Origin of the sequence: Propionispora hippei DSM 15287, from assembly GCF_900141835.1 — a bacterium.
GTDB lineage: Bacteria > Bacillota > Negativicutes > Propionisporales > Propionisporaceae > Propionispora > Propionispora hippei.
In genome coordinates, this window is sequence record NZ_FQZD01000011.1 from 1 (window position 1) to 57671 (window position 57671).

Sequence of the window (57671 nt, forward strand, 5' to 3'; positions counted from 1 at the left end):
ATTTATACAACGAATGCGATTGAGAATTTCAATCGTCAGCTGCGCAAAGTGACTAAGGCAAAATCCGTATTTCCTACTGATGACAGCTTGTTAAAAATGTTGTACCTGGCTATGATTGATATTACTAAAAAGTGGACGGGGCGACGTAAAGACTGGGGACAAATCCATTCCCAATTAGAAATATTCTTTGCCGACCGGCTGGACTAGCTTGACAGCCGGGCTAGTTTTCGTATAATGCTAACAGAGGGGCAATCAGCCTATCTGACTGTTTTGCCCTCTTAAAAAATATTGCTCTTTTTTATGCTATTTGGAGTTTACACAAAATCAGGGATACACCCGTTGTTTTCATTTAAAGTAGTTTGCTTTAAAAGTTTTACTAATTATATACAAGTTCAAGTGATAAATTATCGAGCCCAACGAAGGAAGATATTATAACTAGAGTCATTTGTTTGAATGTTACTGCATCCAATAGATAGCTTGTAGTTACCTTTGTAAAATCTAAGTGTTCTTCCATTGTCATCTTTCCCGAATTTTTCGACTTTACCATCCCACTTCCAACCGTTTTTCTCCATCTCTTTTAAATAGAAATCACTAATTTCGTCCCAACTCTTATTAACAGCAAAATCGTAAAGTAAATAAACGGCCTCAGGCTTATGTACATCCTCTTGATGAATTAAAGTAGAACCGGGTAAAATATTTAATTCATGATATTCTTGCTGCAAATCTTTATAAGCCTTATTTGACCGTGGAGCTAAGAAAAAAAAGCTATTCAAAATATTTAATACAAGGAACACATATATAATGTTTCTGATTATTTTCGCTATATTCATGGTACCATCCTTGAAAAATATTCGTTAATCGCAAGATGATTCAGGAAAGGTAGACATAGATAATATCATTATTTAATTATATACAAAAATTGTATGTTTAGATATCTATAATTTTTATAACTGGAGGTTATTATTATGACTGCAAAACTGGATATTTTAGATATTTTTAACTATGTTCATGAGCGAATTGACTATGTTACCTTTTCTTGTGGAAAATTCGGAAATGGAACTCTTACGATCGACCGATATGGTGATGTATATATAGGGGGAAGTAAGGACGTATTTCCCTCTTTAAGTTTAGGTCCGTACACTTCTGCAACTTTTGGGCGAATTGACATGGATGTTACTAAGTTAAGTGCGGGAGAACAACAAGAACAAATACACAATTTTATTTCCGGACTTGGAAGTGACTTGCATGTAGTAAATATAGTGGGGACAGGAGTAGCCCTGCTAGTGATATTTATATTAAGCAAGCTAATGAACATGAGGTAAAAAAAGCATTGCTAGCGACGAACTGAATTTGCAGCCAAAAGAAGATAGGCTATCGTCAGTGCTAGTGAACGAACATGTAGTTACCGATTTAGCAAAAGAATGGCAGTATAATTTTCAAGCAATTCCAGGACCTTCTAATCCCGCATTTATTGATGCATCACTAAATGAACAAGATATTGAATACGATTATAGATTAGAATATAATCCCAATGGAGTATTATGGAGGGTTAATGCTGCAGGGATGCCACATTTGTATGATTTAGACCAATACTACGAACAGGAAAGAGTAATTGAAAGTGCGATTAAGCAAACAATTACTGAGATGCAGCCCGTGAATAATATCCTGTAGCCTAAATTAGAGCTGAAAAGATAGTGTATTTTAGGTGCCGGGAGCGATGTGCGAATCTCTCTTCCCCTTTTACCTCAAATGGGATATTTTATTATAAGTTAACCTCTCAAACGATAGCTTATGATTATAAATCTTTAATTCTATATTGCTTTTAACCTTAAAAAATGATCTGGAGTTTGTCAGTAGCCAGATCATTTCTGTTTATTTTGCGAAGGTCTCAATAATTATGTCGATAAAAGCGCGTATTGCCGGTGGAATCAATTTGTCCTCGTGATAGATGGTTGGGTTTGATATTAAATGGTAAAGCTGGTAAAGAAAAAATCACATCGGGGCAACGCCTTATTGCCGTTTTATCTGCTACCATGGGATTCACTTTAGAGGCAGAGCCGCTGGCTATGCCTGCGTCCTTTTCTTTGGCCGGAATTGTTTTTATTGTACTGTGTCCAGGCTTCCCATTCTATGGCTTATCTGGATGAATTGACAGGTTTGCCGGACTATATTCGAATTGCTGGAGGAGGTTTCCAGGTGCCTGCAAGCAAGGCGTGCTTAGGCCAGTACATTCTCATTATTAGATTAAATTCGTCTATAGGTGTAGGCAGCCAGTTGTAATAAAAACCGTTTTCAGGCGGGGAATTACCGATGAAAATGTCTAAGGAGCCATCGATATTATAGAGCAAGTTGTTTAGATGGGGACTGAGTGTATAACGGTCAATCGAATTTTCAGTCAAATATCCTTGAGAGTTGTAGACGGTGATAGACCAAAAGGCATTGACCGGAGGAAATTGTTTTTGATTAAAGTGAATCATGTAATCGTTAGATCCAACTAAAGGAAGTCCTTCCTTATCGATAAATGCGGAAGCATATATGGAGTCTTTGGGCAAATTGGCTCCAATTCCTGTCATTGCAATGATTGCGCGCAGCAGGTAATCTGCTCCGTAAAAACCTATGCCGCTAGTCAGGAAAAACCAGCCGTCGTCGTTGTAATTTGCATAATTCCCTTCAGCAGCCGCTTTGATAAATTGGGGGCCATATTGGGAAGCCGCGCTAAGAGCCTGCTTGCTAGCCGAACTTAAGCTTTGGTAGTTGAAGGATTTAGACGGAATTAATTCTAATTTTCTCAGCGTTGTATCCATTAGCGGATCCTCTACCCAAGGAGGATTCACATACATTTGCTGCATCATAAGCGTAAAAAAGGATGCAGCGTCCATGGACGCAACCTTATCAACGGGATTTACCCTGCTCTTTTTTTGATGTGTATTTTTATAGTGAATTTTTGCTGGAGGCCAGCAACTCAATGGGACTAACAAATATTTGTCTTGAATTTCATGTACAGTAGAGTAGTCATTTTTACCATTTGTTTGGGTCCGGCCAATAATCCATACATCTCTGGTAGGGGCATCGATCCTAGTCATTCCATTTGGGAGAGGTTGGTTCCAGCCGGGACCTGCAATGACAAAAAGATTTGCCTGGGTACCGGTTGTGCGTGCCCCAAGGGATGAGAATACGTTGGTCCAGCTATCTAGGAGTTCCATTAGGTAATATTTGTTGTGAGTGTTTGGCAGCGATAATACTATAGGCTCTTCTGAGAGATTCAACCATGCCATGGAATATAGTGTGTCTACATTCGGTCTGACAATAGTGGAGTATTCAGGAGTAGGAAAAAATCGTTCGTTAAAAAATTCATTTAATTGATGTCCGCTGGTGAGCATGATTTTTTTCGTGGTTTCTGTAATTACGAGAGAATAACCATAAACATAAGCAGCCAATGCCAGGTTATAAAGAGTATGGTGCTTGCAAGAATCAAATTTGGACTCCCACATATACATATCCTCTGTTTTCCAAGTTATATTGTAGTATATTCTTACAGATGAAAAATGCTTATGAGGACATAGTAGTGCTATGATTGCCTGAATAGTGATGATAGATAAGGCTAAATAAAATGACCTGAAGTCTAATTAATAAAACTTCAGGTGTTTTTTATTGCATAATATCCCATGGGGGACGCTTATAGGATGTTATTAGTATGTGCTAAGTGTTTTTCTGTGAAATAATACAATAGTGCTATAACTGGCATGCATAGTCCGAATATAGAGGCAAGCATCCAGCCTCCATAAGCATAGGCCCAGCCGCCCAAGGCAGAGCCGACTGCCCCTCCGATAAAGAAAACAGCCATAAATACGCCGTTCACCCGGCCGCGTATTTCACTGCCCAGTGAATAAATCGCACGCTGACCAAGAACGAGATTGCCGGAAACAGCCATATCTAACGTGATGGCGGCTATGACAAGAAACGCTAAAGCGATGAGTGAAGCATCTGTATACATGTGTGTAAGCAAAAAAGATATAATCGCAATGACAATGGCCAACCCGGTCAATTGTTTGGTCCAACCCTTATCAGCCAATCTTCCGGCAATTGGCGCAGCTATGGCACCAGCCACCCCGGCAAGGGCAAATAAAGCGATACCTTGTTGTGATAAATGAAAGTGACTAGCCAGCCATAGCGGAATTACCGTCCAAAACAGACTGAATGCACCGAACAAGCAGGCTTGATAAAAGGCACGGCGGCGTAATACGGTTTTCGTTGCAAAAAGCGACCACAAGGAGCGAATTAAATCACCATAATTCATAGTGGGTAAGGGGGCCCGTTTAGGAAGAACGAAAGCTAACAGTACAGCCAGTATCGCTGTTATACCGGCAGAGAGAAGAAAAACTGCCTGCCAGCCCCAAAGATCGGTAATAAAGCTTGCTGCCGGTCGGGCAAGCATGATGCCGAGTAATAGCCCGCTCATTACATTGCCAACAACTTGGCCGCGCCGTTCTTCTGTTGCCAGATGGGCTGCATAGGGGACCAGTATTTGTGTTGCTACAGAACCTAACCCGATGAACAGTGCTGCCACAAGAAAAAATAGTGCATCTTTCGTAAGAGCTGCTGCAACTAATGCGCAAATTACAATGACTAAGGTGGAGGTGATTAACCGTCGATTTTCAATGAGATCACAAAGAGGAACAATGAATAATAGCCCGGCAACATAGCCAATTTGCGTTAACGTTACGATTAATCCCGCTGATGCCAGAGGAAGATGGGTAGCAATACTGATCGGGCCAACTAAAGGTTGTGCATAATAAAGATTAGCAACAATCACGCCACAGGCAATAGCTAGCAGAACGGTGATCCAGTTGGGGATTTGCTTGGTTTTTACTTGTATAGTGTTCATCATTATCCCTGCCTTAATTTTTTTACGCCTAGCATTTAAATACTGAACGTATAGTTTATTTAATGATTAGATTATAAACTGTACGTCTAGTATTTGTAAAGTGTTTTCTTGTGATAAAATATTTAGTATAATGTACGTATAGTTTATCTGGTGCGAATATACAGGGAGGTATTGGTTTGGAAAAGAAAAAGGGGCGTCCTCGTGACATAGCGACGGAAAAAGCGATTCTTGCTGCTTCCTATGATTTATTGCTGGAGAATGGCTTTGGAACCATAACTGTTGAGAAAATTGCTGAGCGGGCCAAGGTGAGTAAAGCGACTATTTATAAATGGTGGCCCAACAAAGCTGCGGTTGTCATGGACGGCTTTCTATCTGCGGCGATGGCCAGACTTCCCGTACCGGATACAGGTTCCGTGATTGATGATATAGTTATTCAGGTCAGTAATTTAGCCAGTTTTTTAACTAGTAGAGAAGGCAAAGTAATCAATGAATTAATTGCCGAAGGGCAATTTGATGTAAAGCTGGCGGGAGAATATCGAGCAAGATATTTTAATCCCCGGCGACTTGATTCGCGGCGAATCTTGGAGCGAGGAGTGCAAAGAGGTGAGCTAAAGAAGGACCTGGATATTGAATTGTGCATTGATTTAATTTATGGTCCGCTCTTTTATCGGTTGCTGGTAACCGGTGAAAAAATAGATGAGGTATTTATAAAAACCTTAATACAGTATGCTTTTGAAGGTATTCAGGTAAAAAGATAAATAAGATTATTTAAAACGCACTATTCTTGTCATGGAAAATCCGATTTACACAAAATTATTCGCAGGCTATAAAAAGATGTACTGCCAACTGTTTTCGAGTTGGCAGTACATCTTTTTCGTAAAAGTTAGTTAGTTGTAATTAAACTTTTGGAATAAGTTAATTTACATACGGTGTTCTACACCAAGGTAGAAGCTGCGTCCCGGCATAGGATAAGATCCGGGGCCAACACCTAAAGTGCCAGCAGAAGTTAACTCATAAGCCTCATTAGTTAAATTATAGGCTTTGAGGTAAACACGGGTAGCGGGATTAATTTTATAGTTGACTAGCATGTCGAGAGTCACATAAGATTTCGAGGTGAATTCCTCCAGGCTGCGACCTGTTGCACTTCGCACGGTAAGACCGGCATCCCACTTGTCCTGATCGTACTGTACGTTTAGACGGTACCCATTGGGCTGGCTATTGGAAGCATAGTTTACATAATTTCCGTACTCGTCTTGAACTTGTGTTTTGTTATAGGTGTAGCCAAGGCCTACTGTCCATTGCGGTGATAATTCCCGTGTTAAGCTCAGGTCTAAGCCACGTCTTTTTTCATGACTTGCATTATAGTAGTAGCCAGGGACGTAATAACCATAGCCGGAGATGTAGGAAGCATCAGGGTCACTGGCGTCTGAATCGTATCCGCTCTTAAATTCAAGAGCATTTTTAAGCCGACTGCTGTAAACACTGGCTTGCAATTTGGTTCCATCGCCCAACTTCGTATTGATACCTAAAGTAGTTGTCGTTCCTTCTTCTGGTTTGAGGTTTGGGTTACCAATGGTCCAGCCGTTATCCCAAAAAAGATCCTGCATGGTGGGATTTTTCACATACTGTCCCCAGGAAGCGTAAACATTTGTATCAGCATTAAGCTCCTTATTTACGGTAAGACGTGAGGTCGTATTCTCGCCGCTGATACTATGATCATCATAGCGCCCGCCTGCCGTGATGGACCAATTATTGACTAACTGCCAGCGATTTTCTAAAAAGAGGGCTTTGCTTGTATAGCCTTTATTGATGGAATCTTTGTCATCCAGGTGTTCTTCTCGCCAGTCGGCGCCGCCGGTTAGGGTATAATTTTTCGCAAGCTGCCAGTTTTGCTGCCAGTTAAATCCGTTGGCATAAAGATCGGCAATAGAATTAAAAGAGTTCCAATATTTCAGGTCCGTTTCATTGTGATAGATGCGGAAGAAGTTTTCTGCGCCGTTATTCTGCCCCCAGTGGTAGGTTAAGGCAATATTATCATCTACTTGTTTCCGGTAGCCGTTTGGGTAAACGAAATAAGGACTATTTGTTCCGGAATAGCCAGATTCGTCATCCGCATGTTCCAGGTCTAAAGAAAGAGAACTGTCATGACTAAGATCTTTATCTAATCTCATTGTCAGATATTCCTGATCAAATCCACTATTGTTCTTGGTTTCTGTTTTACCGGTTGTGGGATTTTTGTATTTAAAGTCATCCCGTGTTTTCTTTTCTGCGGTGATCAGGTAGCCAATTCCATTTTCTTTGCCTTCCGTGGTCAGGCTATACCGCTCGAAGCCCCAACTGCCAAACTCGGACGAAATAGAAGTATTAGCCGTTTTCGCTTTGCGTGTAATAATATTAATAATACCGCCGACCGCATCGCTGCCGTATAGCGAGGAAGCCGGACCCCGGACGATTTCAATACGTTCGATATTTTTTACTGGCAAAGAATTGAGATCTATTCCTGCATGCGAATTTCCACTTATAACAAGATGGTCCCAACCGACTCGGCGGCCATCAACCAGAACCAATACGCGGTCATCGCCATTGATCACCGGAACGGTGCTGGTACCGGTTTCTTGCAATGCGATATTGCTTTTCTTTAAAATGTCAGGCAAATTGGTAAAGCCGCCTTTTTCAATTTCTTCCTGCGTGATAACCGTTACATTGGCTGCAACTTCAGATTTTTTAACAGGCATACGGTTAGCCGTTACAACGTATTCATCAAAATTAAAGGTTTCTTCGCTGGCTGCGTCTTCAGCAAATATTATTTGCGATGTACCTAGCAGCACGGCGCTACTGAGCAGCGAGCATAATAATTTTTTTTGGTTTAATTTCATAAAAATCTCCCTTCGTTCTCTGTTCATAGGTTTTGTGAATAGAATGAATAAATCCATTTTCAACAGGAATCCATAAGAATACATCAGAAACTGCGAATGAATAAATGAATATGTATGGAAATAATTGATTGACTGACAACAGTCGGTCTGGTGTAAAAATATTTGACTGACGACAGTCAGTCGATGGTCGCAATAATTTTATATTTTCTTTTCACACACCTTTCTCTTTATATATGTGTACCAGTAATGTGAGAGGATTGATCTTGCTGGGCGATCGCCATCCAGGATCAAGGCTGCTCGTAAATAAACAAATTCTTATGACTGATAACAGCTATAAGAAATAAAGATAAGTCTAAACGATTATGATTCTCAATATTATGGACAAATACGATTATATTCTTTTGGAAAATGTAAGTCAATACTTTTCTAATACCTTTCTAATATGTTTTAGAACAAAGTGAGATGATTTAATTAAACCTAACAGGCATATCCTTACAAACAAACTGCGGTAAGCTCGGATGAAGTAGAAATGTGTCTCAACAGTCATTGCAAAAGAAGAAGAGAGGATTGACAAAATTTTCTCAAAAGCGTATAGTAATGTTAATAAAATATGTATTGAAACCAATGATTAAGAAGAGTAAGCTTTGTGCCGGTCACTTACAGAGAGTTGCGGGTGGTGAAACGCAGCAGGGAAGCCTTAGCCGAATGGACTTAAGAGGGCAGACGAACAGCCGCCGCAGGCAGCTTAGTAGTAGCTGACGGGAACTTCACCCGTTACCAAGGAAGTGCATATCATGTTGTATGCAGAAGAAGCGGGTGCGTTTTCGCACCAAGTTGAGTGGTACCACAGAAGTGTAGGCTTTTGTCTCAGTGAGAATTGAGATAAAAGCCTTTTTTTATTATCCAAAAATCAGATATATGAGGGGAGACGGCAGTATGGCAAAGAAAATTCCACACAGATTATATTTAACCGAGGAGCAGATGCCGACACAATGGTACAATTTGCGGGCAGATATGAAAGAAAAGCCTGAGCCTATGCTAAATCCGGCAACAGGAAAGCCGGTGGAACCGCAAGACTTATATCCCGTATTCTGTGAAAAGCTGGCCCATCAGGAATTGGATGATACTACCAGATTTATTGACATTCCGGAAGAAATTTTGGAAATGTACAAAAATTACCGTCCTTCACCGTTATGCCGTGCCTATAGTCTGGAAAAAGCGCTGGGGACCCCGGCGAGGATTTACTTTAAGTTTGAAGGCAATAACACATCCGGCAGTCACAAGTTGAATTCGGCCATTGCCCAGGCTTATTATGCCAAGGAACAGGGACTAAACGGACTGACTACGGAAACGGGTGCCGGACAGTGGGGTACGGCTTTGTCGGAAGCCTGCTGTTATTTTGGGATGCCGCTTACGGTATATATGGTCAAGGCTTCCTATGAGCAGAAGCCTTTCCGTAAATCCATTATGGAAACCTTTGGGGCCAGCGTGATTTCCAGCCCCAGTCATACGACGGAAGCCGGACGAAAGATTTTAGACGCCAATCCGGGCACCTTGGGCAGTCTGGGCTGCGCAATATCTGAGGCGGTGGAAAAGGCCGTTACTACCGGAGGGTATAAATATGTGTTAGGCTCGGTACTGAATCAGGTGCTGCTTCACCAGTCCGTCATAGGTCTGGAAAGCGAGAAGGCAATGGAAATACTGGGAGAATATCCCGATATTGTTATTGGCTGCGCCGGCGGCGGCTCCAATCTGGGCGGCCTGATTGCGCCGTTTATAAGAGATAAAATTACTGGCAAGGCGGATCCGCGGTTAGTGGCGGTAGAGCCGGTTTCTTGTCCTTCTCTGACAAGGGGAAGGTTTGTATATGATTATTGTGATACCGGGAAAATTACACCCATGGCTAAAATGTACACTCTCGGCTGCACCTTCGCACCGTCGCCAATTCATGCCGGCGGGTTAAGATATCATGGCATGTCGCCGGCTCTTTCCAAGCTGTATCATGATGGGTATATGGAAGCAGTTGCGGTAGGACAGACCAAGGTATTTGAAGCGGCTACCTTCTTTGCCAAATACGAAGGTATTCTGCCGGCTCCCGAATCGGCTCATGCTATTCGTGCCGCGATAGATGAAGCCTTAAAATGCAAAGAATCAGGGGAAGCAAAAACCATTCTCTTTGGCTTAACCGGAACCGGGTATTTTGATATGACGGCCTATAATTCTTTTCAGGAGGGCTCTATGAGCGACTACATTCCGACCGATGAGGAGCTTGAAAAGGGCTTTGCGGAACTTCCTACAATACCGGGAATTCAGGAATAGTCGCCTCATAAGCTACTGTAAGCTTAATCGCCGGTTAAGTTGCCCGCTGGTATTCAGTGGGCTCTTCCAATAGTACAGTATCCCCATGTACTCTCTCATGGCTATTACTTAATTTTTTCGCGAAACTATCGATATAATAAGTAGTATAGTTATGGATGGAGCGGGACTATGGCGATTGATCAAAATGGGTTAAATAGTTTGCTGGCTGCATTTACGCCTTACAACAATATGACGGCCTTGCGGGAACAGCGCGCAAATCTCTTGCGGAGGCTGCAGCAAAGCACGGAAGTTGGTAAACCGGATAATGTCTTGCACCAAGAAGGCGATAGAAAATCTGATCTCCGGCAACTGGCTGCTGTCGATCAGCAAATTGCTCAGACGATGTATGACGAGGTAGCCGGCCGGCTGGAGGAGGAAAGGCTTAAACGGGAGGCTGCGCTGGCCAGAAAAGAACGGGACAAGGAACGGGCCTTGGCCCGGCACGAGCGTTTCCTGGAAAATCGGAGTATGAGTAAACTTTTGTCCGCTGCCGGAAGGACTACTGCTGAACCGAGAGGGCTTTATAGCAATTCCCTCAGTAACGGACAAGGCGATAAAAGCTATACTTCAGATGTTGAACGCGATGTACAGGAATCGGTGCAGTACGGAATTGCAGCGGCGGAAGTGGCCTCGCGGCGGAAAAATGCAGAGTCCAAGGCGCAAGTTGAAGAAAGCGGCCAGAGACATCGAACTGTTCACAGGAAGAAAAATAAATCGGTCAATATAACGGTTTGAAAAGCTCATTTGTAGCTGGATGACTTGAAGTTAAAGAAAGGCTTCAGGTCATCTTTTCTTTTTTATAAAGCAAGCCGGAAACCGGAACTTTTATAGATCCATTTCTGCCCTAATAGTACGCTATGCATCTATTGAAGCAAGCTGTTTTCTGGAACCTCCATGGCTTTATTGACATAATATGTAGCAAAGCAAATATTGGAGGAATAACTATGCGGCCCTGTAAGCTTTGCCATCAGAAAGACTTTGGTGAGTGGTATGATGATTGTAATGTCGAAGATAAACCATTGGTAAATCACGTTGTGGTTCTTGATCCCGGCCATGGCGGTGTGTATTCGGGAGCAATAAACTATGGTTTCCGGGAATCAGATATTAATCTGGCGGTCGCTCGTAAACTGCGCAAGAAGCTAAAACAGGCAGGCGCTACGGTGATTATGACCCGGACGAGAGACGTTAACCTGGCACCACCCGGCGCGAATCTTGACGCTGACCTCCAAGCCAGAGTGGATGTCGCCAAGCGGGCGCGAGCGGACATTTTCGTAAGTCTTCATGTCGATGATATACCAAATATCAATCTTACCGGTCCTGCCAGTTATTTCCCGAAAGAACGTTCCTTCAGCCTCGCCTGTGCCATTCAAACACATTTGACGGAGGAAATCTGCGCAGAGGGGCATGGAGTAAGCCCGGCCGACTTTTATGTGCTTGTCCATAATGAGATGCCGGCAGCCTTAATTGAAATGGGCTATCTGTCCAATCCGGCGGAAGCGTTGTGCCTTGTGGATAGCGCCTACCAAAATCTACTGGCTGAAGGGATTTTTAAGGGGATTGTCAGTTATTTTCTGTATGAATAAACGACTCAAATAAAAGAGGCTAATACTTTTTTAATATGAATTGGAGTAAGTATTCGATAAAGTAATACAGAACTCCAAGCTGTGGTTAGTGACTGTTTGATTCACTATGGCTTTATGTAGCTGACAGTTAAGGTTTAAGCGCATTGTTAAAAAGTGATTGACAGACTATTCAGAAGAGCTATATAATGAACACAAATGGTACGTACCACTAAAGGAGTTACTGAAGTGACCAGAGCGCACGTAGACAAATTGAGCCGGATTCCTCTTTATTGCCAGCTTATGGATATTTTGATCGAGGACATTCAGCAGAACATGAAAGAAGACGATCAAATACCATCGGAACGCGAAATATGTGAACAATATAACGTCAGCCGGTCCACCGTCCGGCAGGCTATGCAGGAAATGGAAAAGGACGGATATATTTATCGCGTTCATGGCAAGGGTACTTTTGTTGCGCCCTTAAAGTATAATCAGGATTTGTTAAAGTTTTACAGCTTTACCGAAGCGATGAAAAAACTGGGGAAGATTCCAGCTTCCAGGGTTTTGAAGTTTGAGGTGCTTTCCTGCGACCGGAACATCGCCCGCAAACTGGAGGCTGAGGAACACAGCAAAGTATATAAGTTTGTACGGTTGCGCTTGGCTGATGACAGGCCTATGATGTTGGAAACGACGTATCTTCCAGTCGGAAGATTTCCTGGATTAACGAAAGAAAAGCTGGAAAGTATGGCTATGTACGATATGTTCTCCCAGGAGTTCAGCACCAGCATCAGCTCAGCCAGGGAAGTCTTTCAGGCTGTTAGCATCAACGAAGAAGAAGCCCGGTATTTGCAAATTGACAAGGCGGTTCCCGGCCTTAAAATTGAACGCTATACCTATGAGCAGGACAACATAATCGAATATACGCGTAGTATAGCCAGAGGGGACAAATTTGAATATTGCATTACATTGAACAAGTAGCCGGCTTGCCGATGTAATGTTTTTTCAAACCAAACTGGTACGTACATCATTACCTATTTTACGATAATATATGACAAAACCAGGAGGAGGTGATGGACTGAGAAGTCGTTTTTTGATCGCGCTAACAAATTCATACTAACGAGAGGAGGTTCTGACAACGGTTTTGTCAGGTAGCAGGGAACCGGGAAGATGTGACAAGGGGGAGAGCCAGTGGGAACACCTAATATCTTGCTAACCCGGTGGTGCACGGGCAGGTGGGAGTGATGTGGGCCACTTCACTGGGAGCTAACTTGCCGGTAGCGGAGGATGAAATTGTCCAGGAACCGCTTCAGCAGAAATTGATGGCGGTTACCGCGTAAACATCCGGTGCGCAGATCCCGCTTTTTTACGGTGGAACATACGGTAAACGTTATCCATAAAGCCTCGGCAAATAAAAAGATATTTATTATTTCTTTTGTAGGAGTATTGTGAAATGAAAAAAATCATGATTGTTACCGGGCACGGACAATTTGCCACAGCATTGCAAAGTACTTTTGAACTATTGATGGGCCCTACGGATGTACTTCATTTTGTGGACTTTACCGCTACAGATACGGATAAATTCTTAAAAGAGTGTTTTGAGCGCATACTGGCGGCAAATGAGGACAGACAGGTTTTATTTGTGTGCGATATCCTGGGAGGGACTCCGTTTAAAGTTGCGGCGGAACTGGCCCTGCAGGCCGAGAACAGAGAAGTAGTGGCCGGTGTAAATATCGGCTCCATCATTGAGGCGATTTATCAGAATGAACAAATGCCGGTGCAAGCCTTGGCGGATGCCGTTGTCAGAGCAAGCAAGAAAGGGACGCTGAGATTTGAAAAGGTGATAATTTCCCAGCCCTGTTCCGTACATAGTAATGGAATTTAGCAAGCAAGGCCAGGATCGTATCAATGGGTTGCTCCGGTCAGCGATTCTCCATATTTACTGGTACGCACATCATGACAATACCGGGCCGGTTGTATAAGTAAAGACTAGGGAGCGTGATTATAGTGCCGAACATCTTATTAACCAGGATTGACAATCGTTTGATTCATGGTCAGGTTGGCATGACCTGGACGAACCATTTGGGAGCCAATTTGGTTGTAGTGGCCAATGACCAGGCTGCCATGGATGAAGTGCAGCAAAACCTTATGGATATGGCGGTGGCGGAAACCGTTGAAACCCGGTATTTTACCCTCCAGGAGACCATTGATAAAATTCATTATGCCGCCGAGGATCAACTGATTTTTCTGGTTGTCAAAACGCCGCAGGATGTATTGCGGCTTGTAGCAGGGCAGGTACCGATTAAAAAAGTTAACATTGGCAATATGCATTTTAGTGAGGGGAAAAAGCAAGTTTCCAGTACGGTATCGGTAGATGATGAGGATATACGGACCTTTCACAGGTTGCATGAATTAGGTGTGAAGTTGGAAATACGCCGCGTGCCTGATGAGAAGAGCCTCGATATTTTAAAATTTATATAGATAGCACAAAGCGGGAATGTCTCTCCAACACGAGAGAATGAATGATAAACAGAAAAATGAAAAGGGAGGATTATTATGTTTTCTGAAGCATTAATGATTGCCCTGTGGGCCTTCATTGCCGGTATTGACTTATTTGACGGACTGATCCATATTCACCGGCCTGTCGTTACCGGCCTGGTTGTAGGTTTAATCCTGGGTGATCTTAAAACCGGACTGATTACGGGGGCTACATTAGAGCTGGTCTGGATGGGAATGGTGCCGCTGGCGGGAGCCCAACCGCCCAATGTGGTAATCGGCGGAATCATTGGTACGGCTTTTGCCATTTTAACACAGCAGGACCCGAAAGTGGCCGTGGGCGTAGCCGTACCTTTTGCGGTAGCCGTACAGGGGGCAATCACTCTGATGTTCACTGTATTTTCCCCCATTATGCATAAAGCCGATCAATACGCTGAACAGGCGGATGCGGCGGGAATTGTCCGGATCAACTACCTGGGGATGTTGTTCCTGGGCCTGTTTTATGCCGTAATTGCCTTTCTTCCCATCTATTTTGGCGCTGATTTAGCCAAAAGCACGGTGGAAATGCTGCCCCAATGGTTTATCGGCGGCTTAGCCGTTGCCGGAGGCATGATGCCGGCCATTGGCTTTGCTATGCTGCTCAAGATTATGTACAAACAGGAATATGCAGTATTTCTGATAGCAGGGTTTATCCTGGCTACCTATCTCAAGCTTCCTTTGCTGGCTGTAGCCGGTATTGCCGTGTGTGTTGCCGGCTATGACTATTACAATAATAGAAATAACGCTGCCAGGACGGCAAAAAAGGAGGTCAGAAGCCATGGAATCTGAGATCACCCGCTATGAAGACGGCACCAATGAAAATGTCCTGACCAAGAAAGAGCTGCATAAAATGGTCTGGCGCTCCTTCTTTTTACAGGCATCCTTCAATTATGAAAGAATGCAGGCCTGTGGCTGGCTGTATGGTATGCTGCCTGCGTTGGAAAAAATTCATCGCAATAAGCAGGATCTGGCCAAATCTATGAAGCTCCATATGGAGTTTTTCAATACTCATCCGTTTTTGGTCACTTTCATTATGGGGATTGTGGCGGCAATGGAACAAAACAAAGAGGACCAGGAGACCATCCGGGGCATTAAAGTTGCCACCATGGGACCGCTGGGGGGGATCGGCGATGCCCTGTTCTGGCTGACCGCCTTACCGATTACTGCCGGTATTGGTGCGGCACTGGCTATGGATGGCAATATTCTGGGGCCTGTTATTTTTCTGGTACTGTTTAATATACTGCACTTTGGTTTGCGTTTCGGGTTAATGAATTACGGGTATAGCACCGGTGTTCGGGCGGTTCAATCGTTAAAGGAAAATACAAAGCTGGTTTCCCGGGCATCTACGATTGTCGGTCTGACAGTGGTTGGGGCCCTGATTGCCTCCTATATCAATTTAAAGCTGCCCGTAATTATTACCGCCGGTGAAGCGAAGGTGGCGTTGCAAAGCGATGTATTAGACAAGGTTCTTCCCAATATGCTGCCGTTTGCCTATACTGTCCTGATGTACTATTTGCTGAAGAAAAACTTTTCACCGGTTAAACTGATTGCCTTGACGGTGTGTATCGGGTTGGCCGGCAAAATATGCGGCGTCCTGTAAACTGTTTGACTGGAAGGAGCCGCTCTGAAGGCTGCTCCTTCCAGATTTCAGGCAGGGAGGAAACTTTGCGTAAAATATAAGAGTTTTGGCGGTAGATAAAAATTTCGGAAATTCTTATAAATTTATGACAGACATATAGGAGTTCAGCATGGATACATCACATTATGCAATAACTGCAAAAAAAATTGTTCTGGACAACCGCGTCATCGAAGATGGAGCCGTTGTCGTTAACAATGGGTTCATTGAAGCAATTGTCGACAGTCAAAGCCGGTTAGCGGTGGATTGTGTATGGGATTGCTCGGCCATGGAGCTTTGGCCGGGACTGATCGATACTCATATTCATGGGGCTAATGGCTATGATGTCATGACTGCTGATTTTGCGGCGGTTAATGAGGTGTCTAAATTTTTAGTGAGGAAAGGCATTACAGCCTTTGTTCCCACGGTTATGACCGCTCCGGTGGATCAGATGCATAAAGCATTACAAAATATACATGCTTGTACCGGCAAGGTGGAAGGCGCCGAAATCTTAGGTGCGTACCTGGAAGGACCATACCTTGCCGCCAGTCACCGCGGCGCTCATCCGCAGGATTTGTTGCGCCCTGTTGCGATAAAGGAAGTGGATGAGTTTATTAAAGACGCAGCTCACCGTATTCTAACGGTGGCTCTGGCACCGGAAAGTAAAAATGCAGTTACCCTAATCCGGCACTTAGTTCGTCAGGGAATTCATGTCGCCTTGGGGCATACCGGTGCCACCTATGAAGAGATGGTAAGCGCTTTTGCGGCCGGGGCGGATATTGCGGTCCATATCTACAATGGTATGCAGGAATTGCATCACCGCAAGCCTGGAGCCGTCGGTGCCATCTTAACCGATGACCGGGTTTATGCCGAATTGATTGCTGATTTTATCCATGTTCATCCGGCTGCAATGAACATTTTGTTTCGCTGTAAACCTAAAGACAAGATTATTTTGATCAGCGATGCGATGGCGGCTGCCGGTTTGCCGGACGGGGAATATACCCTGGGACCCATACCGGTGCTTGTCAGAGATACAATTGCCCGTGCGCCGGGCGGTTCATTGGCCGGGAGTACGACAAATCTGTTAAGTTCGGTGGCGGCGCTGATTAATAAGATGGCGATCGACCCGGTTGATGCCGTTAATATGGCCTCGCGCAACCCGGCCCGGATGTTGGGGCTTGAGCAGCAGACCGGCACCATACAAGCGGGCAAGAAGGCCAATTTAGTAGTCGTGGATACTAAGTATCAGGTGGCAATGACCCTGGTTAACGGGAAGGTAGTATATCAAAGCTGATACTTGCCCTAAACTGGTAATGACGACAGGACGACATGAAAGGTAAAGTTCTATATTACAATTACAGAACATGATCCGGATAAAGCGTTAATGAAAGGAGTGCTATGATGAGTGGCAAACACCCTTTAAAACTTTTGGTGGAGCGGCAGAAGAACGGCCAGGCTTGTGGCATATATTCCCTTTGCAGTGCCAATGAGTATGTAATTACTGCCGCAATGGAACGTGCCCTGGCCGACAAGGACTACGTGCTGATTGAAGCAACCGCCAACCAGGTAAATCAGTTTGGCGGTTATACCGGCATGCGACCGGCTGATTTCCGTGACTTTGTTTATTCTTTGGCATTAAAAGCAGGCTTCCCTTACGATAAAATCCTGCTGGGCGGTGATCATTTGGGACCGCTGACCTGGCAAGCGGAAATAGCTGAAACAGCCCTGGAGAAGTCCCGGGAATTAATAAGACAGTATGTCTTAGCCGGGTTTACCAAAATACATATTGACACCAGTATGAAACTGGCCGATGATCCTCCCGATGGCCCCTTGGAAACGGCTATCATTGCGGCCAGGGGGGCCATGCTTGCCAGAGAAGCTGAGGTGGCCTCTACTCAGGTGCGGCAAATCAATCCGGAAGCGCTCAGTCCGGTGTATGTGGTGGGAAGTGAAGTGCCTATTCCGGGGGGAAGCCGGGATAGCGAGGAATACATTCACGTTACGGAAGCGGCAGATTTTGAGAGTATGGTAGAAACTTTTAAGCAAGCCTTTCAGCAATACCGGATAGAAAACGCCTGGGAGAAGGTAATTGCTGTCGTGGTGCAGCCGGGTGTAGAATTCGGGGATGAGCGCATACATGCGTATGAACGCCCGGCGGCAGGGCGGCTTAGCCGGTCCTTACAGAAATACCCGGGGCTGGTGTTTGAGGGTCATTCGACTGATTATCAGACAGCACGTGCCCTGAAGGAAATGGTAGAGGATGGAATTGCTATTTTAAAGGTCGGGCCGGCTTTAACGTTTGCTTTGCGGGAAGGGCTGTTTGCTTTAAGCCACATGGAGGCCGAACTGTTTCGGTTTAGCGCTGAGGTTGAGCAGTCACGGTTTATGGAAGCATTAGATTCCTGCATGGCTTATCATCCGGAGAACTGGCTGCAGCATTATCGCGGCCGGCCTGGTGAAATCCGCTATGCGAGAAAATTCAGCTTCTCCGACCGGTGCCGGTATTATCTGCCGGACATGGAAGTGAAAATGGCTTTAGACAGACTCATGAAAAATTTGCAGTCAGTGGATATTCCATTAACGCTGCTGAGCCAGTTCATGCCGGTACAATATAAAAAGGTACGCGACGGGTTATTGCAGCCAGATGCCCAGAGTCTGTTGAAAGATAGAATTATAAATTGTATTGATGATTATCTATATGCGGTAAAGCCTGGAAGAAGCTGATTTTATGAAGGATTGCCGCTGCCGTACGCAAGTCAGGGAACACGCGCAATGCTTTATATAAATATAAAAAATAAAACAAGAGAGGACGAAAGAATATGAATACTTTATTCGGTCTTACCCGGGAAACTGTGGTAAGCAAACATGCCCATTATACAGTGGAGGAAATTTTGCGCCAGCCAACTGTTTGGAAATCCATATATGAAAAGATTGCCGGCAGAAGAGATGCAATTAAAAAGTTCATTGGAAAAATAGACAAAAAGACTAGAATTATTCTTACAGGGGCAGGCAGCTCGGGTTTTGTGGCCGATGCCCTGGCACCGGTTATACGGAAGGAACTGGGGTTTACGCAGGTAGAATCCATTCATACGACAGACATTGTGGCCAGTCCGCACCAGTATCTGGTGGCGGAGGCTAAGACCTTGCTGATTTCGTTTGGCCGGTCAGGAAACAGTCCTGAAAGTATTGCCGCCATTCAACTGGCCGAACAATTGATTCAAGATGTAAGACATATCGTCATTACCTGCAATAACCAGGGGGAATTAGCCGGTTTTGCCAACGAAAGAACTTTAAATTTCCAGTTTGATGAGGCCAATGATCAGGGGTTTGCCATGACCAGCAGCGTAACAGGCATGCTGCTGGCAGCTTATGGGATTTTGAATATTGAGCAGGATTTAAGTACCATGGTGAACAAAGTAGCAGGCTATGCGGGCGAGATTCTTCAGAATAAGCAGCAGACTATCGCCGATACCTACCAACCCCAGGTAGACAGACTGATCGTATTGGGCGCCGGGAATCTGTTTGGCGCTGCCAGGGAGGCTGCATTAAAATTGCTTGAACTGACTGCAGGCAAGGTGATATCCCGCTATGATACCCCGATGGGATTCCGCCATGGTCCCAAGGCAATGCTGACACCTCGTACAGTGATTTTATACTTTGTAGCGGGCAATGATTATACTAAACGTTACGATCTGGATATGTTACGGGAACTGTCGCAGGCCAGCAAGAATAAATTAATTGTTGTTTCAGATGTATATGATGAAGTGATAGAACGGGTAGCTGATGTGTACATTTTTAATTCAGTCAGCGATAAAGTAGCGGAAGCATTTTCACCATTTATTCCGTTAGTAGTAGGGCAATTATTTGCCTTGTCCGCTTCGCTGCGGTTAGGCTGCACACCGGACAACCCTTTCCCAGGCGGGGAAGTGAATAAGATCGTACAAGGTGTTACAGTACATCCGGTAGAAGGCATTCATTAGACCGGCAGTGCGTATACTTCTTAAAGTAAATCCGCCGTTTCCATAAGAGGAATAACGGCGGGTTTTTTTGCTTTTCAGGATACTGATCAGCTTATCCTGGGCGGTTCTGGCAGTGGTTATCCTACCTTTGATAAAAAATATTATTATACGCTGAATGATATTATCAATTATTATAGAAATAAAATGATGGCATTTGAGCTGAGGGTAATGGGCTGCGCGGTTATCAACGGTTCCGGCGGGCGATCCGGTCAAGGGCTTTATCCGGAGCTGATGGTAGTATGCCAGGACTGCATTGATAGGAAAGTTTTCACTGCACAAATAGTAGAAATCTATGTTTTTTTTGACGCTGATTTGTAGGATGCCATCCCTGGTAAGAACATAACGTTGCCTAGTGGTAGCTGTATCGTATACAATAAAACGTATTACATGGTATAAGGGGAAGTTATTTATGACGTACACTGCGAATCGTCATGGGACAATTCGAGCATTAAAAGGAAGGCTTTTAGCCACTTATGAATATTTAGTGGAACACAAGGATCAGGAGAATGCCGGTAAGGTTAAGCAATTGGCGGAAAAGCTAATCAAGGAAGAATTCGCCATTGCCTTTTGCGGTCATTTTTCTGCCGGCAAATCAACCATTATTAACCGGTTGATCGGGGAGAACCTGCTGCCGGCAAGTCCGATCCCAACCAGTGCCAATCTGGTAAAAGTCAGAGCGGGAGACGAATATGCCAAGGTGTTTTTCAAAAACGAGAAACCCCGTCTGTATCTCGCTCCCTATGATTATAAAATGGTAAAGAATTATTGTAAGGACGGCGATCAAATCGAGGCTATTGAAATCAGCCATGCCGGTTCTCAACTGCCGCCGCAGACGGTGATCATGGATACTCCCGGCATTGATTCGGCCGATGATGCACACCGCATTGCCACCGAATCGGCCATCCATCTTGCCGATGTCATCTTCTATGTCATGGACTACAACCACGTGCAGGCAGAACTGAACTTTATGTTCACCAAAGAGCTGACTGAGGCAGGCAAGGAAGTTTATCTGGTTATTAACCAGGTGGACAAGCATTCCGAACAGGAGCTTTCTTTTGCTGCATTTACAACCAGTGTGGTGGAAGCCTTCGCCGCGTGGGGTGTAAAGCCGGCTGATATTTTTTATACTTCCTTAAAGGATGATGAGCATGTTCACAATCAGTTTGCCCGGCTGCAGGCTTTTTTAGCGGAGCGGCTAGCAGCGAAGGATACCCTTTTGTTGCGATCCATAGAGCATTCCCTGCAAAAAATCGTTAAAGACCATGTGGCGTTAAGCAAGAAGCAGGATGAACAGGCCCTGCAGCCCTGCCGGAATATTTTGCAGGAGCTGTCGCCCCAGGAGCAGGCCGAGCTGGCGGATACCTACAACCGGCTGCTGAATGAGAAAAATTCTTTGGGCGAAGGGCTGGAACAGGCGGAAAGTCAGTTTGATTCCGAAGTCAGCAAAATCATGAAGAACGCTTACCTGATGCCCTTTGAAACCCGGGCGTTGGCCGAGGCCTATCTCGAGGCTTGTCAAAATGAATTCAAGGTAGGCTGGCTGTTCAGCAAACAAAAGACACTGGAAGCGAGGCAGGAACGGCTGACCCGTTTTTATCAGGGTATTCTTGAAAAGACAAAGTCTCAATTGGAATGGCATCTTCGCGATTTCCTGGTGCGGTTTTTACAGGAAAAACGGCTGGAACATAAAGGACTGTCGGACAAGATTCAGCAGTTTACTGTGCATTTTTCCAGCGAACTGCTAACAGAACTGGTAAGACAGGGGGCTCGTTTGTCCGGTGATTATGTGATCAATTATACCGATCGCGTGGCTAGTGAGATTAAACTGTTGGCCAAGAACGCCTTGGCTGAAATCGAAATGGAAATATTAAATGTCTTGCAGGACCGCAATACGGCCATCCAGGCCAAGTTGACCCAACAATCAGCCAGCCTGGAACGGTATATCAATGCTTTGGAACAGGTGAAAAGGCGGGAAGCAGCCCGAAATTTGGAGCAAACCCGGCTGGAGGGACTGCTTAATGAGACTGCCGGCTTGAACATCGACCGGTTCAGCTTGCTTGAACCGGAAGAGGAAGAGTTTGAAGTGGTTTACGGGGAGACCGGACAGGTAAAAGAGGTGCAAAAGCAAGTAAAATCCCTCTTACAGCCAAGTGTTCCGGTCCAAAAGGCTCCGGTGTCCAGTGAACCGGGCGACCGGATGAAGCCTACAGCCAGGAAGCTGCAGAAGGCGGCGCAGCTTGTAGCCGATTTGCCCGGTTTTAGAAAACTGGCAGCCGAGCTGGGGGAGAAAGCGGGGCGACTGGAGCAGCGAGGCTTTACCGTTGCTTTGTTCGGCGCGTTCAGTGCCGGTAAATCTTCTTTTGCCAACGCACTGATCGGTAAGAAGGTCTTGCCTGTTTCGCCCAATCCGACGACAGCGGCTATTAATAAAATTAAACCGGTTAATGCTTCCTGCCCGCATGGAACTGTTCTTGTCAAGCTCAAGGAAGCGGAGGCCTTGCTGGAAGATGTGAACCGGTCTTTGAAAATATTTGAACTACATGCCCCAAGTCTGGCAGATGCCCACAGTCTAATCGAAAACTTTGCCGGCCAGTGGGAGCAGTCTGGCGTAACGGAAAAGACTAATTTTGCTTTTTTACAAGCCTTTCAGGCCGGCTATGCCGCTAGTGGCGGCCAGTTAGGAACGGTGGTAACCACGACGCTTGCCGAATTTGGCGATTATGTGGCGGTCGAAGAAAAGTCCTGCTTTGTGGAATGGATTGAGCTTTATTACGATTGTCCGCTAACCCGCAAGGGGATTACGCTGGTCGATACGCCGGGGGCCGATTCCATCAATGCCCGCCATACCGGTGTCGCCTTTGATTTTATCAAAAATTCGGATGCTATCCTCTTTGTGACCTACTACAATCATGCTTTTTCCAAGGCTGACCGGGAGTTTTTGATGCAACTGGGGCGGGTCAAGGATTCTTTTCAACTGGATAAAATGTTTTTTATTATCAACGCTATTGATCTGGCTAATAACGAAGAGGAAAAGGAAATCGTTCTGGAGTATGTCCAGGAGCAGCTTATCAAATATGGCGTTAGAAAGCCGCATTTGTATTCCTTATCAAGCCTGAAGGCATTGAAGGAGAAGCTGGAAAAGGACAGTCTTCCGGTTTCCGGTATGCCATCCTTTGAGGAAGCCTTTTATCATTTTATTACTCATGATCTGGCGAATCTGGCGGTGACGGCTGCCGACAGGGAATTAAGCCGCTTAGGCCATCTGGTGGCAAAACTTATCGAAAGCACTAGAGAAGATGACACGGTTAAGCAGCAAAGACGGGCCGGTATCGAACTGGAAAGGGCAGCCATCCACAGGCTGCTGGAGCAGCAGACCGCCCAATCCCTCACCAATCGCCTGGATCAGGAAGCGGAAGAATTGCTTTACTATATTAAACAGCGGGTATTTTTGCGATTTCCTGAATTTTTTAAAGAAGCCTTCAATTCCAGCGTGCTGCGCGATGACGGCCGTGACTTGAAAAAAGTGTTAAACCATGCGCTGGATGAATTGCTTGAGCAGATCGGTTTCGAATTTGCCCAGGAAATGCGGGCGACAACGGTGAGACTGGACCGTTTTGCCGAACGGCTTATGACGGAGCAGCAGGCCCTATTGGCCGAGCGAACCCGTGACTTGAATCAGGACTTGTCTTTTTCGCTCTTTGAATTCAGCAATCAGGCCCAAATTGATTTTGCAGCGGCCTTTGACAATCTGTCGCGAGGAATGTTTGCCAGGGCATTGGCTTATTTTAAAAATCCCAAGTCCTTCTTTGAGAAAAATGAGAGCAAGTTAATGAGCGACGAACTGTACCGTATACTGAACAACGCCGCCGATGGCTACCTGGCGCAGGAGCAGGCCCGGTTGCAAAGCTTATACTGTCAGGTCGTGGAAAGCCAGTTCCAAGAGCTTATTCGGCAAATGACCGAACAGGCGGATGACTTCTATGTCAGTCTGCTTTCCGCTCTGGACGGCGGTATTCCGGTCGAGCAGCTTATCGAGACTCAACAAAGTCTGGCAAAGCTCAGCTAACAGAGCGCATAAGAAGGAACCCCTCTCGACTGGTGTAATCTATTAGCATCCAGCGGGAGGGGTTCATCTTTTATGTCTTATGCAGATAATACTATAATTTGGCGACAATTTTGACAAGCGGAAGATCTCTCAGAGGGGCATAGTTAAAAAGCCTCATCAATTCGTTCTGAGCGTCTGATATCCTCAAATTATTTTATTGGTTTTGCATCGTACAGCTTTCCTCCATAGGAAGCGTTGGCAAAGTCCATACTGCTGCCCGAAATGGTTGCAGCTTTTTCGCAGGGGTAGCGATTGTGGTACTTTGCTGTCTGGCAGGAGAGTCGACGTTTGCAGGGAAGTTAGTTACTAACCGGGAGCGCTTTCTCAGTTATTGTATAAACCGGCTGGTAAAGGCTGCTTTCTCTGGTGGCCTGTGGTGAAAGGAGCTTTGTTTACTAAATATGGGGGAGGCCAGACTTGAATAAAGTGAGATATTGTAACAGGATGACAGTTATTCTGGCGCTAGACAGCTCTGGTGTAAATGAGTTGAACAGTTTAGAAAAAGAGAAAGAGGGAATGCAATATGGCAGTCAATCAATGGCAGGGACCGGCGGCTACGTATAAACATAAAGGTCATATTATAAAGAATGTCAATCATGAATTTAGCGAACAAATTACCGGAGGGCAGCGGATAGCCGATTTGGTAGCCAAATTGGTGGGAAGTTGGCCGTTTATCATTTATCAGAGCGCCATTATTATTATATGGATGGGGGCTAATATTTATTTGACATATATGGCCGGCACAAATCCTGATTTTGTTGCTTCCTGGGACCCGTATCCGTTTATTTTGCTTAATTTAGTATTAAGCTTCCAGGCGGCTTATACCGGCCCGGTGGTGATGATGAGCCAGAACCGGCAAGCTGAGAAGGACCGGCTGATGGCTGATCAGGACTATCAAATTAATAAAAAGGCCGAGGAAGAGATAAAAGTGGTGATGGAGCATTTGGTGCATCAGGATGCCCTGCTGCAGGAATTGTTGACCCGCCTGGAGGTTATGGAACAACGAATCCTTAATAAAGGTGAGCAGGTAACAAGGTAATGAAGCTGACAAGAGCCGGAAATCCACTACATCTAATGGATGTGTGGCCATTGCTTAAAGCTTAGGGGAGCTTGCAATTACGTGATGAAATATAGGAAGAAGGGTTGCTATTTTTTGTGTAAAATAATAGTAGCGTAATCCTGGTTGCTGGAGGGATTGTTATGAAAGAGTATGGCGCTCTTTTGCCTGAGGAAAAATGGCAGGCTGTGATTCAGTGTGACAGCCGGTATGATGGAGTCTTTTTCTACGGAGTAAGGACAACGGGGATTTTTTGCCGGCCTTCCTGCAAGTCAAAAGCTCCGGTTCCTGGCAATATCATTTTTTTTGAACATCCGGCTGAGGCAAGGCAGCTTGGCTTCCGGCCTTGCAAACGGTGTTGTCCTGAGCGGACGGTTTTTCAGCCGGAATTAGAACTGGTAAAGAAAGTTCAGGAAATTATCGGGGACGGTTATCAAAACCGAGTGGATGTACAGCATATATCCCGTCAGCTTGGTGTCAGCAAGAATCACCTGATTAAACTGTTTAAACGCTATTACGGTGTGACTCCTGCCCAATATATTACTTCACGGAGAGTGGCTAAAGCCGTTGAGTTGCTGCGCCAGGGAGAGGCTGGCATTCTTGAAGTCGCCTATGCAGCAGGCTTTGGAAGCCTTTCTACTTTTTATAAGTGCTTTAAAGAACGGACCGGATATGCCCCAGGTGAAGTTAGGGAAAATACCGATTTACTGGCAACCTGTGTCACGGCGGATTCCTGCCAGACTGTGCTAGAAACATCCTGAAAGAGCTGTTATTCCTGGTTTTTTTCTTCCGGATACGGAAGGAGGCCAATGCGTTCGTTAAATCAGCGTTTTCCAAGAAAAAGTTGAGGTGATTTATATGTTTATTTATTTTTACCAAACAGCTATAGGAAAGATTGGTATTGCCGAACAGAACGAACAAATCACCAATTTGTATTTCAACGATGAGCGTTGGCCTGACGACAGAAAGATCTGTGAAACCGCTATATTACAGGAAGCGGCGCGTCAGCTTGACGAATACCTTACCGGCCGGCTGACAGCTTTTTCGCTGCCCCTGGAACCGGCCGGGACAGTTTTTATGAAGCAGGTTTGGAACAGTCTCTGCCAAATTCCCTATGGCCAAACGGTAAGCTATAAAAGTATAGCGGCCAAAATCGGCAAGCCTGGTGCCGCACGGGCTGTCGGACTGGCCAATAACCGGAACCCGATCCCGCTCTTCATTCCCTGCCACCGGGTTATTGGTACAAATGGCGCGTTAGTGGGTTATCGCGGGGGACTAGCCTTAAAAGATCAATTGCTGAAGCTGGAGACGGGACAATGCGGTTTTTTGAATACGGACAAAAAGAAATCGAATATTTAAGTCGGAAGGATAAAAAGCTGGGGACGGCGATCGACAGAATCGGTTTTATCCGGCGTGAAATTAATCCTGAGCCGTTTAGCGCGTTGATTGCAAGCGTCGTCAGTCAGCAGATTTCCAAGAAGGCGGCGTCAACGGTCTGGAACAGGCTGGCCGCCCTGTTGGGCAGTATAACGCCGGACCATATTGTCAGGGCAGACCTGGCGGCTATACAGGGCTGTGGCATGTCCGTGAGAAAGGCCGGTTATATTCACGGGATTGCCAGGGCTGCCGCTACCGGTAGTATGAATTTTGCTGAACTTTCCTCATTGCGGGATGAGGTGATCATCAGGCAGCTTGCTTCTCTACATGGCGTAGGCGTTTGGAGTGCTGAAATGCTGTTGATTTTTTCCCTGGGCCGGCCTGATGTGGTAAGCTACGGCGATTTAGCTATCCGCCGGGGAATGATGAAGTTGTATGGTTTAAAGGAACTTCCTAAGGAGACTTTTGTCAGATACAAAAAGCGCTACTCACCATACGGTTCGGTTGCCTCGCTGTATCTTTGGGAAGTTTCGGCCGAACAGTTTAATTTGTAAATTGTTTGCACAGCTTTACGCATCTATATTTTGAAGCTTATATAATGCGTTATCAGAACGGAGGTTGAAAAATGAGTCAAAGAAGATGTCCGGTACCTCAACCCAGCCGGGAGCTACGGTGGCCGGTAGCAATATGCGCTTGACGCAGGGTGATCTCCGTGAGGTTCACTGGCACATAGGCGCTGAAGGGATATATGCTTTCCCGAACATATAGAACACTGAAGTGCCTCGCAGTTTGTAGGTGTGCTGCGAGGCAACTTTATGATCATAAGCCTTCGGCTTTTGTCAGAAGGAACAAACTTGGCCTGACCTAGCCGTTTCGTGCCGGAAAGACCTGATCCGGTCAGAAAAGACTGTTCGGGGTGAAACTTGGCTGGCTATTTTGGCCCGAGACTGACGGTTTTAGAGTAGGCCTTTTAGCGGTGAATTTAGTCCTAAATAATTTTTGGTGGAATATAATCAATCGTAACATAATTCATGATGGGAGGTGAAAAGAATATGGTCAAACGCTGTCTGACCAGTAATCAAGGGGCGCCCATCGTTGATGACCAGCATTCGCTAACCGTAGGTGAGCGGGGGCCAATTCTCCTTACAGATACCGTTTATCTTGAGAAGCTCGCCCAGTTCGACCGGGAAAGAATTCCGGAAAGAGCGTTTCACGCAAAGGGAGCCGGAGCCTATGGTTACTTTGTTCCCTATAAATCATTTGCTTCTTTGACCAAGGCCTGCTTCCTTCAGGATACTGAAAAAGCGACGCCAGTTTTTGCCAGATTTTCGATAGCCGGTGGATCGCTGGGCGGTGCTGACACGGTACGTGATGTCCGCGGTTTTGCCGTGAAATTTTATACGGAAGAAGGTAATTATGATCTTATCTGCAACCATATTCCGGTATTCCCGCTAAGAGATCCGCTGCAATTCACGGACTTTGTTCATGCCATTAAGCCGGACCCTATCGCCAATATCCGGGGCGGGCCGGTGGCGGCCAGCCGTTTCTGGGATTTCATGTCTTTAAGGCCGGAGTCGATGAACTTTCTTTTGTATTTATTCTCAGACCTTGGAACTGTTAAAAGCTATAGGACCATCCAGGGGTTTGGCGTCAATACATACAAATGGGTCAATCTGTGCGGTGAAGAGGTGTATATCAGGTATTACTGGGAACCCTGCGCAGGTGTCGAATGCATCGACAGTAAGACAGCAGCTCAGCTTGCCGGCACGGATCCCGACGTGGCGAGCAGAGATTTGTTTGATACCATTGCCGCCGGGGATTGTGTTGAATTTGAAATGCGGATACAGGCAATAGAAGCTGAGCTTGAATGCGAGCAGCCGTTTGATATTCTGGACCCTACTCATATTTGGCCGGAGCACATGTATCCCTTAATTCCGGTAGGCAGAATGGTGTTGAATAAAAATCCCGAGAATTTTTTTGCCGAAGTCGAACAGTCGGCTTTTTCGCCGGCAGCTATTGTTCCGGGAATTACTTTTTCCAATGACCGAATATTGCAAGGGCGCATTTTCCCTTATGGTGACACCCAGCGATATCGTATAGGAACCAACTTTTTGGAACTCCCGGTGAATATGCCGAGAAATCCGGTTGACAACAAAATACAGGACGGACCCATGCGAAGCAGGTACAGTACAGATATTGCCAATTATTTGCCTAATACCTTAAGCTGTGGCGCGCCGGCGGAGGCGCCTGAGAAAGGAAATCCCCCGCAAGAATGTATTTCAGGATGTGTGGGCCGGCAGGAACCGGCCGGCGATGATTATTACCAGCCCGGGTATAAATATCGCAATATGCTGAGTGGAGAAAAAGAACATTTGGTGTCAAATATCATTGAAAGCTTGAGTCAGGCTTATGAGCCAATCCAAAGAAGAATGATCGAACATTTTATCCGAACCGATAACGAACTTGGCTGCAGAATTGCTCAGAGCTTAAATTTAATTCCATAAACCGCTTGCTAATCAATGTAAAATCCCTTGAAGCTTGTTACGGAAAACTTCAGGGGATTTTTACGTCCCTTGACTGCCGGAGACGGATTAAGTCATTTTTCTGTTTTGCCAATACTGAAAATCATTGTCTGGCGGGAATCGGTGCAGACGTATCGTTTAAACGCAGAAGCTAATTTGCAGAAACCGGCTTGAGACCACTTGCCTCTTTTATTTTACCGGCCGGAATAATGGGCTTTATTGCTGCCTCTTCAGTGATATATAGCGCAAGAGCGTCATTCATGGAGTATATGTTCTGATAGTTTGGCACCCGCTCTAGTTTCTGTTTAACTGCAGAGGAATATAGAAAAATGATGTAAAAACAACCCCGGCGATTCCGAATGCGTTATTTAGTCATTGGCGCCAGTTCACCAGAGGAATCTTACTGCAGATGCTTGACGACATGTAGGTAGAGATAATATAATTAGAATTGTGTATATACACCAAATTATTGTTCGCATTATAGAAGGTGGCTGTTATGAAGCGCATTAAAGAGGTTTATCCGAAACATCCCAGCCCGTGCAATTGTATGAATATACGCAGGGCTGCTCATGCGGTAACCCAATTTTACGATGATGTACTGGCTCCAAGCGGACTGACTACGGCTCAGTTGGGATTACTGCGGCATCTTGAAGTGACGGAACATATTACTATGAGTGAATTGGCCCGAATCATGCGTATTGACCGGACTACCCTAAGTCGGAATATGAAACCTTTAACCGATGCCGAACTGATCAATGTTAAACCGGGTAAAGATTCGCGGACCCGGGAGATCATGCTGACGCAAAATGGTAAAGCTGCGATGTTAAGCGGCTGGATGCTCTGGAAAGAGGCGCAAAAGTCCATAGAAGAGTATATGGGGGAAGCGGATTTGGTGAAACTTACACAACTGCTGTCAAAGTTAGAAGCGCTTGTCCCTTAAGCCAGACGTTATTTGATTGTAAAACATATAGGACTAAGCAGCAGCGGAAGCAGTCTCATATATGTGTATATACACGTATGCGAGACTGTAACACCAGGGTAGAACGTACTCAAGAAAGCGTTTGGGGGACAGCAGACTTGGCGATAGTAACAAAAAATGTATTAACAGAAAGGGTGTTAGAATATGAACTCTTTAGCATTTCAAATCAAGAGCGCGGCACTGGAAGCGGGGTATGAAAAATGCGGCATTATTAAAATAGCGGCTATGGCCGGTTATGAAGAAAAACTGAACGAGCGAATGGAATATCTGCCGCAAACCAGACCCTTCTACGAACGTTTTAGAGGCTTTGCTCATTTGCAAGACGTCTATCCCTGGGCGAAATCCATTGTTATTTGCGTGGAGCAATATGGAAAATACCAGGTGCCGGATCATCTGCAAGGGTTAGTCGGCAAAGCCTACTTATTTGACAGCAGAATAGATGAGCACGCCGCCGGATACCAGGCTAGCTTGCAATTTGAAGCAGCTATGCAGAAGATGGGGCTTAAAACGGAAACAAAGCGAAAATTCGGCATTACGGGGGTTCGCTGGGCCGCAGTAAAAGCCGGGCTTGGCATAGTCCGCAGGAATAATTTTTTTTATACCGAATCCGGCTCGTGGGTCCATTTAGAAGCCTGGTTGATTGATCAGGAGCTGGAATTGATCGATACACCAACGGTAAGGGCCTGCCCTGAGCATTGTAACCGGTGCGTCAAAGCCTGCCCTACCGCTTCGTTATCAAAACCGTATACGATGAACCCGTTAGCCTGCATTTCTTTTCTTACCACCTTTGGCGGACGGGACCTGCCACGGGAAACGTATAATGCTCAAATAGGGGGCTGGATTTATGGGTGCGATGCTTGCCAGGATGTTTGTCCGATGAATAAAAACCGCTGGGAAGCAAAGGAGGAATTCCCTTTCTTAGCGGAAATAAGCGAGCATATTTCCCTGGGAAAAATCCTTAGCATGGATTATGAGCTTCTTCAGCAAATACTGCCGGCCAAGTTTTTTTATATCACAAAAGACGATGTCTGGAAGTGGAAAGTCAATGTGATTAACGCAATGGTAAACGAATATCAGGAAAAGTATAAAGAGGCTATTTACGCTGCATGTAACGACAGTCACGCCAAGGTAAGGGAAATGGCGGAGTGGGCCGTTAAAAAACTAAAGCTGCCTTGTTATGCTTCAAACAGGTGAGGATATTAAAATGACCGGAAAGCGCAGGGCGCTCCCGGTCATTTCTCATAGTTTATTCGTGTTCCGGCTCCTGATCGACAGGGATTGTATTTTCCGTAGCACCGAGGACCGGGAAATTCCAGCCGTATTTGATGCAGCACAGGCGAAGCCCGGTGGTAATCAGAAAGCTGAGATATAGGGGCAGCGGGCCGTCAAGATACATCTGGGAATAGTAAAAGGTCATGGCTCCCATGATGGTGGTGATGGCATATACTTCCTGGCGGAATACATAGGGAATTTCCTTCACAATCACATCACGGATAACGCTGCCGCCGATGCCGGTAATGACCGAAATGGTAGTAACAATAAATAAAGAGTCCAGATTGTGCTGCAGCGCCAGCTTGGCGCTAGTGGCGGTAAAGGCGCCCAAGCCGATAGCGTCAAATACCTGGATGGTATTTTTATATTGCTCCAGCCAGCGGTAGGTAAAAAATACAATCAAAGTGACTAGCGAACTGATAATAAAAAAGGTAGGGTCCCGGAAGGTTAACGGTGGTGTATTGCCGATGACAACGTCCCGCAGTATCCCGCCGCCAATGGCGGTGGTAATAGCCAGCACCAGTACGCCGAAGACATCCAGCCTTTTTTGTATTCCCGTTAGGGCACCGGAAACGGCAAAAGCCACGATGCCCATAATTTCAAATATAGTCCAAGCGGTTACCAATGTTTCTTCCTCTTTTCATGCCTGTAATATGCCCAGTTCCTTGCGTCGCCTGCATACACAGATTATCTTACAGTCTTTTTCGTCCCATTTGGTTGTCGGCGTCTTACCTTGGTCCAATATATGCGGCTACCGCCGTCTTGTGAGAGTGAAAAAGTCTATACAAGTTTATCCTATGCTTTCAAGCAACACAAAGTGCTAGTGGTCTGTCTACTCCAACCGGCGCGTATCCTTCGCCTCGGCTGGCGAAAAAATCCCCATGATTCTTGTACGCTTTCAAGCAGTCAAACCATTAGTTATTTTAACACAAATGCAAGCTGTGTGCTGCAAAAAAAAGAAAAAATGCCATTGCGGCATTTTCCTGATTCAGGGGAGATGGTGCTGTTGATTTCACCATGAAAGCGGGCTAAGGAAAAAGATAATGCAGGCTTTGTTCTTGGCAGCCCCTTTGGGAAGTGGGAGACTGCAGATTATCGAGCATCTGCAGCCTTTCCAGTAAGCGGCCATATTGCTGCAATAGTTGGGGATCCTGCACTTTATTTCCCGACATATAGTAATCAACAGAACCGGTACCCTGCTGGAACTTGTTTGCTTTTTGCAAGGTCCGGGCGAGGTTTTCGGCTGTGCCCTTACCGCCGTCAATGATATCCACTTCGGGGGCAAAGATCGTTTTCATGGTGTCTTTATAGAAAGGGAAATGAGTACAGCCAAGAACAACCGTGCCATACTCTTCCAGCTTGTAGGGGGCTAATTGCGTCGTAAGATAGGGGCGCACCACGGTTTCATTAAATTCAAACCGTTCGGCAAATTCCACCAAACCGGGCAGAGCCAGTCCGTCGACGATATGATCCTCGTCAAGCCTGGCGACCAGATTATTGAATTTTTCCTCCCGCAGGGTGAGGCGGGTCGTAAAGACCAGGACCCGACGGCCTTGTTCCTGACTTCTTAAGATAGCAGGCTTAACGGCCGGTTCAATACCGATGATGGGAAAATCATACTTTTCACGCAGCTCTTTAGCGGCAATGCTGGTAGCCGTATTGCAAGCGATAACCAGGGCCTTAATGCCCTGTCGCACTAAAAAATCCACCGCTTCAAATACATATTTTTTTACGTCTGTTTTTGATTTTTCGCCGTAGGGCACGTGTTGCGTATCGGCATAATATATGTAATCTTCCCTGGGCAGTAAGCGCAAGGCATGATACAGCACGGTCATACCGCCTATGCCAGAATCAAAAAAGCCTATCTTCATATGTGTTTACCTCACTTGTTTATTCTAGGTATGCTTTCAAACCAACAGGTTGATCCCCTAGCAGGAGATTTTTGCGCCAGATAATTTTTAGGCAATAGTAGTTCCTATTCCTGAAATTTTTAATGAGATATGGTACAAAAATCGCCGGCAGTGAACAACCTTTTTTAAGGTGATTTTGCGCAATCTTATTTATATTATACCCTTCCAGCCTTTACCTGTCCAAATACAAAGACTATTATCATTATAACCAACAACGGTGGTGGATACAATATTTCCCAATGATTTATCAGTATCTTATCAGCCTTATACCAGTGAATACTGGCAGTCCATTTTCCGCAATGCCAGTTGTCGTCAGTTGGCATATTTACGGTATGCTTCTTTTCTTCGCCTGGTGTTCAAAAAATAGTCTTACCATGATCCTGCCCTATTAAGACTGACGCGCACTGGCAGGAAAGCGCGGAAGCGCAGGCGAATAGTTTTACTATATTTGCGTCAAATGTACGGGAAGGTGGCAAGGGGTATGAAAAAGAGCGGTTCCGGCATTGCCTATATTCAGCCGTTTGTCCAGGAATATGCTGAGACTATCACCGACGTTTTAGAGATAGCCGTTACGATTATTGACGATCAGGGTGTCAGGATTGGCGGAACGGGTCTGCACGCCGCGAGCATTGGTCAACCGATTCCTGACGGAGCTTTTTTTCGTGAAGTACTGGCTACCGGCGAACCCGGTTTTATTCCCGGCACCGGTGACAATAGCGCCTGTAAAAACTGTACCACTGCTTTTTGCTGCCAGGAGCTTGCCACTATGGGTTTTCCGATCAAAAAGCACGGTCAGACCGTTGGGGTGATCGGCGTGATCGCCTTTACGGCCGGACAGCGGGATCGCTTAACGCGCAATTCGGCTAAATTTTTCGTTTTTCTGGGCCATATGAGCAGTCTGCTGGAAAGCAAGTTGTTTATGCTGGATGACCAATGGCGGCTGCAGCATCAGGTACAGGAAGTGTTGGAAACAATAAATGGGAAGTATGTGTTCGGAGGGTTGCTGGGCCGCGATGCGACTTTCGTGCAATTGCTGCAGAAGGCGCAGCAGGTGGCCATCAGCAATGCGACCGTTCTCATCCGGGGAGAAAGCGGCACCGGGAAGGAATTGCTGGCCAAGGCCATTCACGCGGAAAGCGGACGTAAGGACCAACCCTTTGTTGTAGTGAACTGCCCTTCCATACCGGAAAATTTATTCGAAAGTGAACTGTTCGGCTATGAGGCGGGTTCCTTTACCGGCGCCAGCAAAGGCGGCAAAAAAGGAAAGTTTGAGCTGGCGGATAAAGGTACGTTGTTTTTGGATGAAATCGGTGATTTGCCGCTGGCGTTGCAGCCAAAACTGCTGCGGGCTATTCAGGAGCGCTCGATTGAACGTATTGGCAGCACACAGCCGCTACCTGTCGATGTACGGATTATTGCCGCAACCAATCGGAATTTGGAAAAGATGATGCAAGAAGGCGGCTTTCGTGAAGATTTTTATTATCGCCTGAATGTTATTCCGCTGACGATTCCGCCCTTGCGCTCAAGACCGGCTGATATACCACTCTATCTTGACCATTTTTTGGAGAACTTTGCCCGGAAGCTGAACCGGGGTAACCTGCGGATTGAAGAAAGCCTGCGTCGCTGGCTGGTAAACTATCCGTGGCCCGGCAATATCCGCCAACTGGAACATGCCCTGGAATATATGGTAACTATGGCACGGGGAGAAATTCTGGCCTTACGGGAATTGCCGGCCAATTTGCTGGCTGATCAGGGTGAGCGCGGTTTTTCCGGTAGCTTGGAGGAACAACTGGCAGAATACGAAAAACAACTGCTCAGGACTTATGTTGCACCGGGAGCTAGCCTGGCGGTTAAGAAAAAGGCGGCGGAGCAGCTAAAGATCAGTCTGGCTACTCTATATCGGAAATTAGATAAGTATCAGCTTCATTAGACTTGCGATTTCTCGATAGTGAGAAATTATTCTCACTATTACAAACAGCCATTAAAGGGCTTCATATATAGCGTTATTCAGACCGGTTTTCGCAGATTTGCGAAAATCGGTTAATTTTTTTATCCAACGAGCCTGGACTGACTGTTTACTGATTGAAGTATTACCCGGGAAATAAAGGGTTCGACAAATTAGTAACTGTTTTTGTGAAATATGGCATGCTTTTTGCTTGTGAAAAGGGGAAATGATGCTTTGATTTTGATAAAGGAGTGGAAACATTTTATGAATAAAGGCAGGATATTATTTGAAAATTATCTTGAAATATTAAAGGAGGAACTGGTGCCGGCTTTGGGGTGCACCGAACCGATTGCCATTGCTTATGCCGCCGCCAAAGCCAGGGAGGTTCTGGGGACTTTCCCGGAAAAAGCCGTGCTGGAATGCAGCGGCAATATTGTGAAAAATGTCAAAAGCGTGGTCATACCAAATACCGGCGGACTTATGGGAATCCGGGCGGCTATGCTGGCCGGGCTGGTGGGCGGCAAAGCCGCCGAACGTCTGGAGGTGCTGGCTCATATGACACCGGTCGATAGGGCAGAGGTTAAACAATTGGAGAAAAACCAATTTGGCGACATCAGGCTGCTGAATACAGACGTCAACCTGCACCTTATTTTGCGTTTGTCGGCCGGACCGGATACCGTTACCGTGGAATTAAAGAATACGCACACTCATATATGCCGGATCGAAAAGAACGGACAACTCTTGCAGCAGGAAACGACGGAATCCCATACGAATGAAGGGGTAATGACCGACCGCTCCCTGCTCACCGTGCGGGGAATTTACCGGTTTGCCAGCAAGGTGCCGCTGGAGTGGGTAAGAGAGATCCTTACCAGGCAGGTTACCTGCAACATGGCTCTGGCCGAAGCGGGGCTGTGCGGGGCTTATGGGGTGAGAATCGGTCGTACCTTACTGGAAAGCGGACAGGGCGAGCAGGTGCTGCGTAAGATAAAGGCTTATGCGGCCGCCGCTTCGGAGGCAAGAATGGGAGGCTGCATGCTGCCTGTGGTCACCAATTCCGGCAGCGGTAATCAATCGATTGCCAGTACCGTTCCGGTCATTGTGTATGCCAGCGAACAGCAACTGCCGGAAGAAAGGCTGTATCGTGGTCTGGTATTTTCCAATTTGTTGACCATTCACCAAAAGACCTCCATCGGCCGTTTGTCCGCTTTTTGCGGTGCCGTCAGCGCAGCTTGTTCCAGCGGTGCCGCAATTACCTATTTGGGAGGAGGCAATTTGCGACAAATCAATCAGACCATTCACAATATGCTGGCTAATGTACCGGGGATTGTCTGTGACGGCGCAAAACCGTCGTGTGCGGCCAAGATAGCTTCCTGCCTGGATGCTGCCTATATGGCGCATTTGCTGGCCCGGCAGGGCAGCCAATATCAGGCCGGTCAGGGAATTATCAAGCATGATGTGGAAGAAACCATTGCTGCTGTGGGGCGGCTGGCTTCACGCGGTATGCGGGCGACCGATGCGGAGATTCTCCAAATCATGCTGGAATAGGGAGTGACAGGCAGGCGCATAAGATTTTTGCCGGTGAAAAAAATAAACTCGATTTCGAGCTTTTTATCCGAATTTCGACAATGCAGTGCGGTATAATGGAAGTAAATAGCGGATTAGTGAGGAATCATGACATGTCCAGGTTCATTCGGTATACCGACAGTGCGGTAGAGCAATTTTATTTAAAGGAGGACGTAGCAAATACGAGAACCGGAATTACGGTTACTATTTGTTTCTGCCTCCTGTTTGTCATCAATGATTATGTTTTTTTAGGGACAGGCTTGCCGTTTTATCAGTCTGTTTTGGTCCGTCTGATTTTTACGTCATTGTCGGCGGGCTGTCTGTTTTTTTTGCGGCGGGTAAAATCCTATCAGCAGCATGAGCGCTTGATGTATGGTTGGTCTGCCCTGCTGATTTTGCAGCTTGCCTACGTGAATTTGACCAGGCAAGCCGACAACATCAATTTTACTTATCTGGACCCTTTGATTGTTCTTTTAATATTGATCTATTTCCCGGGAGCGGTAGGGAAAAAGGCTGTCTTGGCCGGCTGTCAGGTCATCATTGATTTGGCTATCGCAGCCTTTTTAAGAAATTTTCCGTATACTTTGTCCTGGGAAGTTATCACTTTTGCTTATGTGCTTTCGTTCACCTTAGGTCTTGTTATTGCGGTAAAGCTTTGTGCCTTTCGGCATGAACATTATTATGCGCTGGTAAAAGAACAAAACCTGCGTCTGGAGCTGGAGAAATCAGCTTATACCGACTGTCTGACAGGCGCTTTCAACCGGCGCAAGTTTTTTCAGTTAGGTGAAGAATTATTCAACCGGTTTCAGAAGAATCAAGAGGTTTTTGCGTTGATTATGCTGGATTTGGACTTTTTTAAGAATTTGAATGATAAATTCGGCCATGCCGCCGGCGACGCTTTTTTATTGTCCTTTTCCAAGCTGATACTACAGCATACGCGGGCTGGCGATATCATGGGCAGACTGGGTGGCGAAGAGTTTGCGCTGATATTGCCTGTCACCTGTCTGGATTATGCTAATGAGGTTGCGGAGAAGATCCGTTATGCCTGTGAGCAAAACAAAGCTTTTTTTAATAAACGGGTGCTGCAAACTACCGTGAGCATCGGTGTAACCCAGGTTTGTGATAAAGACCGGTCCTTTGCCGAGGCATTAAACCGGGCGGATGAAGCACTCTATCAGGCCAAACGCTGGGGCCGCAATCAAGTGTACTTAAGCGAAGCCTGAGATGCAGCCGGGCATGTCGGGATTCTTTCAATATTTTACAGGACGACAGGAAAATGCTCCGTTACCTAGAATATCTAACATGTTCTGTGTCAGATAAAAAACAGGACGCGGCAAGAAATTTTTACATAAGGAGCGTCATATTGTGCGTAAATATTTTTATCCGGTTATCGTACTGACTGTGCTATTGGCTTTTATGGCGGGAAGCCCCGTTGGCTACGCGGCGGACGCCAAGCTGGAGCTGGACTGGGATTATTTAACCCCCATGAGAGCAAACCGCGATCTGGATACGGTGTCGCTGCATATCCTGCAAAAGATTTCGGAGAAGGGTAGCCGGTCGGTCTACCGGGGCATTACCATCACCCGTCCCAAGGGGAGCATAGACTATATGCGGCAGGATCAGGACAGCACCGCAACCGGTATCGGGCCTGTCTATCTGATGCGCAGCGAGCGGGAGCTTTCCGGCAAGTTAGCGGCAGCATTTGATGTAAGCGGTGGTTTTATCGTGTATGATAAAATCTTTCCGGCCGGCGGGCGGTACTATAACTTTATGTGGCGGGCAGGCCCGCAGTTTGTGTATAAGTTTAACGGGGATACCTCGCTAAATGTTGGCTACATGTTCATGCATGTTTCCAACGGCGGTTATCACGATCATAATCCCTCGTACAATGCGCATGGCGTATCCCTGGGGGTAACCAGCAAGTTTTAAAAACAAACAGAACCGACCGGAAAGCTGATCAACGATAAACATTGGCCGGTTCCATCACTCAGGATATCCTGAAAAGGGCTAAGGGAAAGTAAGAAATAAAGAAATTGCCGGCTGTGATCACTTTTGTGATCACAGCCGGCAATTTTTATTTGGACAATGTTTATTCACTACATAAGAAAGCACGATTTTATCGTGTTTTCAGGCAGTTTTTGGCAAAAAGGAAGAGAAAGTCCGATTTAAGCGACAGAAAGTCCAGAATGCCTGTAAAATCTTTCCTTATCGTGCTTTTGTTTAATTGATAGGGCCGAAGGAGAAGCGTATAATCAGTGGTAAGTGGGCAATATAGGTTTCGTAACAGCGATGTTGCTTTGTAGTGCTGCAGAATTTCTGGATATTTGAACTGCCTGTTTTTAGTGCTTGGGGTTTAATATTTTGGAGATACATGGGGTGATTGGGTTGTTAAAGAAAATGGCACTGAAACTTTTGCTGAAGACCTGGAAAAAGGGCGGATTTTCCGTTGTATTCTGGGATGGAGAGGAAGAGTCCTATGGCGGTGAACCGCCGTCCTTTAAGGTGATTTTTCATAAAGAGCCGCCCATAAAGTTCAATACGGAGGATATGGTGCTGGCCCTGGGAGAAGCCTATATGGACGGGCTGATCGATTTGGAGGGCTCGATGGATGAAATCATTCGCATCGTCATGATGAACACCCAGCCTCAGCCACTGGAACGACAGGGGGCGTTGAACTCCGGCGCCGTGGATTGTAAGGTGCAGCAGGAGCATATTGAGCACCATTATGATTTGGGCAATGATTTCTTTTCCCTCTGGCTGGATGAAACGATGAGCTATTCCTGCGCCTATTTTAAAGAACCGGGGGATTCGCTGCAGCAGGCTCAGCTACAGAAAATTGATCATATATTGAAAAAACTGAACCTCAAACCGGGAGAGCGGCTGCTGGATATTGGCAGCGGCTGGGGCTGGCTGATTATCCGGGCTGCCCAGCAATATCAGGTAAAGGCCACCGGTATTACCCTAAGTACCGAGCAATATGAAGGCACTAAGCGGCGGATTGCCGAGTTGGGGCTGGAAGATCAGGTCCGGGTCGAGCTGCGGCATTACCTGGAGGTCGACCCGCAAAAAGAACAGTTTGATAAAATTGTCAGTGTCGGCATGTTTGAGCATGTGGGAAGAGCGAATTTAGGACGCTATATGCAACAGGTACATAACTTGCTGGTTCCCGGCGGTCTATCTTTGCTGCATTCTATTACAGGTATGTTTGAGGAAGTGACCAATCCCTGGATTGCTAAGTATATCTTCCCGGGCGGGTATGTCCCATCGCTGCGGGAGACGGTGTGGCTGCTGCCGGAATATGATTTTCATCTGCTGCAGTTGGAAAGCCTGCGGCTGCATTATGCCATGACCCTGGATCGCTGGTATGAAAACTTCGCGCAGAAAAAGGATCTTATCAGGCAAAAATTTGATGAACGGTTTATCCGTATGTGGGAGCTATATTTGAGAGGCTGTGCCTCCGCGTTCCGGGTGTCTGGGCTGGATATCCACCAATTGCTATTTTCCAAGGGAATTAATAACGAGACTCCGCTGACCTATGAACATGTTTATGCTAAATAAACCGTGGTTCGCGCTTTGCCGCGAAACCCTAAACATCCCGGAGGGATTTCCCTGCGGGATGTTTTTATGCCGGTGCCGGTTCCGGCCGTAAAAATGTACTCAAGTGTTTACTGGCGTTATTTACGGCGCTTTGCGCGGTCTGTTACAATAGGGGAAAGAAGACTATACGGCGGCAGCCGGCTTAATAAACGGGAGGGAACTATGACAAAAGGGCAGAACAATCCGGGAGTGCCGATTAAAGCGGTTATTTTTGATTTGGACGGAACCTTGATTGACAGTGAACCTAACTATTATGAGAGCGATAAGAAATTGTTAAAGGAATATAATATTGATTTTACCGAAGAAATGGGTCTTAAATATGTCGGTATCAGTTCGTTGGATATGATAAAAGACATTAAGCAGAGTTTTCAAATTGCCGAATCTCTGGAAAGCTTGATGGAAAAGAAAAACCGTTACTATCTGGATATCGCCAGGGAGAATACCAAAGTCTTTCCGGAAATGTTTTCCTTCTTGCGGCTTTTGCAGGCTCAAAATGTGCCGATGGCCATTGCCTCCGGTTCTTCTGTAGAGGTTATTGAGTTACTGGCTTCACTTACCGGCATTGCTTCTTATTTTCAATTGTTTGTTTCGGCCGAGGAAGTGCCGAAGGGAAAACCGGCTCCCGATATTTTCCTGGAAACGGCCAGACGGCTTGGGGTGCCGCCGGAAAATTGCCTGGTGCTGGAAGATTCGCAGTATGGCGTGGAGTCGGCTAAACAGGCCGGGATGTATTGTATTTCTTTCCCTTTCCCACCGGTACAGCCGCTGCCCGCCAGTTTTCAAAAGGCCGATGTATTGTATAAAAAGGGAATGGCAGAGTTTTCGGCAGAGCATGCCTTTGCCTGGGTAGAAAAAATGCTGGGTAAACAAGCCGAATTTCTATAAGGGCAAAATGGCAAACGCCCGGCGCAGGCGCACAATCAGTTCGTCTTAAGCCGGGCATGAAACTGCCGTAAAGACAGCAGGGCTGTGATGACAAGGGGATACAGGATCGCCCAACCGGAGAATAAAAAGACTATGGCGGATACAAATGCGCTAAACCAAGCCAACAGTTTGGCTGCTTTTTCGGAAAGAATGCGGGCTGAGGCCAGCATGCTAAGCAGGTATACGATAAGAAAATTAGCGCAGGGCAGATTGATCAGTGCTTTCAGGTCCCAGGACAGTACGTAGCTTAGCGACAATATAAATAAATAGAGCGGGGCAAAGGCCAGCAGTGCGATATGGGGCGTTTGAAATTTGGTATGCAATTGGCCGAAGCAGGGCGGGAAATGTCCGTCCCTGGCCTGGGCATATACCAGCCGGGAGAAGCCGGCGATAAAGGTCTGAACAGGACAATAGCAGGCAATAAAACCTAAAATGGCTACCACTGTTCCGGCCATGTTTCCCCACCGGTAGGAAATCAGGGTAACCATGGCGGTGAGCGGTGTCTGGGAATGATACACATTGCTGCCAATCGTGACAAAGGCCACGGCAAGATATAACAGGTTAACAAGAATAACCGAGATGCCCAGGCTGATAGGAATATCTTTGGTTGGGTTTTTAAATTCCTCCGCTAGATTTCCGATCATTTCCCAGCCGATAAAAGCAAAAAAGATTAATGACATAGCTTGACCGACGGCTGTCCAGCCATGGGGAAGCAAAGGAAGAAAGGCCGAACCCTTAACGACGGGCAGGGCAGACAAAACAGCAAAAGTGAGAATAAGCAGGATCACTGATACCACGCCTAACTGGGTACGGCCGGACAGCTCGATACCCCGGTAATTCAGGGTAATGGCCAGTAGCAGCATACCGGCCGCTGCTGCGTGAATACCTGCCTCTGACCAGCCGAAGACGCTAGCCAGGTAATGGGCGCCGATCAAAGCCGTAACGGGCATGCCAAAGGGCATAGCAGTCAGCATGAGCAAGCCGGTAAGGCGGCTGGCAAAATCACCAAACCCTTGCCGGACATAGGTTGCCATACCTCCCGAATCAGGAAAGCGGGAGGACATCAGACTAATAACGATAACCATGGGCAGCGATAGCAGCCCCATGAGCAGCCAGCTGATGAGTGAGGCCGGGCCGGCCAGGGTCGCCGTGATGGACGGCAGAACCAGGATACCGGCGCCGAGAACGGCACCGACCGTTAAGGCCGAACCTTGCAGCCAGGTAATGCTTTTTTTTAGTTTTATTTGCGGTTGCATAGAGGGAGCTCCCTTGCATAAGAATTGGATTGCAACAGAATTTCCTATATCGTATCATAAAAGTAAGGTTATGATAAATCGATTGTTTAAAAGATAATAATCGAAAAAAACGATGGAAGTGATAATGTGGACAGCAAACATCTGGTCACCTTTATAACTGTTGCCCGTCTGTTGCATTTCGGTGAGACCGCCCGGACTCTAAACTACTCTCAATCGACCATATCCGAGCATATCCAGAGTCTGGAAGCATACCTGAATGTGAAGCTGTTTGAACGTATCGGACGGAAAGTATTTTTGACCGACCGGGGAAAATTTTTTTTACCTTTTGCCGAACGTATGGTGCGGGAAGCCGAGGCGGCAAGGCAGGCTTTTTCTGAGGATACGGTGTTTGCCGGTTCTATCGTGGTAGGAGCCGCTGAGACGCTTTGCGCTTTTTGGCTGCCGCCCTTGCTGAAACGGTACAGAACCTTGTATCCGCAGGTGCAGGTCAACCTGAGAGTAGGCAATTGCGTTGATTTTCCCCAGTGGTTGCAGCAAAATAGCATTGATGTGGCCTTTAGCCTGCAGGATGAAGCCGGACAACCTCAACTGCGGCAAAAGAATCTGTTCAAAGGAAGGACGGTGCTGGTTGCGGCGCCGCAGCATGAACTGGCCACAGGGAAGACGTTAACAGTTTGTCAGTTGAACGGTCAAACTTTTTTACTGCCCGAAGGGTATTGTGGTTATCCGTTAGATTTGAAGCGCTTCTTGGAAAAAGAACGGGTTGAGGCGAACACCATTTTGGAATTTGGCAGTCTGGAATCCATTAAGCAATGCGTTAAATATGAACTGGGGATTTCGCTGCTGCCGGAAATTGTCGTACGGGAAGAGCTGCAGCGTGGCGAACTGGCAGTCTTGCCTGTGGCGGGGCTTGACATTTCGATTCAGGCGCAGATGCTGTTTCATCGTGATAAATGGATGTCGCCGCCGTTGCTGGCGCTGGAAAAGGTAATTCTGGCTGACGAGGGCAGGGCGGCTGAAGCGGGGTAACCGGATTTCGGGGCGGTTTTTCACATTTTGGCGGAAAAGGCATGGGTTATAGGTTGTTGGATAAAATAACAGAATAGAAACATATTTTTATTTAAAGGGTTATAGCCGGGAATGGTTAATTACAGTGTAGGAGACAGATTTGCCCATCGTGTGCTTTTGTTTAGTTGCCTAGTGCTTTACTAGGGTTTAACCGACGGTTGTTGTTGTTAAGGGACTAAAATAAAGTGAGGGGAACGACATGGAAAGCTGTTTAGTAAAAGCTCTGGAATTACGGTATCAACCGGTGGCGGTATTGCTGCGGGACGAAAAACCGGCTGGCGCGCTGCAGGGGAAGGAAGGGCAATGGAGCTGTATCATTCCGCTGTTTATCGCGGCTGCCAAGGGAAGGACCGCCGTTTTTGAACGCCAGACAACTGTCTGTCCGGGCGGTAAAGCCGGACTGGGTTTCGGGCAATTTCCCAATTATCCCGGTGGGATTGAGTATTTTTTATCTGTAGGCAAGGAAGGGCTTTTTGAAGGGGAAGGTTATCTCAAAACACCGGAACTAGGGCGGGATTTTGTGGAATGTTTGCCCATTACGGATCTTCCTTCTCCTTATGTGGTGTTTAAGCCGCTGTCCGAGGTAACTGCTGCCGAGGAGCCGCCGGTGTTGGTTGTTTTTTATGCCAATGTGGATCAACTGTCGGCGCTGGCCGTATTGGCCAACTATAGCCGGCCAGGAATGGAAAATGTTATGCTGCCCTTTGGTTCCGGCTGTCAGTCGGTTTTTCTCATACCTTACGGGGAAACGAAAAAGGACAATCCCCGGGCCGTAGTAGGCCTGATTGATATTACCGTACGTCCCATGGTAGAGCCGGATATGCTGTCCTTTGCCGTACCCTATGCCATGTTCCGGGAATTGGAGGACAATGTGCCCGACAGCTTTTTGAAAAAACCTGCGTGGCAAAAAGTACTGACGCGGCTGCAGCGGACTAGTACTTCGTCAATCTTAAAATAGCAGGGGGAATAACGAGGCTATTCTTGCAGCCCAAGATGGAGGAAGGGATGCGGAAAATAGACCGTTTGTATTCACTGGATTAAAGCTGACCAGGTACTACGCTGACAATTGAGTTTGATACATACTTATAATAACAATGCGGGAGAAGCTGGAGGAGAGACTATGTTTAGTGAGATGAGACGGAACGACAGAGCGATGCAGGAGGCGGATACCCGGCAATTGCTGGAGACGGCCCAAGTGGGAACACTGGCCACCGTGAGTGAGGACCATACTCCTTATGCGGTACCCATGAGCTTTGCTTATGTACCGGGAGTAATTTATTTTCACTGTGCCCCGGAGGGAAAGAAACTGAACAATCTGCGGCATAATGCCAGCGTCTGTTTTACCGTGGCTGATGCTGTGGAGCTGCTGCCGGCAGCTTTTTCCACCAAATATAAATCGGCTATTGTGTTTGGCCGGATGACGGTGATCGACGACCCTGAGGAAAAGCGGCTGGGACTGATTGCGCTGATCAAAAAATACAGCCCCGACTATTATGAGTCAGGGCTGCAATATATTGACCGGGCGCTGGCCAAAACGACCGTACTGAAACTAGAGATCAGCCATATGAGCGGCAAGGCCAGACAATAAGAGAACCTAGTACCTTGTCAATCCTAAAACTGTAGGCATAATGGCGAGGCTATTTTTCACGAGACAAGGCGGAGGAAGGAGGCATACCGTTAGTATGCCGACTGACGACAACGAAGGCTTGCGGAAAATAGGCTGTCAGTATTCACAGGATTAGGGTTGATTCCGCTGCAGGTCGCTTTTAACCGAATAGAAGAGTAAAAGGCTGCCGGTCAGGGCGGCGGCCATGCCGAGGAGCAGCATGGCTTGCACGCTGGCGTGATCCAGCAGCCAGCCGCCGGTCATGCTGCCGAACACGCTTCCCAGCGTGGTGGCTCCCACAATAAAGGTTTGACCTTTTACTTTGTCCTTGTCGTTCATTAGCTCGTTGACATAATAAATCGAGGCAGGCGTATAGAGGGCAAAGGAAAGTCCCTGAAAAAGCTGGGCAAAGTTGATCATCAGCACCGAGCTGGCCATTAGAAACAGCAGACTGCGTATGACATAGAAGAAACCGGCAACCTTTAGCAGTGTGCCGCTGGTATATTTGGTTACTAAAAGACCAAAGCCCAGCATGGCAGGTAATTCGCAAACGGCGGCTATGGTGAGTGACAGGCCGAAATCACTGTCTTGGCCGCCAATCTGCTTCATGATCTGCAGTAAATAAGTGTTGGTGATGGTGTGGAAAATAAAGAGGCAGGTTAAGGCTAGCAAGAATAGGGAAAAACGGTTATATGTTTTGGCAAAGCTGGCATAGCTACGGGCGGCCCCCCGGCTATCGGGAGAGTGAGGCAGATGTTTCTGCCTTTTTTGCGCTTCCGTTAAGGGAAAGGTTTGGACCAGCAGGAGAAAAACCGTGAGTAGAGCAATATCGGCCAGGGGAAGAATATAGGGATTGGTTTTTGTGGTTACCAGTCCCAGCAATAACGACAGAAAGGCAAAGGATATCGAGCCGATGCCGCGGGTGAAGCCATAGTTGACCGGATGGCCTTCATTGATATACTCAAAGATAAAGGAATTCAGCAGAGGCTGTATTGTCAGCGTCAGGGTAACGGCGCCGCCATACAGGACGGCGCTCCAGACAAGATGGCCGGAAGAGAGCAGCAGGCCGGTCAGCAACGCCATATTGCCCAACGTTAGACAGGAAATAACCGCCTTTACAGAAAGCTTTCCTGTCCTGTCAAGCCAGGAACCGATAGTTGGCTGTAAAATGACCGATAAGATATTGGCAAGAGCCAGTAAAAAGCCAATTTGCTGGTTTTCAAATTCTTGCGACAGCAGAAAGACGGAGGCGAAGCTGTAAACAGAACAGAAGGACATCCAGTAAAGACCCTGCAAGCCCGCATATTTTATGGTTAATACTGTTGTGGCAGCAGATTTCATCGGTACACTCCCTTTTCGTCAGGCATGATCACTTTTCGATCATATAGAAGTATTTCGTCTCTTAAGAAAAGAAACCCTTTTAATCCAGGTATCCCGGCGATTGCTAGGACTATGTAGCAGCTGAAATAAACGCTGCAAAAACGGCTTGAATTGAGGTAGACACGTGATATTGGTAGATGCATACGGAAGAAAGTATGGAAAGCAATTTCTGGTAGCTGTGGCCTTTGTGACGTTAGAGGCGGTATGCGATCTTTTGCAGCCGACCATTATGTCCAGGATTATTGATGTCGGCGTAGCCGAAAAGAACTTAACCTATATCCTGCATATGGGGAGTGCTATGCTGGGCATTACGGCGCTCGGCGCTGTGTTCGCTTCGGCGCGCAATGTCATTTCCAGCCGGGTGTCGCAGCGGCTGGGGGCCGACTTGCGGCTGGAGCTTTATGAAAAGATTCATAGCCTGTCTTTTTCGGCCATCAATCAACTGGATAGGTCTTCGTTGCTCACCCGGCTGACCAATGATGTTGTACAGGTTCAGAACTTTGTTAACGGTCTGATGCGAATTTTTGTCAAGGCTCCCATACTTTGCATCGGCGGTATAATTATGGCCGTGAAATTGAATATGCATCTGTCCCTGGTTTTAGTAACCGTAGTTCCTCTTGTCGGGTTGTTGATCCTGCTTAATATGAAAGTGGGCTTCCCTCTGTTTGTCAAGGTACAGGCGGCCATCGACAGGATGAATGGTGTTCTCCGGGAGTATCTGTCAGGTGTCCGGGTGGTAAAAGCTTTTAACCGCTTCGATTATGAAGCCGATAAGTTTTCCCAGGTGAACCAAAACCTGCAAGGCAGCACGATTTTGGCCATGCGAGCCATGGCCCTGTTTAGTCCGGGCGTTTCCCTGACTTTAAATATAGGCATTGTGACCGTGCTTTGGCTGGGTTCTCAGGGGGTTAACAGTGGTCAAATGCAAGTGGGGCAGATTGTGGCGTTTATCAACTATATGACGCAGATTTTATTTTCCCTCATGATTATTTTTATGGTTTTTAATATGTTTGTCCGGGCCGAGGCCTCAGCCCGGCGGATTGAAGAAGTATTGGTCCAGCAGCCGGGTATGGCCTGGACCAGGGAGGGCAGCTCCGGTGAATCAGAGGAAGCCGTCCGGGGAACGGTTAGCTTTGAACATGTTTATTTTTCCTATGACCAAGCTTCGAATGACACCGTTCTCAAAAATATCAGCTTTGCTTGCCGACCGGGCGAGGTAGTCGGTATTATCGGTACAACCGGGGCGGGAAAGACCAGTTTGGTGAATCTGATTCCGCGCTTTTACGATGCTACTGCCGGTCTTGTGGCGGTTAACGGGGTCGATGTCCGCCAGGTCAAGCCGGCGGAGCTAAGGGAAAAGATAGCGATTGTGCCGCAGCAGACGGTATTGTTCACGGGTACCATTATGGATAATATCAGATGGGGCAAGGAAGAAGCCAGTGTAGCCGAAATCGAAGCGGCGGCCGTATTTGCCCAGGCCCATGAGTTTATCAGCCGCTTGCCGGAAGGATATCAAACTCAACTGGGGCAGGGCGGTGTGAATCTTTCAGGCGGACAAAAGCAGCGGGTGTCGTTGGCCCGGGCGTTGGTAAGAAAGCCGGAGATTTTAATCCTGGACGATTGCACCAGTGCGGTCGACGGCGAAACGGAAGGGAAAATAAACCAGGCTATAAGACAATACGCCCGCCAGGCTGCCTGCTTCCTGGTCGGGCAACGTATAACCTCAGTTATGGCGGCGGACAAAATTCTGGTCATGGATGACGGGCAGATCGTGGGAGCAGGCACGCACGAAGAATTGCTCAAAACCTGTCAGGTATACCAGGAAATATTCCAGTCGCAGATGGGGAGGGGGCTGAATCGGCATGCCGTCAGGAAATGATCGGAACAAGGCCGATACATCCCGCTACCAACCGCCGGCTTTCGGCCGGCTGGGCAAAAGGGTGAACGGTACTGTCCCGAAACCCAAAAGCTTTAAGGGGACGCTACAGCGATTATGGCTTTATCTTAAGCGGGAACAAGGCCAATTGCTTGTGCTCGTTATTTTTATTTTAATTGATGCAGCGCTGATGCTGGCCGGTCCGTATCTCATTGGTCTGGCGGTGGATACTATTTCGGCTGCCGGCGGGCAGATCGATTTTGACCGGCTGGGGCTGCTGCTGTGTGTATTACTGCTCACCTATGTAACGGATGGGGTGCTTTCGTTTGCTCAGAGCTGGTTAATGGCCGGCGTGGCGCAGCGCGCGGTGGGAGGCTTGCGCACGGCGCTGTTTGGTAAGCTGCAGCAGTTGCCTATTGCCTTTTTTGACGGGCATACCCATGGTGAACTGATGAGCCGGTTATCCAATGACCTGGACAATGTAAGCAGCGCCATAGCTCAGTCGCTGGTTCAATTCATCTCGGGAGTCATTGTTCTGTCAGGTTCTTTGCTTATGATGCTTGTTTTGAGCCCGCTGCTCACCTCGGCCAGTCTGGTTACGGTGCCGTTGGTCCTGTTGCTGACAAAGACAATTTCCCGGAAAACCGGCAGGTTATTCAAGGAACAGCAGACTCAACTGGGGCATTTGAATGCCAAAGCAGAAGAGTCTATTTCGGGCATTCCGGTGATCAAAGCCTTTAACCATGAGGCCAAAGTGATTGCCGAATTCAGGCGGGTAAATCAGGCGCTATGTACGGTGGGTGTTAAGGCACAGATTTGGTCCGGCTTTCTCATGCCGATTATGAACGTAATCAATAATATCGGGTTTACCGTTATTGCCATTGTTGGCGGTATTCTGGCCATCCGGGATGTGGTTACCGTTGGCGTCATTGCCAGTTTTCTCGGTTATTCACGGCAATTTGTCAGACCGTTAAATGATCTTGCTAATATTTTCAATACTCTCCAATCCGGTGTTGCCGGTGCCGAGCGAGTGTTTGAAATTCTCGATGAACAGGAAGAGCCTGTCGACCGACCGGGAGCGAAAAGACTGGAAAATCCGGCGGGCCATGTACAATTTGAAAATGTCAGTTTTGCTTATCGACCCGGGGCGCCTATCTTAAAAAATGTGAATTTTACTGCCGAACCGGGCAGCACGGTAGCTTTTGTCGGTCCCACGGGCGCCGGCAAAACGACGGTTATTAATCTGCTTACCCGGTTTTATGATGTTACCGGCGGGCGGATTCTATTGGATGGCTCCGATCTACGGGAGTATACAAGGGACAGTCTGCGCCGGTGTTTCGGCATTGTTTTGCAGGATACGTATTTGTTTACAGGAACGGTCAGGGACAATATTAAATACGGGAAGCCGGACGCGACAGATGAGCAGGTGAAGGCCGCTGCCGTAAGAGCTCATGCCGACTCGTTTATCAGACGGCTCCCCGGTCAGTATAATGCGCTGCTGACGGAAAATGGCGAGAATATAAGTCAGGGGCAAAAACAATTGCTGGCCATTGCCCGGGCCATACTGGTAGGTCCGTCCATACTGATCCTTGATGAAGCGACAAGCAGCATTGACTCCCGTACGGAATTGCAAATACAGGATGCGTTGTTTGATATAAGAAAAGACCGGACGACCTTTATTATTGCGCATAGACTGAATACCATCCGTGAGGCTGATATCATTCTGGTCATTGATCACGGGGAGGTTATGGAAGCAGGCCGGCATGAAGCTTTGTTAGCCATGCAGGGAAGTTATTACCGCATGTTTAATAATCAGTTTAAGAGCCTGTAATACCTTATCAACAAAGTACTAGAATATAGAGCGGACCCATCCAAGCGCCGCCCAAGGAGGAACCAGCGTGAACCCCCAGGTATACGAATTTCTTAAAGAATTAGAGCAGCAAGGGGTGGCGAACGACGCCGCCCAGACCGACCGACAGGCCAAAATGTTAAATATCACGGAAGATACGGGGCGGTTTCTTGCCATTTTAGTGCAGTCCACCCAGGCAAAAGCAATATTGGAAATCGGGACTTCCAACGGTTATTCAACGATATGGCTGGCCGGAGCGGCCCAGGCGACAGGCGGTCATGTCACAACCGTTGAATTACTGACGGCTAAAGCCGAAATGGCCAGGAACAATATCGCCCAGGCCGGTATGGCGGCTTATGTGACCATTCATACGATAGATGCCGCCGCCTGTCTGGCTGCGATGGATTCTGCCGTCAGCCAGTTTATCTTCCTGGATGCCAAGCGCAGTGAATACTGCTTTCTGTGGGAGGATATCAGCCGGATACTTAAACCGGGCGGCTTATTGGTTGTTGATAATGCCGTATCGCACCGACAGGAGCTTAGTGCGTTTCAGGCGATGATTGAAGCCGATCCTCAATATCAAACTGTTCTGGTGCCGGTAGGCAAGGGAGAATTGGTCGTGTTTAAAAGCGGTGTTCCGGCATAGCGCCGGGCCGAGACGATACATATTTTGAAGGATGGCAACCAGATTTATAAGTAGAGTGGTTTCTGAGGGAGGAAGAGCCTTGTATCCTGAGATTATTGAGGCCCGGTTTCAGAGCAGAATAAACCGGTTTGTTGTGTTGTGTGAATTTGACGGTGCGTCTCGGCTTGCCCATTTGCCTAATCCCGGCAGAATGTGGGAGCTTTTATTTCCCGGTACCCTCTTGTATCTCGTACCGTCGGCGGGAAAAGCTAAAAAGACCGGGTTTAAGGTTATCGGCATTGAGCGGGAGGGAGTGCCGGTTATGCTGGATACTCACTACAGCAACCTGGTCGCCGAAACATTAATTGACCGCCAATGTATTCCCCAGCTTGCCGGATGGCGGGTATTGCGGCGGGAAGTCCCCTTTGGGCACAGTCGTTTCGATTTGCTGCTGGGGAAGGGGGAAGAGCAGTTTATTCTGGAGGTTAAATCGTGCACCTTATTTGGTAAAAATCTGGCCATGTTTCCCGACGCAGTTACGGAACGGGGCCGCCGGCACATGCAGGAGCTGGCCCGCCTGGCAGATGAGGGGTACCGGGTAGGAGTACTCTTTCTTGTACAATGGGACCGGGCGGCATATTTCCTGCCGGACTATCATACGGATTTGGAATTTGCCAGAACTTTTTTGAGTCTGCACCATAAGGTGATGTTTATGGCGGTAGCGATCAATTGGCAGAAGGACTTTGCCCTGCCAGGACAGGTACGGTCCCTTACCATTCCCTGGGACATGCTGGAACAGGAAGTCCGTGACAGCGGCTGCTATCTGTTTGTTATCCGTCTGTTGGCGGACCGGGATATTCTGATCGGCAGCAAAGGGCTGGTGCGTTTTAAACAGGGATATTATATTTACGTCGGTTCGGCAAAGGCCAATCTGGCCAAACGGCTGGCGCGGCATCAGCGAAAACGTAAGAAATATCACTGGCACATTGACTATCTGCGGGAGCATAGCGAATTTCATGCAGCCATACCTATCCGCAGTTCGGAAAATCTGGAGCACGATTTGGCCAAGGCAATCAGTGGCATCGCCGACTGGCAGGTTGAAGGGTTTGGCTGTTCCGACTGCCACTGTGCCAGTCATTTGTTCGGCATGGTCCAAGATCCGCTGCACTTGCCTCCATTCATGAAGCTGGTGCAATACTTCCGCATGGACCGCCTGACAGAAGAATAGCTGGGCTGACGCCTTTGTCTTTATAAGTATAAGCAATAACAGGAAAAATGCTCTGGGTAAAAATAAAGGGGAAGCGGCAGCTTCCCCTTTGACGGTAAATTTGACTTATTATCCGGTTGTGGTTTTAAACTGTGGCGGCTGCAGCACGGCGGATAGTTCCGCCATTTTTCCCTCCGGCAGCAGCCGGTCACCCAGCGGGTAATCCCGGCCTAAAAAAGTATATTTTTGCTGTCCCAGGCGGTGATAGGGCAGCAGTTCGTAGCGGACCCGGGCAAAGCGGGCAGTAAAATCCCGGATGGCCCGAATTTCGTCCGGCGAATCGTTAAAGCCGGGGATGACCGGGGTGCGGACCAGAATATCCAGTCCGGGAAACGTTTCCCTCAATTTCATAAAGTTATCTAAAATCAAGGCATTGGAGGCACCGGTATAAAATCGGTGCTTTGCTGCATCCAGCGATTTTATGTCGAAGATAATCCGGCTAAGTTGACCGGCGATCTCCGCCAGAGCCGACCAGTCGGCATAACCGCAGGTTTCTATGGTAGCGTCAATGCAGTGCCGTTTGGCCTCCCGCAGCAAGGCCGTCACGAAACCAGCCTGCATGAGCGGTTCGCCGCCGCTGATGGTCAGGCCACCGCCGGAACGGAAATAAAAGGCGCTGTCTGTTTCTACCACTTTCATGACTTCGGCTACCGTCATGGTCTTGCCCAAAATATGCAGGGCGGTTGATGGGCAGTCGGCCACGCAGGAGAAGCAGCGCTGGCAGTGAGAGCGCCGGCAGGCGATTTTGTCATTCTCACCGTCCGTCAGCGCTCCGTAGGGGCAGGCAGCCTGGCAACTGCCGCACAGTGTTCGGCCAAGGCATTTCTTTTCATTATAGGCCAGTTCCGGTGCCCGTTCCTGGGATTCCGGATTGCTGCACCACTGGCAGCGAAGCGGGCAGCCTTTGAGAAAGACCACGGTGCGAATGCCGGCGCCGTCATGTACGGAATAGCGTTGGATATTAAAGACAATGCCGTTTTGGCCGGCTAGATTAGCATCAGACATGTTAACCCCTCAATGATTGAATTCTTATACTGCCGCGTGTTCCGTCCGGGCGATCAGATCGTCCTGCAGATCGGCGGACAGGTCGGTGAAATAAGCGCTGTAGCCGGCAATCCGGACAATCAGGTTGTGGTACTTCTCCGGTTCGGCCTTGGCGGCCAGCAATGTTTCGCGGTTAATTACGTTAAATTGGAGATGCCAGAGCTTAAGGTCGCACCAGGTGCGGATGAAGGAAACTAGTTTTTCCGTGCCTTCCTCACCGGCTACACAGGAGGGGCTGAGCTTTACATTTAAGAGACGGGCAGCCCGTTCGCGAAAATCCATATTTTTTGAACTGTAATTGGACAGCAGCACCGCCGTGGGACCATTGATATCGGCGCCCTGGGAGGCCGAGGAGCCGTCGGAAAGCGGCGTGTAGGCACGGCGGCCGTTGGGGGTTGCGCTGACCACCTTGCCGAAGGGCACATGAGAGGTAAAGGGAACCAGCCGCAGATCAAGGTGTACGCCAAGCTCTTGGGAGTAACGCTGGGTAAACATCACGCACTGGCGGTCAAGTTCTTTGGCGATAGCGTCGGCATAGGCATCATCGTTGCCGTATTTAGGCGCGTTCAGCAGCCGGTGCCGGAGGATTTCCCGGCCTTCGAAGTTGTGTTCCAGCCCGTCGATGAGCTCGGCCATAGTTATCTTTTTGTCCTCGTAGACCAGCTTTTTAATGGCTGCCAGCGAATCGACCACGGTGCCATAACCCATGAATTCAAAGTAGCCCAGATCAATGCCGCCGGGAATGACCGGTTCATGAATATCCTTGCATTCTTTCAGACAGAGGTCGTGCAGGGCCGAACCCAGCGGCCAGGCAAAATGCCGGGCCCGCAGGCCAATGATGACATGCTGCTGGATAAAGGCGTGTTTTAAGAAGTTAATATGCTGTGCCAGATAGGCCTGCCAGAATTGTTCCCAGGTGGTAAAGAGACGAGGATCGCCTGTCGCCAGGCCGATGATTTCATCGCCGTATAACTTCATTTTGCCGTTATACAGCGTCATTTCCACGGCGGCCGGGAAGTTGATGTAGGCGCAGGGGCTGGTGTAGGTATCACGGTTGGGCATGCGGCACTCGGCGCAGCCCGATACGGCGTAATCAAAGGCTTCATTAAAGCTGGCCCCTTTGGCCAGCAGCAGAGGAACCACTTCCTCGTCGTTGATCAGTTTGGGAAAGCCCGAGCCGTCCTTGATGGTTTCCGCCACTTCATACAGGTAGCGGGCGGGAACCCGTCCGTGAATCCGGGCGGCCAGGTCGGGATAATGGAGTGGGAATTCCCGTTTGGACTGGAGAAACAGATAAGTCAGCTCATTGGTGGCGTCGCGGCCATCCGGTGTCTGACCGCCGATCGTCACTGCCTCCCAGTGGGCATAGCCTTCATTGAAAGCGCCACCGGTGGGAGAAATATATAAATCAATGAACTGGGCCATGGACAGCCACATGCATTCCAGCCACTCAAGCACAGTTTCATCGGTCAAAGTTCCGTCGGCGATATCCTGTTGGTAATAGGGATAGAGATATTGATCCATACGGCCATTGGAAATGATGGTGCCGGTTTTTTGCTCCAGCCGGGAAAACATCTGGGTGAACCACTGGGCCTGCATGGCTTCCCGGAAATTACGGGCCGGCTGCTCCGGAACATGGCGGCAGGTGGCGGCGATTTGCAGCAGTTCCTGCCGGCGCTGACGATTGGTTTCCCGGGCGGCCAGGTCTTCAGCCAGGTCGGCATGCCGTCTGGCCCAGAGGACAATGGCATCGCAGACAATAATGACAGCCTCCAGAAAGGGGGCTTTTTCCATCGTATCGGTCGGACTTAAGGGGTCAAGACCGGCCAGCTTTTCTGCTGCTTCCGCCTTGATGCCGGCAAAGCCGCGTTTCAGCACTTTTTCATAGTCGTGCACCCATTGGATGGAGGAACGGAACGAGGCCGTTTCATTGACAATAAAGCGGGATTTTAATGGGTCCTGGGGATCATAAGTATATTTCAGGGTTTCTGCCGGCAGGGCTTTGGCCAGATTTTCATGAAAGGTTTTTCCCTGCCAGTACGGGGCGATTTCCTCAATGACAATCCGGGCGTCGGCCGGTGATACCGTGAAGGGCGATTCCTGCCGGGTCGGCATTTGTTCGATAGCCAGACCGAGAAAATCACCGTCCAGCTCGGGATACAGGATGCCGTAACGGCCCTGGGAGCCGCCGCGGCCGACCAGGAGCTGGTGATCGTCAATGTAAACGGTGATGTGCTCGGCAATGTGATATAAGGCTTTGGACCAGCGCAAAATAAGCGGCTGACCCTCAGTCTGGCGGAAGGATTCGGTAAAATACTTGGCCCGTTCCACATCCACCTGCGGGCGAACATCCTGGAAGGTATTTAAAATATCACGGGTTCTGCCACGGCGGTACGGCAGCGGTTTTCCCGCTATTTCACTCTGGATTCGCTGTTCCTGCGGGGATAATACAGCAAGAGACATAATAAATCATCCTTTCGGTTTTAGGGCGTGAGGCCACGTCCTGGCCTGATTATGAGTTGGCAATGCTAAGAGCGTCTTTCACCTCGACGGCTTTGGTCCGGCGCGAACCGATCCAATAGGCGCTTGCGGCGCTGACCAGGCCGGAAAAGAGCACATAGGCGCAGATCAGGGCCGGATCACCCTGGTTGTATTGCAGTAAGTAGGCGGCAATCAGCGGCGTCAGACCACTGGCGAAGATACCGGAGAACTGATAGACGAAGGAAATGCCGGTATAGCGGTGACGGGCGGCGAACAGCTCGGCAAACAGGGCTGCTTCCGGACCGTATACCGAGGCGTAGAGGATGCCGAAGGGGATAATGATGGCCAGCCAGATGGCTGTTATATTACCGGAACTGTTGGCTAGCAGCCAAAAGGCCGGGAAGACGGAAAGGCCGGTAAGCAGGCTGCCGATCCAATAGATTTTGGCCCGGCCGATGCGGTCGGACAGATGACCGAAGAGGGGGATAAAGAAGCACATGACCAGCGCGGCCAGCATAACTCCCAGCAGGGCATCGGTCCGGGAGATATGGAGCGACTGGGTTAAATAACTGATGGAAAATACGCCGAAGATATTAAAGAATACACCGTCGATGTAGCGGGCTCCCATACCGGCCAGGACATTGCCGGAGGATTGGCGCCACATATCGGCCAAGGGCAGTCTGGATTCTTCTCTGGCCGCTTTTACCTGTTTAAAGTCCGGTGTTTCGGCAATGTGGGCGCGTATCCAGGTGCCGATGACCACCAGAATAAAGCTGAACAGGAAGGCGGCCCGCCAACCCCAGGTCATGAACTGGACGTCAGTTAGGACATAGGATAGCAACCCGACGACACCCGAGGCCAGGCATAAACCGATGGAGAGGCCGATTTGCGGCAGGCTGGCATAGTAGCCTTTTTGGCCGGCCGGAGCATATTCAAAAGTCATCAGTACGGCGCCGCCCCATTCGCCGCCCAGACCGATACCCTGCAACACTCGCAGCAGCAGCAGCAGCAGGGGGGCCCAGATACCGATTTGGGCATAAGTAGGGACCAGACCGATCAATACGGTGGAAACTCCCATAATCATCAGCGTCATGACCAGCATGCTTTTCCGGCCGATTTTGTCGCCAAAATGGCCAAAAATCACGCCGCCTAACGGACGGGTAATGAACCCGACGGCAAAGGTGGCGTAAGCCAGCAAGGTAGCAACCAGGGGATCGCTGGCGGGGAAATACAGCTTATTGAATACAATGCCGGCGACTACGCCGTACAGAAAAAAATCATACCATTCGATAGTGGCGCCCACCAGGCTGGCCAATACCACTTTTCTTATGGCTGTTGCATTTTCTAACTTTCCCATGAATATCCTCCTCGAATTTGATAAACATTTTCTCTGACCGGTTGAAAGAGTCCGGACATGCAAAAAAGCCTGAAGACAAAAAACGCTGTAGTATACAGCAGATTTTTAGTCTTCAGGCTTTCTGATCAACTAAATCAAAATATTATTTTATTACAGAAAGTATAGCAGTGCAGCCGTTTGTCTGTCAATAGTTTTATCTGAATTGACAACAGGCGGGGTGGAGGGATACAATTTTGTTAAACCTACCTGTTTTTGCCATAAATCAAGGGATAGAAAATTTCTTGAAAGCGGAGGGAGAGAAATTGGACGAATTCAGTTTACTATCCAGAAATTTTGTGCTGCTTTGCCTGTCCGGCTTTTTGTATTTTGGCAGTTTTTATTTACTGTTGCCGACCATACCGCAGTTTGTGGCCGGTTTGGGCGGAACGGCCAGCCAGATCGGTCTGGTTATGGGCGCATTTACCCTGGCCTCCGTTATTTTTCGTCCCTATTTTGGCAAACAGGCCGACCGTTACGGCCGCAAACGGCTGATGCTGCTGGGCGCGGGCTGTTTTGCGGCGTTGTTCGTTCTGTACGGAGTTACGCGGGAGATTCTTCCCTTATATGGCCTCCGGCTGCTGCATGGAGTGGCTCATGGCTGTTATTTGGCTGCGGCTTACGCTTATATCGCCGACCTGGCACCACCGAAACGCCGGGGTGAGGTCATAGGGGTGTATGGCGTGGCCAATGTGATCGCCATGGCGTTATTTCCGGCCTGGGGCAGT

General features: G+C 47.6%; 50 protein-coding genes and 1 other annotated feature (1 of these 51 running past the window's edge). Of the genes, 39 read left to right on the forward strand and 11 right to left on the reverse strand.

Translation table 11 applies throughout. From position 1 onward, the window contains the following. Window positions 1-207: transposase (locus F3H20_RS07660; RefSeq protein WP_149734354.1), on the forward strand; the 207-nt coding region annotated here is incomplete at its 5' end. A gap of 197 nt (window positions 208-404) precedes the next feature. Here F3H20_RS07660 and F3H20_RS07665 read toward each other — a convergent pair. Beyond that, window positions 405-830: a hypothetical protein gene (locus tag F3H20_RS07665; protein WP_149734355.1), complete on the reverse strand. Its 426-nt coding sequence runs from the start codon at window positions 828-830 to the stop codon at window positions 405-407. A 135-nt stretch (window positions 831-965) separates the two neighbouring features. On the opposite strand from F3H20_RS07665, the gene F3H20_RS07670 reads away from it, so the two are divergent. The 3 genes from F3H20_RS07670 to F3H20_RS07680 all read left to right on the forward strand — a co-directional run bounded on the left by F3H20_RS07670 (window position 966) and on the right by F3H20_RS07680 (window position 2147). Next, window positions 966-1322 (forward strand): hypothetical protein, encoded by a 357-nt coding sequence (locus tag F3H20_RS07670; protein WP_149734356.1) that lies wholly within the window; start codon window positions 966-968, stop codon window positions 1320-1322. 28 nt (window positions 1323-1350) lie between these two features. Beyond that, window positions 1351-1671 (forward strand): hypothetical protein, encoded by a 321-nt coding sequence (locus tag F3H20_RS07675; protein ID WP_149734357.1) that lies wholly within the window; start codon window positions 1351-1353, stop codon window positions 1669-1671. 287 nt (window positions 1672-1958) lie between these two features. Further along, window positions 1959-2147: a hypothetical protein gene (locus tag F3H20_RS07680; RefSeq protein WP_149734358.1), complete on the forward strand. Its 189-nt coding sequence runs from the start codon at window positions 1959-1961 to the stop codon at window positions 2145-2147. Window positions 2148-2165: 18 nt separating this feature from the next. Here the strand turns inward: F3H20_RS07680 and F3H20_RS07685 are convergent, their stop codons facing one another. Beyond that, a complete protein-coding gene (locus F3H20_RS07685; RefSeq protein WP_188128235.1) occupies window positions 2166-3491 on the reverse strand; it encodes a DUF1254 domain-containing protein in 1326 nt (441 codons plus the stop codon). A 185-nt stretch (window positions 3492-3676) separates the two neighbouring features. Next, window positions 3677-4885 (reverse strand): MFS transporter, encoded by a 1209-nt coding sequence (locus F3H20_RS07690; protein ID WP_149734360.1) that lies wholly within the window; start codon window positions 4883-4885, stop codon window positions 3677-3679. A 176-nt stretch (window positions 4886-5061) separates the two neighbouring features. Here F3H20_RS07690 and F3H20_RS07695 point away from each other — a divergent pair, with 176 nt between their 5' ends. Next, entirely contained in the window at window positions 5062-5643 is a 582-nt protein-coding gene (locus F3H20_RS07695) for a TetR/AcrR family transcriptional regulator (RefSeq protein ID WP_149734361.1), read from the forward strand. A 162-nt stretch (window positions 5644-5805) separates the two neighbouring features. Here F3H20_RS07695 and F3H20_RS07700 read toward each other — a convergent pair whose 3' ends face one another. Then, window positions 5806-7761: a TonB-dependent receptor plug domain-containing protein gene (locus F3H20_RS07700; protein WP_223191672.1), complete on the reverse strand. Its 1956-nt coding sequence runs from the start codon at window positions 7759-7761 to the stop codon at window positions 5806-5808. A gap of 615 nt (window positions 7762-8376) precedes the next feature. Next, window positions 8377-8634 (forward strand) — a binding site (T-box leader). Window positions 8635-8697: 63 nt separating this feature from the next. Here F3H20_RS07700 and F3H20_RS07705 point away from each other — a divergent pair. The 20 genes from F3H20_RS07705 to F3H20_RS07800 all read left to right on the forward strand — a co-directional run bounded on the left by F3H20_RS07705 (window position 8698) and on the right by F3H20_RS07800 (window position 31081). Continuing rightward, window positions 8698-10080, forward strand: a complete 1383-nt coding sequence (locus F3H20_RS07705; RefSeq protein ID WP_149734362.1) for a TrpB-like pyridoxal phosphate-dependent enzyme — start codon at window positions 8698-8700, stop codon at window positions 10078-10080. Window positions 10081-10248: 168 nt separating this feature from the next. After that, window positions 10249-10854, forward strand: a complete 606-nt coding sequence (locus F3H20_RS07710; protein ID WP_149734363.1) for a hypothetical protein — start codon at window positions 10249-10251, stop codon at window positions 10852-10854. Between the two features lie 209 nt (window positions 10855-11063). Next, window positions 11064-11702: an N-acetylmuramoyl-L-alanine amidase family protein gene (locus F3H20_RS07715; RefSeq protein WP_188128236.1), complete on the forward strand. Its 639-nt coding sequence runs from the start codon at window positions 11064-11066 to the stop codon at window positions 11700-11702. Window positions 11703-11927: 225 nt separating this feature from the next. Beyond that, entirely contained in the window at window positions 11928-12659 is a 732-nt protein-coding gene (locus F3H20_RS07720; RefSeq protein ID WP_223191673.1) for a GntR family transcriptional regulator, read from the forward strand. A 254-nt stretch (window positions 12660-12913) separates the two neighbouring features. After that, entirely contained in the window at window positions 12914-13018 is a 105-nt protein-coding gene (locus tag F3H20_RS20430; RefSeq protein WP_223191674.1) for a hypothetical protein, read from the forward strand. 113 nt (window positions 13019-13131) lie between these two features. Continuing rightward, complete coding sequence (locus F3H20_RS07730; RefSeq protein ID WP_149734366.1) at window positions 13132-13563, forward strand: PTS sugar transporter subunit IIA; 432 nt, start codon at window positions 13132-13134, stop codon at window positions 13561-13563. A 122-nt stretch (window positions 13564-13685) separates the two neighbouring features. Continuing rightward, window positions 13686-14159 (forward strand): PTS N-acetylgalactosamine transporter subunit IIB, encoded by a 474-nt coding sequence (gene agaV, locus F3H20_RS07735; protein ID WP_149734367.1) that lies wholly within the window; start codon window positions 13686-13688, stop codon window positions 14157-14159. 75 nt (window positions 14160-14234) lie between these two features. Further along, on the forward strand, window positions 14235-15002 hold the full coding sequence (gene agaW / locus F3H20_RS07740) for a PTS N-acetylgalactosamine transporter subunit IIC (RefSeq protein ID WP_149734368.1): 768 nt from the start codon (window positions 14235-14237) through the stop codon (window positions 15000-15002). Beyond that, window positions 14992-15813: a PTS system mannose/fructose/sorbose family transporter subunit IID gene (locus F3H20_RS07745; RefSeq protein ID WP_149734369.1), complete on the forward strand. Its 822-nt coding sequence runs from the start codon at window positions 14992-14994 to the stop codon at window positions 15811-15813. Before agaW ends, F3H20_RS07745 begins: the two co-directional genes overlap by 11 nt. A gap of 148 nt (window positions 15814-15961) precedes the next feature. Further along, entirely contained in the window at window positions 15962-17122 is a 1161-nt protein-coding gene (gene nagA / locus F3H20_RS07750) for an N-acetylglucosamine-6-phosphate deacetylase (RefSeq protein WP_149734370.1), read from the forward strand. A 107-nt stretch (window positions 17123-17229) separates the two neighbouring features. After that, complete coding sequence (locus F3H20_RS07755) at window positions 17230-18552, forward strand: class II D-tagatose-bisphosphate aldolase, non-catalytic subunit (protein ID WP_149734371.1); 1323 nt, start codon at window positions 17230-17232, stop codon at window positions 18550-18552. A 95-nt stretch (window positions 18553-18647) separates the two neighbouring features. After that, window positions 18648-19808 (forward strand): SIS domain-containing protein, encoded by a 1161-nt coding sequence (locus tag F3H20_RS07760; protein ID WP_149734372.1) that lies wholly within the window; start codon window positions 18648-18650, stop codon window positions 19806-19808. 448 nt (window positions 19809-20256) lie between these two features. Beyond that, window positions 20257-23913 (forward strand): dynamin family protein, encoded by a 3657-nt coding sequence (locus F3H20_RS07765; protein WP_149734373.1) that lies wholly within the window; start codon window positions 20257-20259, stop codon window positions 23911-23913. A gap of 562 nt (window positions 23914-24475) precedes the next feature. Next, window positions 24476-24991, forward strand: a complete 516-nt coding sequence (locus F3H20_RS07770; protein ID WP_149734374.1) for a DUF1003 domain-containing protein — start codon at window positions 24476-24478, stop codon at window positions 24989-24991. A gap of 161 nt (window positions 24992-25152) precedes the next feature. Further along, window positions 25153-25770: a bifunctional transcriptional activator/DNA repair enzyme AdaA gene (locus F3H20_RS07775; RefSeq protein ID WP_149734375.1), complete on the forward strand. Its 618-nt coding sequence runs from the start codon at window positions 25153-25155 to the stop codon at window positions 25768-25770. A 97-nt stretch (window positions 25771-25867) separates the two neighbouring features. Then, window positions 25868-26368 carry a methylated-DNA--[protein]-cysteine S-methyltransferase gene (locus F3H20_RS07780; RefSeq protein WP_149734376.1) on the forward strand — a complete coding sequence of 167 codons (501 nt, stop codon included), beginning with the start codon at window positions 25868-25870 and terminating at the stop codon, window positions 26366-26368. After that, window positions 26326-26940, forward strand: coding sequence for a DNA-3-methyladenine glycosylase family protein (locus tag F3H20_RS07785; RefSeq protein WP_149734377.1), 615 nt, complete (start codon window positions 26326-26328; stop codon window positions 26938-26940). The genes F3H20_RS07780 and F3H20_RS07785 overlap by 43 nt, the downstream gene beginning before the upstream one ends. Window positions 26941-27438: 498 nt before the next feature. Further along, window positions 27439-28890 carry a catalase gene (locus F3H20_RS07790; RefSeq protein ID WP_149734378.1) on the forward strand — a complete coding sequence of 484 codons (1452 nt, stop codon included), beginning with the start codon at window positions 27439-27441 and terminating at the stop codon, window positions 28888-28890. A gap of 514 nt (window positions 28891-29404) precedes the next feature. Continuing rightward, entirely contained in the window at window positions 29405-29848 is a 444-nt protein-coding gene (locus F3H20_RS07795) for a MarR family winged helix-turn-helix transcriptional regulator (protein ID WP_149734379.1), read from the forward strand. Between the two features lie 183 nt (window positions 29849-30031). Continuing rightward, entirely contained in the window at window positions 30032-31081 is a 1050-nt protein-coding gene (locus F3H20_RS07800; protein WP_149734380.1) for an epoxyqueuosine reductase, read from the forward strand. A gap of 52 nt (window positions 31082-31133) precedes the next feature. Here the strand turns inward: F3H20_RS07800 and F3H20_RS07805 are convergent, their stop codons facing one another. Both F3H20_RS07805 and murI read right to left on the reverse strand, forming a co-directional pair. Then, a complete protein-coding gene (locus F3H20_RS07805) occupies window positions 31134-31784 on the reverse strand; it encodes a trimeric intracellular cation channel family protein (RefSeq protein WP_223191675.1) in 651 nt (216 codons plus the stop codon). A 403-nt stretch (window positions 31785-32187) separates the two neighbouring features. Beyond that, the gene (murI, locus tag F3H20_RS07810; RefSeq protein WP_149734381.1) at window positions 32188-33030 is read right to left on the reverse strand and encodes a glutamate racemase; all 843 of its coding nucleotides are present in this window, start codon (window positions 33028-33030) and stop codon (window positions 32188-32190) included. A 520-nt stretch (window positions 33031-33550) separates the two neighbouring features. Here murI and F3H20_RS07815 point away from each other — a divergent pair. The 6 genes from F3H20_RS07815 (at window position 33551) to F3H20_RS07840 (ending at window position 41059) form a co-directional block, all read left to right on the forward strand. Next, on the forward strand, window positions 33551-34999 hold the full coding sequence (locus F3H20_RS07815) for a sigma-54 interaction domain-containing protein (RefSeq protein WP_149734382.1): 1449 nt from the start codon (window positions 33551-33553) through the stop codon (window positions 34997-34999). A gap of 279 nt (window positions 35000-35278) precedes the next feature. Beyond that, a complete protein-coding gene (locus tag F3H20_RS07820; RefSeq protein ID WP_149734383.1) occupies window positions 35279-36559 on the forward strand; it encodes an L-cysteine desulfidase family protein in 1281 nt (426 codons plus the stop codon). Window positions 36560-36690: 131 nt separating this feature from the next. After that, complete coding sequence (locus F3H20_RS07825; RefSeq protein ID WP_188128237.1) at window positions 36691-37800, forward strand: GGDEF domain-containing protein; 1110 nt, start codon at window positions 36691-36693, stop codon at window positions 37798-37800. 142 nt (window positions 37801-37942) lie between these two features. Beyond that, window positions 37943-38506, forward strand: coding sequence for an acyloxyacyl hydrolase (locus tag F3H20_RS07830; RefSeq protein ID WP_149734385.1), 564 nt, complete (start codon window positions 37943-37945; stop codon window positions 38504-38506). A 447-nt stretch (window positions 38507-38953) separates the two neighbouring features. After that, complete coding sequence (locus F3H20_RS07835; protein ID WP_223191676.1) at window positions 38954-40135, forward strand: SAM-dependent methyltransferase; 1182 nt, start codon at window positions 38954-38956, stop codon at window positions 40133-40135. A 201-nt stretch (window positions 40136-40336) separates the two neighbouring features. Next, window positions 40337-41059: an HAD family hydrolase gene (locus tag F3H20_RS07840; RefSeq protein WP_149734386.1), complete on the forward strand. Its 723-nt coding sequence runs from the start codon at window positions 40337-40339 to the stop codon at window positions 41057-41059. Between the two features lie 35 nt (window positions 41060-41094). Here the strand turns inward: F3H20_RS07840 and F3H20_RS07845 are convergent, their stop codons facing one another. Beyond that, on the reverse strand, window positions 41095-42354 hold the full coding sequence (locus F3H20_RS07845; RefSeq protein WP_149734387.1) for an APC family permease: 1260 nt from the start codon (window positions 42352-42354) through the stop codon (window positions 41095-41097). A 126-nt stretch (window positions 42355-42480) separates the two neighbouring features. On the opposite strand from F3H20_RS07845, the gene F3H20_RS07850 reads away from it, so the two are divergent. The 3 genes from F3H20_RS07850 to F3H20_RS07860 all read left to right on the forward strand — a co-directional run bounded on the left by F3H20_RS07850 (window position 42481) and on the right by F3H20_RS07860 (window position 45010). Then, entirely contained in the window at window positions 42481-43383 is a 903-nt protein-coding gene (locus F3H20_RS07850; RefSeq protein WP_149734388.1) for a LysR family transcriptional regulator, read from the forward strand. Between the two features lie 238 nt (window positions 43384-43621). Then, entirely contained in the window at window positions 43622-44380 is a 759-nt protein-coding gene (locus tag F3H20_RS07855; protein ID WP_149734389.1) for a DUF169 domain-containing protein, read from the forward strand. A gap of 162 nt (window positions 44381-44542) precedes the next feature. Further along, on the forward strand, window positions 44543-45010 hold the full coding sequence (locus F3H20_RS07860) for a pyridoxamine 5'-phosphate oxidase family protein (RefSeq protein WP_149734390.1): 468 nt from the start codon (window positions 44543-44545) through the stop codon (window positions 45008-45010). A gap of 150 nt (window positions 45011-45160) precedes the next feature. Here the strand turns inward: F3H20_RS07860 and F3H20_RS07865 are convergent, their stop codons facing one another. Further along, the gene (locus tag F3H20_RS07865; RefSeq protein WP_149734391.1) at window positions 45161-46369 is read right to left on the reverse strand and encodes an MFS transporter; all 1209 of its coding nucleotides are present in this window, start codon (window positions 46367-46369) and stop codon (window positions 45161-45163) included. A 163-nt stretch (window positions 46370-46532) separates the two neighbouring features. On the opposite strand from F3H20_RS07865, the gene F3H20_RS07870 reads away from it, so the two are divergent. The 4 genes from F3H20_RS07870 (at window position 46533) to sfsA (ending at window position 51986) form a co-directional block, all read left to right on the forward strand. Next, entirely contained in the window at window positions 46533-48287 is a 1755-nt protein-coding gene (locus F3H20_RS07870; protein WP_223191677.1) for an ABC transporter ATP-binding protein, read from the forward strand. After that, complete coding sequence (locus F3H20_RS07875; protein WP_149734393.1) at window positions 48271-50115, forward strand: ABC transporter ATP-binding protein; 1845 nt, start codon at window positions 48271-48273, stop codon at window positions 50113-50115. Before F3H20_RS07870 ends, F3H20_RS07875 begins: the two co-directional genes overlap by 17 nt. Window positions 50116-50182: 67 nt before the next feature. Beyond that, window positions 50183-50779, forward strand: a complete 597-nt coding sequence (locus tag F3H20_RS07880; protein ID WP_149734394.1) for an O-methyltransferase — start codon at window positions 50183-50185, stop codon at window positions 50777-50779. 79 nt (window positions 50780-50858) lie between these two features. Continuing rightward, window positions 50859-51986 carry a DNA/RNA nuclease SfsA gene (gene sfsA / locus F3H20_RS07885; RefSeq protein WP_223191678.1) on the forward strand — a complete coding sequence of 376 codons (1128 nt, stop codon included), beginning with the start codon at window positions 50859-50861 and terminating at the stop codon, window positions 51984-51986. Between the two features lie 108 nt (window positions 51987-52094). Here the strand turns inward: sfsA and hpsH are convergent, their stop codons facing one another. Genes hpsH through F3H20_RS07900 form a run of 3 tightly spaced genes read right to left on the reverse strand, consistent with a single transcriptional unit; the run spans window position 52095 to window position 56907 of the window. Then, window positions 52095-53030, reverse strand: a complete 936-nt coding sequence (gene hpsH, locus F3H20_RS07890) for a (2S)-3-sulfopropanediol dehydratase activating enzyme (protein ID WP_149734396.1) — start codon at window positions 53028-53030, stop codon at window positions 52095-52097. Window positions 53031-53054: 24 nt separating this feature from the next. Then, window positions 53055-55532: a (2S)-3-sulfopropanediol dehydratase gene (gene hpsG / locus F3H20_RS07895; RefSeq protein WP_149734397.1), complete on the reverse strand. Its 2478-nt coding sequence runs from the start codon at window positions 55530-55532 to the stop codon at window positions 53055-53057. A 49-nt stretch (window positions 55533-55581) separates the two neighbouring features. Further along, window positions 55582-56907: an MFS transporter gene (locus tag F3H20_RS07900; RefSeq protein ID WP_149734398.1), complete on the reverse strand. Its 1326-nt coding sequence runs from the start codon at window positions 56905-56907 to the stop codon at window positions 55582-55584. Between the two features lie 233 nt (window positions 56908-57140). On the opposite strand from F3H20_RS07900, the gene F3H20_RS07905 reads away from it, so the two are divergent. Continuing rightward, a protein-coding gene (locus F3H20_RS07905) for an MFS transporter (protein ID WP_223191679.1) crosses the window boundary here: on the forward strand, window positions 57141-57671 show its start. It continues 708 nt past the right edge of the window; 531 of the gene's 1239 nt are visible here — the first part of the coding sequence; its start codon is at window positions 57141-57143; the stop codon falls past the right edge of the window.

Coding starts and splice junctions, on each gene's coding strand:
- hpsH (WP_149734396.1), bottom strand. CDS start 53,030: ATGTCTGATGCTAATCTAGCCGGCCAAAACGGCATTGTCTTTAATATC.
- F3H20_RS07790 (WP_149734378.1), top strand. CDS start 27,439: ATGGTCAAACGCTGTCTGACCAGTAATCAAGGGGCGCCCATCGTTGAT.
- F3H20_RS07775 (WP_149734375.1), top strand. CDS start 25,153: ATGAAAGAGTATGGCGCTCTTTTGCCTGAGGAAAAATGGCAGGCTGTG.
- F3H20_RS07840 (WP_149734386.1), top strand. CDS start 40,337: ATGACAAAAGGGCAGAACAATCCGGGAGTGCCGATTAAAGCGGTTATT.
- F3H20_RS07860 (WP_149734390.1), top strand. CDS start 44,543: ATGTTTAGTGAGATGAGACGGAACGACAGAGCGATGCAGGAGGCGGAT.
- F3H20_RS07730 (WP_149734366.1), top strand. CDS start 13,132: ATGAAAAAAATCATGATTGTTACCGGGCACGGACAATTTGCCACAGCA.
- F3H20_RS07690 (WP_149734360.1), bottom strand. CDS start 4,885: ATGAACACTATACAAGTAAAAACCAAGCAAATCCCCAACTGGATCACC.
- F3H20_RS07665 (WP_149734355.1), bottom strand. CDS start 830: ATGAATATAGCGAAAATAATCAGAAACATTATATATGTGTTCCTTGTA.
- F3H20_RS07700 (WP_223191672.1), bottom strand. CDS start 7,761: ATGAAATTAAACCAAAAAAAATTATTATGCTCGCTGCTCAGTAGCGCC.
- F3H20_RS07705 (WP_149734362.1), top strand. CDS start 8,698: ATGGCAAAGAAAATTCCACACAGATTATATTTAACCGAGGAGCAGATG.
- F3H20_RS07815 (WP_149734382.1), top strand. CDS start 33,551: ATGAAAAAGAGCGGTTCCGGCATTGCCTATATTCAGCCGTTTGTCCAG.
- murI (WP_149734381.1), bottom strand. CDS start 33,030: ATGAAGATAGGCTTTTTTGATTCTGGCATAGGCGGTATGACCGTGCTG.
- F3H20_RS07760 (WP_149734372.1), top strand. CDS start 18,648: ATGAATACTTTATTCGGTCTTACCCGGGAAACTGTGGTAAGCAAACAT.
- F3H20_RS07820 (WP_149734383.1), top strand. CDS start 35,279: ATGAATAAAGGCAGGATATTATTTGAAAATTATCTTGAAATATTAAAG.
- F3H20_RS07755 (WP_149734371.1), top strand. CDS start 17,230: ATGAGTGGCAAACACCCTTTAAAACTTTTGGTGGAGCGGCAGAAGAAC.
- F3H20_RS07770 (WP_149734374.1), top strand. CDS start 24,476: ATGGCAGTCAATCAATGGCAGGGACCGGCGGCTACGTATAAACATAAA.
- F3H20_RS07855 (WP_149734389.1), top strand. CDS start 43,622: ATGGAAAGCTGTTTAGTAAAAGCTCTGGAATTACGGTATCAACCGGTG.
- F3H20_RS07765 (WP_149734373.1), top strand. CDS start 20,257: ATGACGTACACTGCGAATCGTCATGGGACAATTCGAGCATTAAAAGGA.
- F3H20_RS07875 (WP_149734393.1), top strand. CDS start 48,271: ATGCCGTCAGGAAATGATCGGAACAAGGCCGATACATCCCGCTACCAA.
- F3H20_RS07780 (WP_149734376.1), top strand. CDS start 25,868: ATGTTTATTTATTTTTACCAAACAGCTATAGGAAAGATTGGTATTGCC.
- F3H20_RS07715 (WP_188128236.1), top strand. CDS start 11,064: ATGCGGCCCTGTAAGCTTTGCCATCAGAAAGACTTTGGTGAGTGGTAT.
- nagA (WP_149734370.1), top strand. CDS start 15,962: ATGGATACATCACATTATGCAATAACTGCAAAAAAAATTGTTCTGGAC.
- F3H20_RS07685 (WP_188128235.1), bottom strand. CDS start 3,491: ATGTGGGAGTCCAAATTTGATTCTTGCAAGCACCATACTCTTTATAAC.
- F3H20_RS07795 (WP_149734379.1), top strand. CDS start 29,405: ATGAAGCGCATTAAAGAGGTTTATCCGAAACATCCCAGCCCGTGCAAT.
- F3H20_RS07865 (WP_149734391.1), bottom strand. CDS start 46,369: ATGAAATCTGCTGCCACAACAGTATTAACCATAAAATATGCGGGCTTG.
- F3H20_RS07670 (WP_149734356.1), top strand. CDS start 966: ATGACTGCAAAACTGGATATTTTAGATATTTTTAACTATGTTCATGAG.
- F3H20_RS07785 (WP_149734377.1), top strand. CDS start 26,326: ATGCGGTTTTTTGAATACGGACAAAAAGAAATCGAATATTTAAGTCGG.
- hpsG (WP_149734397.1), bottom strand. CDS start 55,532: ATGTCTCTTGCTGTATTATCCCCGCAGGAACAGCGAATCCAGAGTGAA.
- F3H20_RS07845 (WP_149734387.1), bottom strand. CDS start 42,354: ATGCAACCGCAAATAAAACTAAAAAAAAGCATTACCTGGCTGCAAGGT.
- F3H20_RS07900 (WP_149734398.1), bottom strand. CDS start 56,907: ATGGGAAAGTTAGAAAATGCAACAGCCATAAGAAAAGTGGTATTGGCC.
- F3H20_RS07800 (WP_149734380.1), top strand. CDS start 30,032: ATGAACTCTTTAGCATTTCAAATCAAGAGCGCGGCACTGGAAGCGGGG.
- F3H20_RS07745 (WP_149734369.1), top strand. CDS start 14,992: ATGGAATCTGAGATCACCCGCTATGAAGACGGCACCAATGAAAATGTC.
- F3H20_RS07825 (WP_188128237.1), top strand. CDS start 36,691: ATGTCCAGGTTCATTCGGTATACCGACAGTGCGGTAGAGCAATTTTAT.
- agaW (WP_149734368.1), top strand. CDS start 14,235: ATGTTTTCTGAAGCATTAATGATTGCCCTGTGGGCCTTCATTGCCGGT.
- F3H20_RS07710 (WP_149734363.1), top strand. CDS start 10,249: ATGGCGATTGATCAAAATGGGTTAAATAGTTTGCTGGCTGCATTTACG.